At 43.1% G+C, this 56456-nt stretch carries 68 protein-coding genes, 1 tRNA gene and 1 riboswitch (2 of these 70 running past the window's edge); of the genes, 16 read left to right on the top strand and 53 right to left on the bottom strand.

What is annotated here, in order from left to right; genetic code table 11:
• The 8 genes from AACR11_RS15145 to AACR11_RS15110 form a co-directional block, all read left to right on the top strand.
• Positions 1-370, top strand: partial view of a hypothetical protein gene (locus AACR11_RS15145; protein WP_053409748.1) — the 3' portion only. The gene continues 26 nt to the left of window position 1, outside the view; only the last 370 of its 396 coding nucleotides appear in the window; its start codon lies off the left edge, out of view; it ends in the stop codon at positions 368-370.
• Between the two features lie 123 nt (positions 371-493).
• Complete coding sequence (locus tag AACR11_RS15140) at positions 494-943, top strand: hypothetical protein (protein ID WP_053409749.1); 450 nt, start codon at positions 494-496, stop codon at positions 941-943.
• A gap of 186 nt (positions 944-1129) precedes the next feature.
• Positions 1130-1993, top strand: coding sequence for a hypothetical protein (locus tag AACR11_RS15135; RefSeq protein ID WP_053409750.1), 864 nt, complete (start codon positions 1130-1132; stop codon positions 1991-1993).
• A complete protein-coding gene (locus AACR11_RS15130; protein ID WP_053409751.1) occupies positions 1971-2600 on the top strand; it encodes a TraV family lipoprotein in 630 nt (209 codons plus the stop codon). Before AACR11_RS15135 ends, AACR11_RS15130 begins: the two co-directional genes overlap by 23 nt.
• Before the next feature lie 11 nt (positions 2601-2611).
• The gene (locus AACR11_RS15125; protein WP_053409752.1) at positions 2612-5227 is read left to right on the top strand and encodes a TraC family protein; all 2616 of its coding nucleotides are present in this window, start codon (positions 2612-2614) and stop codon (positions 5225-5227) included.
• Between the two features lie 119 nt (positions 5228-5346).
• Entirely contained in the window at positions 5347-5526 is a 180-nt protein-coding gene (locus AACR11_RS15120) for a hypothetical protein (protein WP_053409753.1), read from the top strand.
• A gap of 260 nt (positions 5527-5786) precedes the next feature.
• Entirely contained in the window at positions 5787-6467 is a 681-nt protein-coding gene (locus tag AACR11_RS15115) for a hypothetical protein (RefSeq protein ID WP_053409754.1), read from the top strand.
• Between the two features lie 90 nt (positions 6468-6557).
• A complete protein-coding gene (locus AACR11_RS15110; protein ID WP_053409755.1) occupies positions 6558-7232 on the top strand; it encodes a hypothetical protein in 675 nt (224 codons plus the stop codon).
• A gap of 101 nt (positions 7233-7333) precedes the next feature.
• On the opposite strand, the gene AACR11_RS15105 is transcribed toward AACR11_RS15110, so the two are convergent.
• The 12 genes from AACR11_RS15105 to AACR11_RS15050 form a co-directional block, all read right to left on the bottom strand.
• Entirely contained in the window at positions 7334-7507 is a 174-nt protein-coding gene (locus AACR11_RS15105) for a hypothetical protein (protein WP_157052362.1), read from the bottom strand.
• Between the two features lie 276 nt (positions 7508-7783).
• Complete coding sequence (locus AACR11_RS15100) at positions 7784-8035, bottom strand: hypothetical protein (protein WP_053409756.1); 252 nt, start codon at positions 8033-8035, stop codon at positions 7784-7786.
• Positions 8036-8050: 15 nt separating this feature from the next.
• Positions 8051-8446 (bottom strand): hypothetical protein, encoded by a 396-nt coding sequence (locus AACR11_RS15095; RefSeq protein WP_053409757.1) that lies wholly within the window; start codon positions 8444-8446, stop codon positions 8051-8053.
• A gap of 102 nt (positions 8447-8548) precedes the next feature.
• Positions 8549-8791, bottom strand: a complete 243-nt coding sequence (locus tag AACR11_RS15090) for a hypothetical protein (protein ID WP_053409758.1) — start codon at positions 8789-8791, stop codon at positions 8549-8551.
• A 29-nt stretch (positions 8792-8820) separates the two neighbouring features.
• A complete protein-coding gene (locus tag AACR11_RS15085) occupies positions 8821-9126 on the bottom strand; it encodes a hypothetical protein (RefSeq protein ID WP_053409759.1) in 306 nt (101 codons plus the stop codon).
• A 62-nt stretch (positions 9127-9188) separates the two neighbouring features.
• The gene (locus tag AACR11_RS15080; protein ID WP_053409760.1) at positions 9189-9482 is read right to left on the bottom strand and encodes a hypothetical protein; all 294 of its coding nucleotides are present in this window, start codon (positions 9480-9482) and stop codon (positions 9189-9191) included.
• Positions 9475-9894, bottom strand: a complete 420-nt coding sequence (locus AACR11_RS15075) for a hypothetical protein (RefSeq protein ID WP_053409761.1) — start codon at positions 9892-9894, stop codon at positions 9475-9477. Before AACR11_RS15075 ends, AACR11_RS15080 begins: the two co-directional genes overlap by 8 nt.
• Before the next feature lie 78 nt (positions 9895-9972).
• Positions 9973-10665: a hypothetical protein gene (locus tag AACR11_RS15070; protein ID WP_053409762.1), complete on the bottom strand. Its 693-nt coding sequence runs from the start codon at positions 10663-10665 to the stop codon at positions 9973-9975.
• Between the two features lie 136 nt (positions 10666-10801).
• A complete protein-coding gene (locus AACR11_RS15065) occupies positions 10802-11227 on the bottom strand; it encodes a hypothetical protein (RefSeq protein WP_053409763.1) in 426 nt (141 codons plus the stop codon).
• A gap of 527 nt (positions 11228-11754) precedes the next feature.
• Complete coding sequence (locus AACR11_RS15060; protein WP_053409764.1) at positions 11755-12519, bottom strand: hypothetical protein; 765 nt, start codon at positions 12517-12519, stop codon at positions 11755-11757.
• A gap of 75 nt (positions 12520-12594) precedes the next feature.
• The gene (locus AACR11_RS15055) at positions 12595-13143 is read right to left on the bottom strand and encodes a hypothetical protein (RefSeq protein WP_079324412.1); all 549 of its coding nucleotides are present in this window, start codon (positions 13141-13143) and stop codon (positions 12595-12597) included.
• Positions 13144-13323: 180 nt separating this feature from the next.
• Positions 13324-13761, bottom strand: coding sequence for a hypothetical protein (locus AACR11_RS15050; RefSeq protein WP_053409766.1), 438 nt, complete (start codon positions 13759-13761; stop codon positions 13324-13326).
• 174 nt (positions 13762-13935) lie between these two features.
• Here AACR11_RS15050 and AACR11_RS15045 point away from each other — a divergent pair, with 174 nt between their 5' ends.
• Together AACR11_RS15045 and AACR11_RS15040 are read left to right on the top strand one after the other, a co-directional pair.
• A complete protein-coding gene (locus AACR11_RS15045) occupies positions 13936-15297 on the top strand; it encodes a hypothetical protein (protein ID WP_079324410.1) in 1362 nt (453 codons plus the stop codon).
• Between the two features lie 113 nt (positions 15298-15410).
• The gene (locus AACR11_RS15040; protein ID WP_053409768.1) at positions 15411-16274 is read left to right on the top strand and encodes a hypothetical protein; all 864 of its coding nucleotides are present in this window, start codon (positions 15411-15413) and stop codon (positions 16272-16274) included.
• A 104-nt stretch (positions 16275-16378) separates the two neighbouring features.
• Here the strand turns inward: AACR11_RS15040 and AACR11_RS15035 are convergent, their stop codons facing one another.
• From AACR11_RS15035 to AACR11_RS15025, 3 genes are all read right to left on the bottom strand, one after another.
• Entirely contained in the window at positions 16379-16882 is a 504-nt protein-coding gene (locus AACR11_RS15035; protein ID WP_053409769.1) for a helix-turn-helix domain-containing protein, read from the bottom strand.
• Positions 16883-17038: 156 nt separating this feature from the next.
• A complete protein-coding gene (locus tag AACR11_RS15030; protein ID WP_053409770.1) occupies positions 17039-17377 on the bottom strand; it encodes a hypothetical protein in 339 nt (112 codons plus the stop codon).
• Positions 17378-17697: 320 nt separating this feature from the next.
• Positions 17698-18177, bottom strand: a complete 480-nt coding sequence (locus tag AACR11_RS15025) for a hypothetical protein (protein WP_139374586.1) — start codon at positions 18175-18177, stop codon at positions 17698-17700.
• Between the two features lie 349 nt (positions 18178-18526).
• Between AACR11_RS15025 and AACR11_RS15020 the strand changes: the two genes are divergently transcribed.
• On the top strand, positions 18527-19714 hold the full coding sequence (locus AACR11_RS15020; RefSeq protein ID WP_053409772.1) for an ABC transporter substrate-binding protein: 1188 nt from the start codon (positions 18527-18529) through the stop codon (positions 19712-19714).
• A gap of 11 nt (positions 19715-19725) precedes the next feature.
• On the top strand, positions 19726-20760 hold the full coding sequence (locus AACR11_RS15015; protein WP_053409773.1) for a hypothetical protein: 1035 nt from the start codon (positions 19726-19728) through the stop codon (positions 20758-20760).
• A 29-nt stretch (positions 20761-20789) separates the two neighbouring features.
• Here the strand turns inward: AACR11_RS15015 and AACR11_RS15010 are convergent, their stop codons facing one another.
• Positions 20790-21929, bottom strand: a complete 1140-nt coding sequence (locus tag AACR11_RS15010) for a phosphohydrolase (protein ID WP_053409774.1) — start codon at positions 21927-21929, stop codon at positions 20790-20792.
• Positions 21930-22072: 143 nt separating this feature from the next.
• Here AACR11_RS15010 and AACR11_RS15005 point away from each other — a divergent pair.
• Positions 22073-22194, top strand: a tRNA-Ala gene (locus tag AACR11_RS15005).
• Between the two features lie 38 nt (positions 22195-22232).
• Here the strand turns inward: AACR11_RS15005 and AACR11_RS15000 are convergent.
• The 26 genes from AACR11_RS15000 to dnaN all read right to left on the bottom strand — a co-directional run bounded on the left by AACR11_RS15000 (position 22233) and on the right by dnaN (position 44040).
• Positions 22233-22946, bottom strand: coding sequence for a DNA/RNA non-specific endonuclease (locus AACR11_RS15000; protein WP_053409775.1), 714 nt, complete (start codon positions 22944-22946; stop codon positions 22233-22235).
• Between the two features lie 143 nt (positions 22947-23089).
• Positions 23090-23548, bottom strand: a complete 459-nt coding sequence (locus AACR11_RS14995) for a hypothetical protein (RefSeq protein WP_139374584.1) — start codon at positions 23546-23548, stop codon at positions 23090-23092.
• A gap of 86 nt (positions 23549-23634) precedes the next feature.
• Entirely contained in the window at positions 23635-24066 is a 432-nt protein-coding gene (locus AACR11_RS14990) for a hypothetical protein (protein WP_053409777.1), read from the bottom strand.
• Between the two features lie 140 nt (positions 24067-24206).
• Positions 24207-24701 (bottom strand): hypothetical protein, encoded by a 495-nt coding sequence (locus tag AACR11_RS14985; RefSeq protein WP_139374583.1) that lies wholly within the window; start codon positions 24699-24701, stop codon positions 24207-24209.
• A 71-nt stretch (positions 24702-24772) separates the two neighbouring features.
• Positions 24773-25036, bottom strand: a complete 264-nt coding sequence (locus tag AACR11_RS14980) for a hypothetical protein (protein WP_053409779.1) — start codon at positions 25034-25036, stop codon at positions 24773-24775.
• A 63-nt stretch (positions 25037-25099) separates the two neighbouring features.
• Positions 25100-27262, bottom strand: a complete 2163-nt coding sequence (dinG, locus tag AACR11_RS14975) for an ATP-dependent DNA helicase DinG (protein ID WP_189338766.1) — start codon at positions 27260-27262, stop codon at positions 25100-25102.
• A gap of 280 nt (positions 27263-27542) precedes the next feature.
• A complete protein-coding gene (locus tag AACR11_RS14970) occupies positions 27543-28001 on the bottom strand; it encodes a hypothetical protein (protein ID WP_053409781.1) in 459 nt (152 codons plus the stop codon).
• 96 nt (positions 28002-28097) lie between these two features.
• A protein-coding gene (locus AACR11_RS14965; protein WP_411912938.1) for an IS3 family transposase occupies positions 28098-29632 on the bottom strand; the annotation gives its coding sequence in 2 pieces (ribosomal slippage) (positions 28098-29179 and positions 29179-29632; 1536 coding nt in all).
• Positions 29633-29768: 136 nt separating this feature from the next.
• Positions 29769-30044 carry a hypothetical protein gene (locus AACR11_RS14960; RefSeq protein ID WP_053409784.1) on the bottom strand — a complete coding sequence of 92 codons (276 nt, stop codon included), beginning with the start codon at positions 30042-30044 and terminating at the stop codon, positions 29769-29771.
• Positions 30041-30652 (bottom strand): hypothetical protein, encoded by a 612-nt coding sequence (locus AACR11_RS14955; protein WP_053409785.1) that lies wholly within the window; start codon positions 30650-30652, stop codon positions 30041-30043. The genes AACR11_RS14960 and AACR11_RS14955 overlap by 4 nt, the downstream gene beginning before the upstream one ends.
• Complete coding sequence (locus AACR11_RS14950) at positions 30649-30951, bottom strand: hypothetical protein (RefSeq protein WP_053409786.1); 303 nt, start codon at positions 30949-30951, stop codon at positions 30649-30651. The genes AACR11_RS14955 and AACR11_RS14950 overlap by 4 nt, the downstream gene beginning before the upstream one ends.
• 61 nt (positions 30952-31012) lie before the next feature.
• Entirely contained in the window at positions 31013-31321 is a 309-nt protein-coding gene (locus AACR11_RS14945) for a hypothetical protein (RefSeq protein WP_053409787.1), read from the bottom strand.
• Between the two features lie 123 nt (positions 31322-31444).
• Complete coding sequence (locus AACR11_RS14940) at positions 31445-33115, bottom strand: DUF6884 domain-containing protein (protein ID WP_053409788.1); 1671 nt, start codon at positions 33113-33115, stop codon at positions 31445-31447.
• A 14-nt stretch (positions 33116-33129) separates the two neighbouring features.
• A complete protein-coding gene (locus AACR11_RS14935) occupies positions 33130-33678 on the bottom strand; it encodes a hypothetical protein (protein ID WP_053409789.1) in 549 nt (182 codons plus the stop codon).
• Positions 33679-33773: 95 nt separating this feature from the next.
• Positions 33774-34589 carry a hypothetical protein gene (locus AACR11_RS14930; protein WP_053409790.1) on the bottom strand — a complete coding sequence of 272 codons (816 nt, stop codon included), beginning with the start codon at positions 34587-34589 and terminating at the stop codon, positions 33774-33776.
• Positions 34590-34764: 175 nt separating this feature from the next.
• A complete protein-coding gene (locus AACR11_RS14925; protein WP_053409791.1) occupies positions 34765-35076 on the bottom strand; it encodes a hypothetical protein in 312 nt (103 codons plus the stop codon).
• A gap of 15 nt (positions 35077-35091) precedes the next feature.
• Entirely contained in the window at positions 35092-36336 is a 1245-nt protein-coding gene (locus AACR11_RS14920) for a DNA cytosine methyltransferase (protein WP_053409792.1), read from the bottom strand.
• A gap of 62 nt (positions 36337-36398) precedes the next feature.
• A complete protein-coding gene (locus tag AACR11_RS14915; RefSeq protein WP_053409793.1) occupies positions 36399-38423 on the bottom strand; it encodes an ATP-dependent helicase in 2025 nt (674 codons plus the stop codon).
• 254 nt (positions 38424-38677) lie between these two features.
• The gene (locus tag AACR11_RS14910) at positions 38678-39178 is read right to left on the bottom strand and encodes a hypothetical protein (protein WP_139374582.1); all 501 of its coding nucleotides are present in this window, start codon (positions 39176-39178) and stop codon (positions 38678-38680) included.
• Positions 39179-39187: 9 nt separating this feature from the next.
• Positions 39188-39814 (bottom strand): hypothetical protein, encoded by a 627-nt coding sequence (locus tag AACR11_RS14905; protein ID WP_053409795.1) that lies wholly within the window; start codon positions 39812-39814, stop codon positions 39188-39190.
• A gap of 190 nt (positions 39815-40004) precedes the next feature.
• A complete protein-coding gene (locus tag AACR11_RS14900; protein WP_053409796.1) occupies positions 40005-40631 on the bottom strand; it encodes a hypothetical protein in 627 nt (208 codons plus the stop codon).
• A 1-nt stretch (position 40632) separates the two neighbouring features.
• On the bottom strand, positions 40633-41586 hold the full coding sequence (locus tag AACR11_RS14895) for a TrbC/VirB2 family protein (RefSeq protein WP_053409797.1): 954 nt from the start codon (positions 41584-41586) through the stop codon (positions 40633-40635).
• Between the two features lie 110 nt (positions 41587-41696).
• The gene (locus tag AACR11_RS14890; RefSeq protein WP_318123989.1) at positions 41697-41867 is read right to left on the bottom strand and encodes a hypothetical protein; all 171 of its coding nucleotides are present in this window, start codon (positions 41865-41867) and stop codon (positions 41697-41699) included.
• 52 nt (positions 41868-41919) lie between these two features.
• Positions 41920-42498, bottom strand: a complete 579-nt coding sequence (locus AACR11_RS14885) for a hypothetical protein (RefSeq protein WP_053409799.1) — start codon at positions 42496-42498, stop codon at positions 41920-41922.
• A 69-nt stretch (positions 42499-42567) separates the two neighbouring features.
• Positions 42568-42900 carry a hypothetical protein gene (locus tag AACR11_RS14880; protein ID WP_053409800.1) on the bottom strand — a complete coding sequence of 111 codons (333 nt, stop codon included), beginning with the start codon at positions 42898-42900 and terminating at the stop codon, positions 42568-42570.
• A 3-nt stretch (positions 42901-42903) separates the two neighbouring features.
• Positions 42904-44040: a DNA polymerase III subunit beta gene (gene dnaN / locus AACR11_RS14875; RefSeq protein WP_053409801.1), complete on the bottom strand. Its 1137-nt coding sequence runs from the start codon at positions 44038-44040 to the stop codon at positions 42904-42906.
• Positions 44041-44291: 251 nt separating this feature from the next.
• On the opposite strand from dnaN, the gene AACR11_RS14870 reads away from it, so the two are divergent.
• The 3 genes from AACR11_RS14870 (at position 44292) to AACR11_RS14860 (ending at position 48999) form a co-directional block, all read left to right on the top strand.
• On the top strand, positions 44292-45320 hold the full coding sequence (locus AACR11_RS14870; RefSeq protein WP_053409802.1) for a hypothetical protein: 1029 nt from the start codon (positions 44292-44294) through the stop codon (positions 45318-45320).
• Positions 45321-45911: 591 nt separating this feature from the next.
• Positions 45912-46931, top strand: coding sequence for a RepB family plasmid replication initiator protein (locus tag AACR11_RS14865; protein ID WP_053409803.1), 1020 nt, complete (start codon positions 45912-45914; stop codon positions 46929-46931).
• A 40-nt stretch (positions 46932-46971) separates the two neighbouring features.
• Positions 46972-47163: riboswitch (cobalamin riboswitch) on the top strand.
• 12 nt (positions 47164-47175) lie between these two features.
• Positions 47176-48999 carry a TonB-dependent receptor domain-containing protein gene (locus AACR11_RS14860; protein ID WP_053409804.1) on the top strand — a complete coding sequence of 608 codons (1824 nt, stop codon included), beginning with the start codon at positions 47176-47178 and terminating at the stop codon, positions 48997-48999.
• 102 nt (positions 49000-49101) lie between these two features.
• On the opposite strand, the gene AACR11_RS14855 is transcribed toward AACR11_RS14860, so the two are convergent.
• The 11 genes from AACR11_RS14855 to AACR11_RS14805 form a co-directional block, all read right to left on the bottom strand.
• Positions 49102-49533, bottom strand: coding sequence for a hypothetical protein (locus tag AACR11_RS14855; protein WP_053409805.1), 432 nt, complete (start codon positions 49531-49533; stop codon positions 49102-49104).
• Positions 49534-49657: 124 nt separating this feature from the next.
• Entirely contained in the window at positions 49658-50932 is a 1275-nt protein-coding gene (locus AACR11_RS14850; RefSeq protein WP_053409806.1) for a PD-(D/E)XK nuclease-like domain-containing protein, read from the bottom strand.
• Positions 50933-51086: 154 nt separating this feature from the next.
• Positions 51087-51317, bottom strand: a complete 231-nt coding sequence (locus AACR11_RS14845) for a hypothetical protein (protein ID WP_053409807.1) — start codon at positions 51315-51317, stop codon at positions 51087-51089.
• A 102-nt stretch (positions 51318-51419) separates the two neighbouring features.
• Positions 51420-52421, bottom strand: a complete 1002-nt coding sequence (locus AACR11_RS14840) for an SPFH domain-containing protein (protein WP_053409808.1) — start codon at positions 52419-52421, stop codon at positions 51420-51422.
• Between the two features lie 42 nt (positions 52422-52463).
• The gene (locus AACR11_RS14835) at positions 52464-52889 is read right to left on the bottom strand and encodes a hypothetical protein (protein ID WP_053409809.1); all 426 of its coding nucleotides are present in this window, start codon (positions 52887-52889) and stop codon (positions 52464-52466) included.
• A gap of 127 nt (positions 52890-53016) precedes the next feature.
• Entirely contained in the window at positions 53017-53307 is a 291-nt protein-coding gene (locus AACR11_RS14830; RefSeq protein ID WP_053409810.1) for a hypothetical protein, read from the bottom strand.
• On the bottom strand, positions 53304-53768 hold the full coding sequence (locus AACR11_RS14825) for a hypothetical protein (RefSeq protein WP_053409811.1): 465 nt from the start codon (positions 53766-53768) through the stop codon (positions 53304-53306). Before AACR11_RS14825 ends, AACR11_RS14830 begins: the two co-directional genes overlap by 4 nt.
• Positions 53769-54005: 237 nt before the next feature.
• The gene (locus AACR11_RS14820; RefSeq protein WP_053409812.1) at positions 54006-54647 is read right to left on the bottom strand and encodes a hypothetical protein; all 642 of its coding nucleotides are present in this window, start codon (positions 54645-54647) and stop codon (positions 54006-54008) included.
• Positions 54648-54969: 322 nt separating this feature from the next.
• Positions 54970-55356: a WGR domain-containing protein gene (locus AACR11_RS14815; protein ID WP_053409814.1), complete on the bottom strand. Its 387-nt coding sequence runs from the start codon at positions 55354-55356 to the stop codon at positions 54970-54972.
• A gap of 573 nt (positions 55357-55929) precedes the next feature.
• Complete coding sequence (locus AACR11_RS14810; protein WP_169780636.1) at positions 55930-56163, bottom strand: ParE family toxin-like protein; 234 nt, start codon at positions 56161-56163, stop codon at positions 55930-55932.
• Between the two features lie 111 nt (positions 56164-56274).
• Positions 56275-56456, bottom strand: the end of a protein-coding gene (locus AACR11_RS14805; protein WP_053409817.1) for a hypothetical protein. 349 nt of this gene lie beyond the right edge of the window; only the last 182 of its 531 coding nucleotides appear in the window; its start codon lies off the right edge, out of view — the gene reads right to left on this strand; it ends in the stop codon at positions 56275-56277.

Below are 56456 nucleotides of genomic sequence, written 5' to 3'. Positions count from 1 at the left end.
TGGAATCCTGACAGTTTGGACAATCGTGCTTTGTGTCGCTTTTGGCTTAGTGCTTAAGTTCTTTGTGTTAACAGGTAATACAGAGTCACGACTCGACAAGGTTGATCATGAAATCAAGGTGCTTGCCCAACAGACAGCTGTATCTCCAAAGATTGTTGTACTTGATTTGGCTAAGGTAGCCAACGAGTGGAAAGGACGTAACGATAACCTGGCAATTAAGGCAGTAGAAACAACTATCAAGTTTTATAACGAGAAGGGTTACCTAGTGCTTGATAGTGCAAGTGTTGTTGGTGATATTGGCAAGTATTCAGGCATGGTACCAACACCTGAGAAAATGAGTCAGATGATTCGACAGGCAGAAGGCAAATAGTCTGAGTAAAGGAAATACAGGTTGTTTTGCAAAACTGCCTGTATTGAATGCGCAAGAAAAACTTGCAGAAGGATTTGTTTTTGTTTAACTAGGCGTATAAGTAATGCAGAGGTAATAACGGTTATGAAACTACGCTTAGGAAAAGCTCTACTATTGGCACTGACAGTAATGGGTACACATGTATCTCATGCTGCTGTCACAGCACAACAAGTAGTAACTAGCGCTAGCTACCAACTGACAGAATACGACACGTCAAAAACTGGTCGTCAGCGCGCAATCGAAAAAGTTAAAAAATCAGCATTAAGTAAAGCTGAATTTGAATACCTGACAGTCACAAAAATGGACTTATCTTCTGGTATTACAGAAACAAAGAGCGCTTCGACAGGCCGTGTGACAGATATGCACATACTAAGTGAAAGCTTGGCGCCATGCGATAACAAGCACTCTGCACGTTGTTATAACATCGAGGCAGAAGTCACGGTAACAACCGCTCGTATAGCACCATCACAGAGAGCAATCGACTCACGAGTTAACGCGGTAGAAATGGCGAAAGCTATGGAAGAATTGTTCTAATCTAATTCCAATACACCTCCCAATTTAGCCCTGGCCATGTTCAGGGCATTTTTTTATTCAGAAAACATTTTCTAACGCTACTTGTTGATAGCGACGAATAACTCCCTCTAATTCGAACCACATAATCGCCACAACCGAAACCCCGGATGCTTACTATCTACGGATTATTTTAGGTGGAAGGTAATTATGAGACTACGGGGAGTATCAAAAGCATTGGTTGGTACTTTAGCAGCGCTAACGTTCAGTAATGCAATGGCTGACCCTTTGCTCGACCAAGCGGAACGATTAGCCCAGCAAGAAGCAGCTAAAGGTAAGTTGAGTGCTAAAGCATTGGTGGGTGGCATGAGCGATCTGGATGTTAAGACTGCACTCCAGAACTTCAACAAACTCCATTGGACTCAAATCCTTCCGGTTAACGACCTAATTATGGTTGAGAACGATAAGGGCGAAAAGTTACTGATGGATTCGAAGGCTCGTATAGCTATACGCGGCAACGTTGAAGTTTATGACATGTGGAATAAGCGTCCAATCAACACACAGGCCGATGCAAAAGCTGCATGGATGGTAACACTAGAAAGATTTGGTGTTCGTTCAGGTGACTTAGCTAGTTTCCGTTATGGATTGAAGAAAGACAAACCTGACGTAACTGTGCTTGTAGACCCAAGTGGTGACTTCAACCTAAAGCTTTTCGACCAAATGAAAGCTATGGCAGACAAGTACTCCTTTGAGATTGTACTTGCTCCGCTGCTTGGTGGTGAATCTATTAATGAATCCCTAAAACTCTGGTGCGCCAAAGACCGTCAGAAATCACTTGATGAACTGATGGCTCAAAAGAGTGCTACTGGAGAGATATTCCCTACTTGTAATAAAGACCCCTTAATCAAAGCCCTTGGTGTTGCAGGTGTTCTGCAAATCAAAGGTCTTCCATTTTTTATCAGAGCTGATGGACTTCAACTGCAGGGAGCCCCTGACAGTCTTTCTGAATTCATGAGCCGAAACGTAGACAACATTGGAGAGGTAATCGTAAATGATGTTAAAGCATCTAAGTAAGGCTCTGATTCTTGCTGGTATCACGCTAATGAGCACAGGCTGTTCTAGCATGTTCGAGATAGGTGAAGACCCAACCGAGTGTCCGAAGGCACAAAGTGGCGGTATCACCTGTACGAGTGCGCGTGAAATCTGGAAGTTAACGGATAACAAGAAGGATTTGGAAGAGGCTCGAAAACGCAGTAACGGTGAACTTCAAGACAAAGATGATTCAGATGATGATGAAGAGAAAGAAGTTAAGCCAATGCCGTATCCTGGTGGTACGCCAGCTGAGCGTCAAGCCATTTACCGTGATTACGAATCAAATCGTTCAAAGTTGGCAGCTCCAGAACCTATTGCAGTGCGTCAACCAGCAAAAGTGTTGCGTGTTCTGATGAATTCATGGGAAGACGATGCAGGTCGTTTACATATCCCTGGTTATACCTACGTTGAAATCGAGAAGCGACGTTGGGTAGTTGGCCGTGGTGCGAGTTCAGCGCCAGCGCGTATTACGCCTTTAAGTATTCGCAAGATTTCCCAAGAGGAAGAACGCCGCAATAACCCAGTAGCAGATAACGGCATGGGTATCATTCAACCTGTCCCTGTTCCGCAACCACGACCAGTTAAGTAAGGGGTAGCGATATGGCAGGAATCCTAGATAAACATAACGCTATAGTAGGGCATAACCAATACGGTGATGTCCTACCTGTGCTTGAGTATATCCCGGAGATGAACGGGTACATACTTGACGGTGGATACATTGGTTTCACTTTTATCTGTCAACCACTGACAGGTGTAAACAACGACCTAATGAACTCTCTGGATGACCTTTACGAGCGTCAGTTTCCAGCAGACAGTTTTTTACAGGTGAGTTTGTTTGGTTCCCCTTACATTAAGTGGATACTCGAACGATTCGAGAATATCCGTGAAGGCCGTGCCGAAGGTGAAATGGGTGAGCTGTACGATGAAATCGGTCGTACTACATACCAGTACTATGAAGAAAGTACGGATACGCCACTACACCCAGTAACAGGCTTGAAGGTGCGTGACTATGAGGTTTGGGTATCTTTCAAGATGCCACTCAAAAAGCAACAGCCTTCAAAAGCCGAATTGACCGCGTTCCGTCGTCTTTACCTACAGCTTAAATCAACGCTTGAATCTATTGGGGCGCACCCGGACGACATGACACCTGAACTTTATGTTCACCGGATGCAGATCTTACATAACCAAGCGAAGAATGCTGATTGGCGTGAAGGTGTTAAGGGCCATGATGCAGGTGTACCGCTTCGTTACCAAGTTATGGAGAGAGGTGGCAGTTGTTTCGTCCACCAAGATGGCTTGGAATTCGGTGACATAGAGAAGGGTGAGGGCTCGTTCGTTAAGATGCTCTCCGTGCAGAAATACCCAGAGGTATTAACATTTGGTGATATTTATGACCTGGTGTGTGATTGGCGTAAAGGTAGAGAGGGCTTACGTGAGCCATTCTTGATGACGTTAAACATTCACTTCCCGCCACAGGAGAAAGCTAAGCGTGAGTTTACCAAGAACCGTGGCTGGTTAACGCACCAGGCGTCGGGACCGATTGCTAAGTGGGTTGACCGACTCCGCTTCCAGAAGAAGGACTACGACGAATTCTACATGTCCTTGGAGAACAAGGGCGCGCAGATTGCAAACTGTTACCTGCAGATGATCATATTCAGTGAGTCGAAAGCCAAAGCTGAAAAGTCTGTCATGGATGTACAGTCATTTGCATCTAAGCGTAAATGGAAGTTTGTGGAAGACCGCTACATTTGTTTACCACTCTATCTGTCATCTCTGCCTATGGGTTGTGATGAAGCGACAGTTAAAAACCTTCACCGATTTAACCGCTTCGCATCGGATGCATTGAAGTACATCACACCTATGATTGCTTCATGGAAGGGTAATGGTCTTGGGCGCCCGGTAGTGCCGTTAGTTACTCGTGATGGACAGATGTTCTGTTTCGACCCGTTCACCTCTGATGGTAACTATAATATGTTTACCGCGGCGGCATCGGGGTCAGGTAAGTCTTTCTGGATTAACTACTTGGTGTCTCAAGTACTGACGTCAGGAAACATCGGCGGCGGTAAACTGTATCGAGATAACCCTCTACCGAACGAGCGTAAACCTTTAGACCGTGGCCGTGTATTTATCATCGACGTTGGTCGCTCTTACGAAAAACTCTGTGAGCTCTACAATGGGCGATTCTTAGAGTTTGGCGAGAACTTTAAGTACTCACTAAACCCATTCAAGTCTATACACGAGTTTGCGGGTAAAGACGGTCAGGGTGACATGGTATTGTCTCTACTGAAATTCATGGCGTCACCATCGGGTACTCTAACCGACTTCCAGACAGCGCGTATGAACGTGTTGTTGAACCAACTATGGAATGAAAAGGGTAACAACTCGACCATTGATGACTTTGCCGAGATGTGTAAAGCCGATCCTGAGCCGCGTGTTAAGGATATTGGTTTCCAGTTAGAGCCTTGGTGTAAAGATGGTCCATATGGTGAGTTCTTCGATGATAAGAACCCTCCAGTAGACTTCTCCGGTGACTTCGTTGTTATCGAGCTTGAAGAACTTAAGTCGCGTAAACAGTTACAGATTGCGGTACTTCTGCAGTGTATCAGCTGTATCCAGCACGAGATGTTCCTGTCAGGCAAAGACCGAAACAAGTTGTTCATTTTGGATGAGGCCTGGGAATACATTAAGATCAAGGGCGGTGCAGGTTTAGCAGTAGCGGAATTCTTAGAAGCTGGCTGGCGTCGTTTCCGTAAGTACCAAGCTGCGGGTATCTGTATTACGCAGAGTATTTCCGATGCGTATGAGACAGAAGTAGGCCGAGCTATGGCTGATAACTCACAGTTCAAAGTGTTCTTACGACAAGAGCCAGAAGTTATCGAGAAAGTACGTGAGAACAAACAGTTCGACGGTAACGAAACTGACTTCGCGCTGCTTAAGAGTATCCATACTGTGAAAGGTGAGTACTCTGAGCTTTATATCCGTACTGGTAGCTCGAGGGAAGTGTGTCGATTGTTTGTACCTCGATACCAACAGTTGATGTTTACCACTGATGGTAAGGAACTTGCTGCTATTGACCGATATAAAGCACAAGGCCTGACGATCGCACAGTCTATTCAAGCTGTAATTGATGAAGAGCACGCAACCGGTAGACGAACCTCCACTGAGGAAACTGATGATTTCTCTGCAGAGGAACTAGAGGCTATGTTGGCCGCGTAGAACGGTACTACTTCCAGTACTTTAAAAGGCACTCTAAACGGGTGTCTTTTTCATTATTGGAGGGATTGCGGGATTTGCAGATTGGCTGATGATGTAGGAATCAAATGTAAGAGGTAGCTATGCACAATCATCGATACATTACCGGCTTATGCTCTGATGATGCTCCAGAGAGCGAGAAACAGTTTCTACGTGTCGTTACTGAGCGTCTTATGATGTCAGGCTACACTATGCGTACAGGCGGTCTTATAGGCTCACCTGAGCCGTTTATACGCGGTGCTATGGACGCGGCAGATACTTAACTATCTCGAACAAACGAGCGCTTGAGTATGAAACGTATGTGCCGGCATTAATGGGCGACGACTTGAACGACATTAGTCGATTCATGATTTGCTGGGCGCCTATGCCTACATTTGATAAGAACCAACGACAAAACGATTGTCATGGCTGTATGAGCACTGCAATCAGAATTGCACACACATATGGCATGCAGGTATTCAATACCGCGATACCTGCTCACAAAACAAGATTGCTAAGATGGATAACTGGAGATGTACGCTAAATGACTAACAAAATAGAAACCCAAGCAGTAGAGAATTTCTGGAGCCGTTTCCCTGGACACATCAACTTCTTGGAAGAAAGCGTGAAGTTAGGCCACAACGAAGAGTTTCAGATCCGTTATGACGCAGTAAACAAGTCTGCCCAAGAGTTTCACCCGGCGCTACGTGTCGAATTCTCTCTTGATATGATGGAAGCGAAGGTAAACGCGATCATTATAACTTCAAAAGAGAAGGGAGAAGGTCGCAAGGTAGCTATGAAGCTTGCAAAAGCTTGCCCAGAAGAATATCGAGAGTTGGTTACACCATATCGCTTACCTGCATTGCCGTGGGATTCTGAGGTTACCCAAAACTGGGTGACAGACATGGCCGGACAGTATGGCATGAGAAGTATCGCTAACGAAGTTGGAGCGGTGCTATCTGATGTCACGGTTGCGGTTAAGAGTAATCCTCACAACGGCAAAGTGTTGATACAGGTTGGCTTCAAAAACAAGCGTGAACTGAAAGCGGTTGGTGAAGAAATTGTATTGGTAATGCTGGAGTTATTGCTTGGCGAAGAGATTATTGCGGAAGGTGTTGATCTTCTTAGTATTAAGACAGCCAAGGAATTAAGTTCTGGTAAAATGGGCTGGGAACATACAAGCGGCTTAAATGCCCGTGATGTAATTCTCCGTAACCTGCTCTAACGGTATCCATTTATGTACAATTAGATGTATAATCAAGTAAATAAGAGCAAGGATAGCTCATTACGGATGTAAATTATTAGGAAGCTGCTGATGAATCATGTAAATCTGTTTATGCCAAAACCCATTCCGGTGCCAGATGCCGAAATGGAGGCGTTACAGGAAACAATGAATCATTTGCAGCACCTTAGTCATAACACTTCAATTCCCAATGGTAAGCAGGCTCTTACCGACTTCTTAGAAACAACTCCAATCTTACTTGCTGGTGGCTTTGCGAATCGCGGCATGTTGAACACAATGATCCCGTTTGCACACCAAGTCAAAGCCAGCACGAACTTTATCCCTTGGTTAAACATTCAAGACACTGTTAACACATGGCTATCGTGGGCTGAGAAAAGACGTGATGGTCTGTTTAACGATGACATAGATGAACAGTCACTTTGTGTTGATAGAGCCACAAAACAAATGCCTGTATTTGCGGTACAGCACAAAGGGTTAAAGCGAGTTATCTATCTACATGACCTACCAATTGAATTGGCTACATGGTGCGTACACTCTGAACAAAAGGGGTACTGCGTATTTGCAGTTAATGAAAGTTCAGTCGTGGCTAACTTTGAAGCCTTTAAGTACACCTCGGTTAACTGCGATCTAATACCTGTTAAAGCTGTGCTTCATTTTGGCTACGTAATACGAGATGGGCTAATTGTTATGAAAGGGGAGTCCTACGACCCTGAGAACGACAGTCAGTTCTATGAATTTGAGATATAAAAAAACGACCAGATAAAACATCTTGGTCGCTCTTATGTTGTTTCTATGTGTCTCACCACACACCTCCAGTCCATTACAAGTTAAAGTGCTTTGTAACGTCCTTAGAAGCGGTGAATAGCTGTTTGAGTAGGGATGTGTTTAGCGACTTCTTTAGCAAGCGCCTGATTAGGAGTCAGCTCTTTTGAGAAGTCATAGTGTTTGTAAGTTTTCTGCTCAGGTTGGTTTGCCAAAGCTACTACACCTAATACGATTACTAGTACAATTACTGCTGCCATAATTATCACCTTTGAAAGTTAGTTGGTTAATGTATCGTCTTGATATGTTTATAATCGCATCGATTGAAATTCGCGCAAGACCATATTTTAGACACAACCATCCCTGCCAGTTCTTTAAAAAAAGAACAGCATAACCCTCAAGTCACATCGAAACTGAATGTCACCCAAGTACCCGCAGTTTATCGGCTCTGCAAAGGAAACCTCCTAACTACGGATGCATGTTTTTAAATCATTTCTTTTGGTGGCTCTCATACAAAAGCCACCAGCGCACGATAGTTAATCCACTTTGATAAACACAATCGAGCTAAAGCCGAACGTGTGAAGCCCTGTACTTAGACCTGACGCGCTTGCCAACTCATTCAATTGCGTTGCCTGCTCGTAATTCCTAACAACCAAACCGCTTGTATATCGATTAGGGTGATTTACCGTTCTACACTGGTGATAGTGATGAACAGTTTCTTGAACTGGGATACTGTGTTCTTCGGCAATTTCATTAAGTGTGGTTAGTGCTGCATTCGTTGTTTGCATGATGACGTCCTTATCTTAGCGGTATCGAGGGTCTACGAATTTATTGATGATTTCTTCACTCGGTACTGCTGAGCAATGAGTAATGAGATCCGCGATAGTTAGCGGTTTATTGAATGCAGCTATACGCCAACTCATGTATGGAAGAGTTTTGTTGCCTATAAGCTTTTCATCAGCACCGAGCCACGTATACAGCTGAGCTAGGTTGTGGAATTGAGCACCACTGTTGAAGCCAAGGGCAGGGCTAAGGCGTACACCTTTGAACTCCAGTCGTAATCGAGCAGGGATATGCGATATAAGGTCGCGTAGAGGTGTTGCAGGAGTATCTGACACACTTGGTAAGCGTCCCGTCATTTGATAGTCCATTAACAGCTTTGGGTTGCGCATCATTGCGTTGATTGCGTGGTGGCTCATGATTAGTCCTTGTTGCTTGGTTGATGTGACCAATCTAAATGCAAAGGCTAATCGTGCAACTCAATAAAATGGTAGGGTGGTGGGAGATAAGGGGCGAACCCCTTACAGTTTGCGGATAACGTAGGTTACATTGTCACATGTTATTTCTATCTGACCGTTTTCCAGTAACTGAGAGTCAATATATTCAGCGTACTTCATGTAGTCTTCGACCGATTTAACCATCGTGACTGCCTCTCTATCGAAACGAGCTATGAAGCCGCTCACATCGATATGGGTTCCTTCATCGAGTAACTGCTTGCCGCAGGTTTTACACAAGGTTTCTTTGTGAACGATATAGCTATTCATGGTTAACTCTCAGTATGTTATCAACAGGGTTATTTCTTAGCATCCGTGTAAGGTTTATACGCCAGTTCGATAGCTTGCAGATAGGCGAGTGCGCTTTGGTCTTTCTCAAGAAACTGTCGCTCAAACGATAAACCTTTTAGGTAACGCTGTCTCGCGGCCACATAACGTAGGTTGCTTGGCTTATCCTCTAGGTACCGAGTCATCAAGCTACTAACTTTTGTCCGTGCAATGGGGAACTGAGCCATAACGATAGTGGAGTTTATCTCTAAATGCAGTTCAACATAAGCATCGATAAATCTCAGTACGATCTGATTAAATGCTTCGTTTTGATTCACTTATTTTGCCTCATTTATAGTGTTTTAGTTGTACACACTGTTCACGCACCGAGCAGGGTTCGTTAGTGTCTCTTTAACCAAGTTCTAAGCTCACGGATTGGTTCTTGTAGTACTACCCAGATAAACAGCATTCCAACACCGATAAGAGTCAGGCAGAGTGGTACAAACAGTACCTTTGAAGTCAGGGTGTTAATTCCGTAAAGCAATTCTTCTGGGATGCTGTCACTAAATTGAATGATCCCAAATCGCAGTAGTAGGCCTAATACACCAAGATTGAATGCCACAGCACCGAGAACGAGTTTTTGTAGGTCTTCTTGCCATGTAGTGGGCTTGTTATCTTTAGCTGCTTCAATCATTGCCGCTTTCCTTGTTGAAGAGTAACGATTCAATTTCTGTAACCAGTGAACCTGCCTCAAGTGCGTGATGTATGCTTAAGTGATGATCCCTTTTATAGTCGTTACCTGTATTCACTATGAATTCCAACGCTTGGTTTAAGGCGTATTTCAGTGCCTCTTCATTAGGCGAAGGGAACAAGGGGATTTGAGAAATAACAAAGTCACTTGGATCCAATGGCTCTGCAGGATTGGCACTGTCGTAGGAGAAGTACTGTTCCCCGTTCGAGTAGACGGTTATTTCTGGCGAGCCTGCACAACCCCACAGTGTGGCTTTGTAGTAACCTTTCGGTAGAATTTCTTCTTTCTCTTCGTCAGTAGCATACACAGCTAGTGGTTTATTCAATACATCATCGCTGGTGGCATGAATGCTCATTGCTAAAATCTCTTCTTACGGTTGCGTTACTGCAGTTAGGTATTGCGGTGAAGTTAACCTGGTCCACCGCGTTAAAATTTATTGAGCGCTTAAAATCTGTTTGGTTCGTTCATTATTCATTGGGCAAAGCGCGTAAGCAGTATCTGAGTCATGACAGCTTGCATTGGAAAATGTCACCACTCGGCCACTTGGTAGTTGGTAGAAATCGTAGCTACCGCGGCACAGCTCTTCATACTCGTCTGCATCAATTGGGATGTATGGGCGTGACAAGCAAACTGTATCGCTATTCAAAGCCGAACCCATAAGCGGTGTTAGGTGTTTAATGCCTAATGGGTTTTGGTAGATATACGATTCAATGGCCTGAATTACAGATAAGCCTTTATTAAATGATTCGGTAAAGTAGGCTTCCGACATTGAGTAATCCGGGTCAATCGCACTTAATGCCTCTCGAACATCAACAAGATAAAGGGGGAGTGATTTTTTAATTATCACGTCCTTTAGTGTGATATGAATATTTGTGTCTGAGTCATCATGGACTGTGCTCAGGAAAAATACGCGATCGCCTGCAGTGTGGTTACCTTCTGTTTTAGGGTAGGTCAGGTTAAGCAGGTAACTAAGCTGCTCAGATGGCTGACCATTTAACGATTGAAGGATCTGATAAAACTCCGAGTTGAGTGGAAAGTTTTTTGCACTTGAATTGGCTGTCACTACGACTGAGGAAAGTTGCGTGTCGTTCAAGTGGTTAAGTTGTATGTTGATACGGTGTCCCATTGTGTAATGCCTATATAATTTCATTAATCCATTGTGTGCCTATACGCTCAAAGCTAATCACAAGTGCCTAACGCGCAAGGCTAAAAAAAGTGACCGTATTAAACGGCCACCAGCTACAAACAAATGATTCGGTCAATTAGTCGCAACTAGAGTCGCCGCCAGAATCAAAGCTTGAGCTTGAACCGCTATCACTCGAACCGGAGTCAAAACCTGTTACAGAGACACTGCTATAGGTCTTAGTGGTGTCAGGTTCGGCTGAATCCATAATGGCCGCACCTACAACAGCGGTCGCAAGTAGATCATCACCATCGTCGTAATCTCTGCCCGATCGAGATGGGGTTGGTTTCACTCGAGCAGACTGAGATGCCGGCGGCACAAAAGCATGCGATGTTTTACCTGCACTTGGTGTACGTGGAGTTGGCTTATCCAATTTGTCGCCAGCTGTCTTAAGTGAATCTGCTGCTTCCTTGTCTTCGCGTGCTTTCTTAACTTTAAAGTAGAAGTGCATAGCAATGCCCAGTCCTAGACCAATGGCAATGGTCGTTCCGGTGTTCAAATCCATAAATCTCTCCGTATAGAAAATGGTTACGCCAACGGTGTTGATATGTGGCCGTGATAAAATAGTTACTGGGTAACTAATCTCATTACTCGCAGGATTATACACTACTGCAAGTTCAATGTTTATTGTATGAACATACTTAAAACGCGATAGTTTAAATTTGGGGTATTTATTTAAAAAATTTTCAAATAATTACCTCTATATGATTTTTAATACCAAGAGTCACTTGTGACTTATGTGAAGACTTTCAAACTAAATCTGTCAGTACGTGAACAACAGAAGCAGTCTTGGGTGACTGTTGAGAGGTAGATAGTAAGAATTGTTGTTTAGGTGAAGTGTTCTCTATGACTTCCGGGAGGGTATGAACGGGAAAGGTGAGAAAAAGAGAGGGGTGAGAACCAGTTTAACGAGGGTTGTTTTTATTCTCAAAGTGGGTATTGTGTAGTTGAAGGTTAGTTTGTCTCCAGTTGAGCTGGCTTTTATGGGTGGAAAAGGGCGTTAGTTGGCTGAAACTAGCGCCCTTTTACTTTTTATGACTCACACACCTCAAGTTTTACCTGAACCTGCTGCAGCTTCTCATAGAGAGCCTGTGCATTCTCCGACTTCCCCTCTCCGCGTTCTGCCAATACATCGAGAACACGAACAAGTTGAGACTCAAATTCAATGAGGTATTCGTAGTCTTCGGATACAGGTGCCTTCAAGCACTCAACAATTGCATTGTTTAGCTGGTGGGTTGAGTTAGACAGAGTTGGGCGTAACATTGCTTGTGGGTTGTATAACTCCGACCGAACCACGAGCCATTTATCACTAGCTGAAACATTGATTCGAGCCTGTCGATTGCCTGCTACCTTAGTGACTACAAACTGAATTCCATTTGCTTTGAGGTCTTCTGCAGCTTCAATAGGGGATACGCCCGGAGCACGCACGATGAATAGCCCCTGACCTGCACCGCGTGAAAGCGCTAGTGTTTTACGGGTATTCTGTTCGTAGTTGTGTTTACGAGCTGTTCTGACATGCACATCTCTTTGGTTGTGGCGATAATGGACTACATCTGGTGCAATGCAATTTAGTCGAGCAGCCTGAGCAAGTACTTCTCCCGGATGCTTCTTCGATGCACCGCCGAGGAAAACTTCTGTCACCATGATCATAATCGGAGTTGCATCAAGTTGGAGAGCTACATCTTCAAGGTTCGCGCCTGTCTTGGTCAACAAACCGAAGGAATCGATGTCTTTAACTTTGTAGCCTGGGCGACGTAATTCACGGCCGACATACAGCTCTTTGTTTTTCTGGTTCATGTTCTGCCTATAGCATTAATACTTACGTTATTCCTGTATGCCACCAGCAGGGATAATTGCTGGTGGCAGTCACGATTACTTGCCGTTGAAATTCACACCGATGAATCCTTGGATGTTTAGTTGTGTGCTCTTGGCAAAAATCGATGCACCGGTTTCACAAGCATCCGTAATAGATAATTCGTCGAAGATTTCTAATACTGTTTTGAGTTCAGCTAAGAAAAGTTCTTCTTGCTCTCCAAAGAAAACGACACCCATTTCGCCGTCTTCTGCGCCTTCCTCCTTGATGTTCATCATTGCCTGTAGTGTTTTAGGCAAATAGAACTTCTCGCGTTGTTTAAGGCTAAGAGTCAGCTGCGCATCTCGGTTACCTTCTAGTGCTTCAATCATCTCTAAATCGATGTCATCGATGACCCACTCAAGCTCACTGCGATTAACTATGATGACGCTTTCATCAAAGATGCAGCATTCTTCAATTGGGAGCTGATAGGTTTGACCGCGTTGATTTGTGTTCTCTATGCAAACGACAGACACATAGCCTTCATCAGCGTCGTAGTTAGTCGTTAGGTATTCGACGCCATTACGCTCAATTACGATGCCCGGTTTAAGTTTGCTTGCGTGATCCATGCTTCTACCTTTGAATGTTGAACGTGTTTGATAGAAACAATTAAATGCGATTTTGCTAAACGCACAATAGTACTGGACAGGTATTTGTAAGGATAAACGTTAAATTTTAAATGTGAAGTATAAGATTTGAGTAAATGAGCGACACCTTAGTTGGTCACGCTCATTTATAAAGAGTGGGAGTTATGCTCGGTCAGAGAGATTTTCTAGTGCGATGGCGAATTGTTTTACGACACTCGATGTAAGCGGGGGATGGTCTTCCACAACGCTGGCAGGAATGAACATTTGAGGCCATATTGAGTCGTTATCGATAAGCCCAATGTTGATGTGGCGAGTGCCATTAAATTTAGAATAAACGGGCATTAACTCAGTTATAGCGTTATCTCTCAAGGACATGTCTGAAAATTCTTGTTCGGCCATAACGCCCAAAACTCCGTGTCTTAGTACTACCGCAAATTCAGCCCCAGCCCATTTGGATACGATACTGTTCAGGTCTTTTGCGCGTTCAGCATCATAGTAAACGGTCAAATCCTCTGCGACAAAATCCCCGGCACAGTTGTACAGGTAGGTCGTATCGTTGATGTTGAATTTTGGCATGATGTTTTTGAGGTTTGAGCTCATGTTCGGTTCCTTAATGAAAACTGGCAATAGAACGCATTAGTTGAAAACAAGGTGTTTAAAACGCAAAATATGCGCCATGTGAGTATTTATAAAAACACGGTTAATTAAATGTGCAATAGCATTTGATTTCCATACTGCGTTCACTCAGTTGGACCGATATGTGAGGGTGAAGATTTGAAGACAATTCTCAAGCTGAGATACAAAAGTCTCATAGCTACTGTAGAGAAAGATAGGGCGCTGGCAGCACATGAAAGGTATTTGACTGGTGAGTTACCGGATCCTGTGAGCTTTGGTTGGAAGGGGATGGATGATGTCATTAAGGTATCGAGGAATATGCCTGTCGAACCACAGCCATATAACTGGATGTTAGGCATTGTCTCAGGATTTATTTTTGCACTGCTATTGGTGTTTATCCAAGACAAACAATTGTTATCTCCTTTGGTAGAACTAATACATGCGAAGGGTGGAGAACTAAAGGTAGTTCCTGGAGTGCCAGCAACCATTTCATCGTATGTGACTGACTTTGGCGCGTTCTATTTACTGGGGCTAATCATCAGTGCTCTGTACATGACCTTGGTAAAGGGGATTAAGCGCGTATATATCTGGCTGCTCATTACGCCTTTCCCGGCATTATTCATCGCGTTAGGGCTAATGTTAGTATCTATCAACTTTGAGCCCATGAACCTTCCGTTACTGACATGCTTATCTCAGCTGTGTGCCAATTACCTCCATATCAATTGGGATGTCTATGACAATTACCATCTTGTGAACTTCACGGTTGCATTCATTTTGATGTTGCCCCTTGGGTTATTTCACGCCAAGGCAACTCAAGATCAGAATGTGGATTACAAGCAGCAAGTCGAAAGGCAGTACGATGCTAACTCGTTCATGAAGCAATATACGACAGAGTTCTTGTTGTGGAATAGGAATACGTTTGAGGCAAACCAACTGTTTAAGGCGGCTGGTGAAGCCGAAGAGAAGCTGGCCAAAATCCTAAACCAAATCATGAAGAACCAAGATGTAGAAAAGCTGGGGCAACTGTACAAAGAGGAAAGCCCAAGGGAATTTTGGGTTTTAGCTTATGCACTTCTGCAGACGTTAAATGAGGCTACTGCAGTCATCAGAGAACACATGGATAGTATCCGAAGTTTTCATTCAATTGTGGAAGGTCAGGACACAGACTTTGAATACATTGAAAGTAAGTTTACCAAGCTATTTCATAAAGCTCTTGAGCCTCAGATCGGCACGTTGACTAAATTGGTAGATCAAGCACTAAGCCATAAGGAATTTAGCGCGGAACTGGAGCATTCAAATCGAATCAATGAGATGAATTGTACTGGCCCAGAATTTTGGCAACAGGTGACTACGATTAGTAACGACGTGAAGATGCTAAACGAAGAGATTTTAGAAATTGAGCGAAAAGAGCAGGGTAGAGAGATGCGTATTCTTACCGGGTTAAGTCAGACTCTCGCAGAAGAAATGCGAAAATCATTCAATGTAGTGACCACACAAATAGATTGGGTCAAAGGGCTGTAATTTATTTTGTTCGACATTGGCGCCTTGGTTTTCCGGGCGCCTTTTTTGTGTCTTGCGCGTTTAGTGAGTGGCCGTAGATTAGGAGAAAACCAAAAACAACCAAAGGCAAAACTATGAATCCACTAGTAATTAACCCTCTACAGATAAAGTACCTAACAAACGGGTGCGGTGAAGCGGTAGATGAATCATTCAAGTACCTGGACAAGCATCAGCTGGACTATGACAAAGAAGCAGGGCATACACTCACTGCTACAGAGTCGGAGTTTGTAAAAGAAGATGTTATCGGGCTTGCTGGTGGGTTGCTTCACTGTAATGTCGCGTATTCGGTCCTCTATAGTGGTACTAAGTTCCTCTGTTTAGTGCACAGTGAATCATTTGGGGAGGATTCGAACGAACAGTCGAGAGAAGAGGCTTACGACAATCACAAGCAAGCTCTAGAAGCGGCTAAAATGATGGCTGAAACATGCGGTGGTCATGTTGCGTGGCTATCAGAGCCAGATGATCTTTTCGCTGTAAGCAATGGCTTTGGCGGTGAATACGTAACGCGCATTCTGATTCCGTTCAGTCATGCCGAGCAATTTGGTTGCTACTCGATTTGGGCTAGTCACCTGAAAGGTATCGATTACTCGGTGCTCTATAAATTTACTAAGTTGAAAGCAATACTTCCTATGCTGGTACCCAACGCTAAGTTTACAGATCAGGAACTCAACGATTTGTGCAGCAGTGAGGACAGTTTGAAGGATGCGATTAATCGCTGGCTGAACAAGCAGCACGTAACCATAAAACCTCTTGTATCTCAAGTGCATCAAGAATATATCGACTTTGATATTGACGGTGCAACTAGAATCCGACGCGCTAAGATGCGATTAGACCTGAAAGATGGCGATGTTTTTAATGTTTACTATGACGTTAGCTCAAAATCTGGGGCCGAGTGGAAAGGTAACTTGGTTAACTCTATCACTCTCGCCAAGCTGTGATGAAATAGCAGACTAAATTTAGGTGTAGGTAGAAACCAGACACAATTAAGGCTCCAGAGGGAGCCTTTTTAATGCAACCGGTAAAAGTAATTTCTACGGATGCGTTACGATAACTTAACCTTCTCACTGTGGGTGCTTGGGTCAAACAAAAATAGTTTGGCTTTACCATCGTCAGGAAGCATTTTATTGATTGCTTCTAGTAGCTCCTGAGAGGAATGCCCGGGATCCAGAACAATGATTGGGGAGCCAGATGCAACCCGTTCATCAAGTAAGGCTTTCATGTCCACCAGCGGCCTTTCTTCATCTTTCTCTGACTCTGAATTTAACTTGTGGCCTTCGACCAACCTAACCAGTTCGTCGCCATCTGTAATGGAATAAGCGCGATTTATTAAAGCAAGAAAACGGACCTTTTCGGGTATCGATTTAGTACCAAGTTCAATACCGGAGAGTAGGGAAGAAGAGTAGCCAAGTGACTTGGCCATGTCTCTTAGAATGACATCGTGCTCAATTCGTAAAGCTCTTAGAAACTTTCCAAGTGGCGTTACTTTAACTGAGTTTTTACTAGAGTTGAGTGCAGGCAAAATCGTTCTTTCTGATGGATCAGACATGTCTAAAATCCCATATGTTTAATTTACAAGATTATTAAAAAGCAGTGGCAACAACCACTGCTTTAATATCAACATGACCATCATAAACATAATCTGGTAGATGGTCACAAAACAAAATTAAAAAGCTAATCCTGACATTTTAAAAACATTCCAGTACTAAGCTTGATATGAATGCGAAAGAAACTTTATTTGACTATCGACTGTGAATGCTCTCGGCTCAAGTTTAAATCGTTTGTTTTTAGATAACTCGTCGAGATAGTGGATAGTAAAATTCATAGCATCAAGTCCGTGCTTACAGATAGCTTGTTCAACTGTGGATAATGATTTAAACGCTTTGCACAAAACATCTGACGACAAAGCCTCTTTATGAATAAATATGTCCTTGTAGTTCAGGATGCGTTGCAGGGAATAGTTGATATACGTTTTTCGTTCAGCTGTCGCTAGGGCGCTGATTTCGCTGCTTAGCAGCTCTACTTGATCTAGGTATTCCGACATGGTTAAGCCCTTTTGTATTGGTCGAAATGTAAAATGGGTTGCATAAGACATGCTAGCCTACATACGAACCAGATAGATGAAGACGATTCTGGAATAAAAGATTGCCATAAGGCATAAGACGCGCAAGCGACAGGAAAGTAGAGTTTATATACTATTGCAACTATCTGACATTGCTAATGTAATTTGAAAAACAAACAGATATGGTACAAATGAAAAGAGACGGGTTACATATTCATGCACGTAATTGTTCTTTTTAACAATTATAAAGTATGTATAATCCCGTCTTTCTTGAAGTTGCCGTATGTTGTTTAAAACCGATTTTAAAACGTAGCGTTTACGGTTTTTACAAAGGCAGAGAAGCGGTCTAAGACGTTTAAATTAGTTACACCATACGTTAGATAGAACGCTTCCTCAGCCAAAATGTCATTGCCATCAAGATAGAACTTGGTGTTTGGGTGAGTGCGATTTAGCTCGTTCAGGTGTTTAGGATCTACAGACAGAATAGCTCTAAGAGCGAAGAAGTCAGTAGTCGAGTTAGCGTCCCATGTTTGATATGGGTCCAAGTCACCTACAGCGATCGAGCCATTGACTCCGTTAATATCTATTAACAGTGTCATGGTTTCCCCGTCGAACGAATAGGTTAGATCACCGTTACCAAACTCCGCTGCAATGTCAGTGAAAAGGTTGATGACGTTTGAAGGTGTTACCTCTACAACAAGGTCGTCAGACTCAATGTTGTTAGGTTGGTGATCTATACAATTTTGAGTTGTTTTAGCGTTAAACATAATTTTTTGGCTCATGTTTATTTTTGTTATATGTCACAAGTAAGCGATGGTCAGTTATCAACTTATGTTGATCATTTATAGTTATTTGACCTAGTAAGCTCCCTAAAATTGAAACATTCATTTTTTGGGAGAAAGTCACAATAATTGAAAATGAGATGTTTTCAAAATTTGTACGATTGGTAAGTTAATTAATGTGCTTAAAATTCCAATGCTGTTAACTAACAGTTCAATTATAACAAGCACTTAGATTTTTTTTGTTCATCGAAAAATATTAGGGAAATTGTCATTTGTGAATCGAAATTTCGTTAACTATTTGCTTCAAAAGCCATCAAATCGGCACAACTGGTTTAATAGAGCCTGGTTGATGTGCCGTGCCTTGGTGCTATATGGCTGTTTGTCGTTTGTTAGCGCACAAGCTTTACCATATGAAGAAGTTTCGAGGGCTGTTCACCCGTTAAAGGTGGGTGTCATTATTAGCAGCAGTGCTAACAAATCCAATTTCATAAACTATGAACGCTCATGCATTGTTAGAGGTATGGCGCGTTCATACTTCTTGAACAACAGTGACGCTCAGATCCGTTTTATTTTCGAAGAAGTAAGCGACATTTACGCGATGGCAAGTGCCAAAGCCGCTCAAGATCTAGTTAAACAGAGTGTTCAGCTTGCGGTGCTCCATTTAACGTCAACTCAAGCTGAGGCTGCAGCTGATGTATTTTCTAATGCTGGCATACCCTATATCACAAGTGCTACCTCACTGAATACCATCAAGCCTGGTTATAAAGGCGTTAGCATTTCATCTTCAAACAAAACGATGTCTAAGATTATTGCTCGTTACTTTATGGCTAACTTTCAATATCGCTCAATCGTCGTGGTACCGAATCTCTTAAATAACTACTCAGATGAATTTAGTGAGTTGTTTAAAAGGGAAATCTACAGCCTTGACCATCGTAAACACATCAATACCTATCCGTTTGGCCTTGAAAACGAACGACTTGATGATCTGGTGGCTCGTATCCCCGATGGAGCCTTTGTGTTCGCACCGTTATACAACCCCAAGATAGGTGTGCTTTACAACCGTTTAGTAAGGGCCGGGAAAAAGGACATTATTTTCTTTGGTGGAAACGTGCCAATGAATAGAACTGAATTTTTAAAAGTGTCTGGTGGTATCTCCGAGGATGTACGAGCGCTGTTTATATCTGATTGGGACATAGACCATCCAGCTACTAGCAAAAGTACTCTTGAACAACGAAGAGCACAAAGTTCTATCCAACGCATTGTGGATGCCTATTGTGATGTCGACGGCGTAACAACACATGTAACGGTTGCATACGACCTAATGAAAATGCTGATGGCAATAAGTGATGATTTCAAGGAAGGAACAACACCAAAAGAACTTATGCGGATGATTAAACAGTCACCCTATAGCACTGTTACTACGGGTAACCACTTTTCATTTGATGATGATGGATTTGCTTATAAGCCTATGTACCTGTTCGAAATGACAGGTGAGAAGCTTATTCACCTTGAAACATTTGAACCGCTTAAACCTTAAGTGAAGGCATAATGAATTATCTTAAACATAATGCGATGATTATATTCACTGCGAGCTTTATAATTTTCGCAAACTATGGGCTTTTCTTCCTTTCAGGTGTTGATTCTACGAACCGCCTGAGAAATGAGAAGGGTGTGTTTGTTGAAGCCGCTCATTACAGGTCCACTTCTGACTTAGTGTATGAAAATGCATACTACTTCAATGTGGACGGGCTTGAACGTCATATGAAGGCGTTCATTGAGCGATTTGAAAAGCAGGCACCGTTTATTAGTGCGTGTATTAGCTTGAAGTTGAGTTCCGTTGATGGCCACCAGCAAGCAGAAAGGGTGGCTTGTACGCGTGAAGATACGTTGGCCATGATCAGTTCTATGCCAACGCGAGAAACATCACGTGGACAATCTCTATTAAAAATTGGTGATTTGGACTTAGGTAAAGTCCAATGGATTGTTTCGAACCGGGTAGGAATGCCTTGGTATGAACACATGTCCTTAAACCCTTATTTATTCTTTCTCTTTGCGCTGTGCCAGCTTGGGGTGTTTTGGTATGTTCATCGATACTACGAAATGCGCCGTGACCGTCAGATTGCTGCGTTAAGAGAAATACCAGCGTCACCTGGTGAGACGATTTCCGATGTCCGTTTGAGGAACATTCAAAAAATCATATCCAAAAACAAGCGTGGCTTTGTCCTGAACAAAGATTTTCTATACGCCACGTACAAGCATCCATACGCTACATTGCACTTTACGAATGGCACGAAACAGAATATCCGCTGCTCAATGGCCGAACTGGAAAACTCATTTAGTGACCAGTATTTGAAAATTAGCCGAGCGTGCGTGATCAACACGGAGATTATTGGTGAGTACAGCCAAATTAAACTCGGTCGAAGCGATAAGGATCACGTGTTGATGATTGACGTAAAAGGGGAAACCACAAGGCAGGAAATTGGCGCGGTTTACTTTGCCTCACTAAAAGATAAGTTGATGAAAGTTAGTTCCAACAAAGCCAAGATAGAACCAGATAACAACAGCGAACAAGTTGACGAATAAAGAAGGGAGCATGACGCTCCCTTTTTCCATTATATGGCGCCAGAAGATTCAGTACTGAACGCGCCTTTAGGTAGTGTCCAAATCTTATCATCCGGGACAAAGATAGGCAGAGTGTATTCCTTTCGGAATGATTGCTGTAACGCTTCCTCGTCATCGATAATAAACGGGGTAGTGCTGGTGGCCCTCTCAAACACGTTCTTGCCGCTACGGGCGATTGTGACCCCAAATTGGTCTTCGTAATCAGCAACCTCTAAGATTTTTTCTGGCCAATACTCATTAATCGTTGCAAGTACCCGGTCAGAGGAAAAGATACAGAGCTTACAGCTCGAGCGACCCCAACCTAAGCGATATGGTACAGGTGGTGTAATTCTCCAGTCAGAAAGTATTTGCCATACATCTTCTTCGGTTAGATGAAGCACATTTCTCCAAGAGTCGATATAACGCGGCTTTTTCGGGTTTTTACTCTTCCTCTCAGTATCTACGGCATGCGGGGCAAGTTGTGACATTTTCGCTCTAGGGGATGATTCAGCTCTCCTTTCACCAGTTATGAACAGGATACGTTGGCCAAGGAATCTGTCTTGATTGGTCAAGGCTCTTTTAGCTGGATCAACTTTGAGTGAAGATGAGCACCATCTCGTGCTTAATGACCCGCTTTGTTGAGGAAACTTTCTACGGGTGCCTGGTTTGCATGTTTCGCGGCCAAGCTCAATGATGCCGGCAGGCGTTTCAAATGAGTGAGGGTGGGGAATAGAATTATGTTTTAGCATCTCCCCTCGAAGCCCTTTATTTAGCCAGCTGCAGTACAAAGGGATTCCGAACGCTTCTGCAAGCTTCTTGTTGTAGGAGTACATGAAGTTCCAATCAAAGAAGATGTCATCATTTAGAGGGTCGCCGTCGACATGGTTGTGCCAAAGTTCAATTTTCTCTTTGGGGTACCCCATTTCCAATAAGCGGCATAATCCCGCGATACTATCTTTACCTCCACTCATGCTCACGATGGCAAGGTCATAATCACTCAGATCTAAATCGGGACAGTCAAATCTTACGTGAGGGTCGGCAGGTTCAAGAGCTATAAGACTGTCACTTCCGAAAATATCTAATTGAACATTGCGACGAATTGAAGGGATAACGACGCTATCATCATAGTGGTCAGTATTGGTCATTTTCATATGATTTTTACCAGAGTGATAATGAATTGAATTTAAAAAAACAATATGTCAAAGTTCATTACCTGCAATGGTAATAATTATTTAAAACGCTGTATTTTGAATGTGATTGTTTATCAGGTATAATTGATGGGTTCTTATGAAGGCGGTCTGTAGTTCACTGGGAGAACGCTCATAGCGTGAGTGGTTGGCAAGGTGAGGGATAGCAACCCGAAACCATCTCCAACCGGTTTGCAAGCCGATGCGGGTTCAAATCCCGTCAGACTGTCCCCATAAGAATAATGGCCAGCTTATGCTGGCCACTGTTCAACTCCAACCACAACCCCTTGGGATCATCCAAGAGTGTTCCGGTTTACCTGTCTTCATGTCAGGTGTCATTGGGAACGTTTTACCCGTTATTTTTTCCAAGTCAGCCACCGACACCAAGTATTTATCAAGTACTGCTTTTTTCATGCCTGCTTTGTTTGGCAATATCCAAGCAAGCGCCCGGTCTTTACGTACAATGAGTTTGTAGAAGTAACCTGGTGTGACTATGCCATGAGATTTGAGATAGTCAGAATTGGCTGGTGTCGCACCTGCTATGATGCCGCCGTAAATCTCAAGAGGTTCTATATCACGGTAGCATTCAGCTATTAACTCAGTCTGCTTCATCGCGCCCCGGTTTAAATCTCGATGTTGTGGCCAGATGTTTACCATGAAGTTTGTCTGTTTAATGCCTAGTTCTGAATTATCAATATGATTCGCTGGTACGCCGTGGCCGCGGTCAAACGTACTCTTGCCGTTTACCTTGTAAGTCGATGTGCTTGTTTGCTGGCAACGGGCAGGTACCTCCGGGTCAAACTCAAAATCTTGTTTGCGGTCTATGTCGCCTTTGTCTCTCCCAAGGGTGTAATGATATTGGACTGCCCCGCGTAGATCACAGTCGATGTCCAAATCAAAACCTTCATATTGTCGGTGGATAATCTCAGCATTTGCTATGCCGGCAAAACTTAACAGCATAGTAAACAGAACGGTTCTCATGTTTTAGTTCTCTCCGTAGATGGTATGCATGGATGATTGATTTCAATGACTCACAAATGGCGCCAACTCAACTGATGGCTAAAGGTTTTGCGAGATAACGGAAAAAGCGGCCATAAAGCCGCTCTTACCGGATGCAACCGTAGTTAGGCGCATTTGATTGGTGATGTTTCAAGACTCTCTTTCACTGAGATCACGTTTGTGATTTCGAAGGTTGAACCTTCGTGATAATGAGCCCGAATGCGATTACTCACATCGACTTCAATGTCGCTATGCGCTGGTGGTTCACCGTCGAGAGTTTGTACATGGTACGTTTCTTCGTGCTCGTCATCGATCAGGATGTCTACTGCAAATATGTTCTTCAAATTGTCGTTGAATAGGTCACGGAGCAACGTTGCGCGTGTTTCTTCCACTGGTAGTTCATCTACTGGCAGTTCTTTGTTTTGGTTGCCAAGTTCAAAGCGATAGGCCATCAGTAAGGTAGATAGGTCGTTCTTGCTTATCTCGCAGGTACTCAAATCAGATTCGTTACCAAGTGCTGCGCGGGCTAGGCGAGTGAACACACTTGAAATATTTGTCGTATTGGTTGTTACCATCTTCTTCATACTCTTCTGGTAATTGGTTAACGAGCTGGGCCAGTTCGTTAAATTCGTTAAAGCCCAGCGGTTTTGTGCTTAATCGCGGTGGGCGCTTATTTGCTAATAGCAAGGGAACGCTTTGGTGCTTCGGGCATATACTGCCAGCCTGTGATTTTGTGATATGTCTGGTCAATAATTTCACCATTACGTAAGTAATTAACGCCATCCCAAAGTGCTTCAAGTACTGAATTAGGAACGTCCTCGTGGTCATACTCGATCAACACTAACAGGTTCAAAATGCGCTCACGGCCATTTAGTTGTGGTTTTAAGTCCATCAAATTGAAATGGTGCTCAACGTTTACATCTTCGACTAGAGATTCAATTTGCTCTGCCGTCGGGCATTTCCAACCATCTTCTATGAAGTCTGAAAAGTGGTTAACGATGTTCTCTGAGCCACCTTGTTTCTGTATAAGGGATTGCATTAGACGCAAAGCGACAACAACAGTGGTTTGGTTTTGAGGGTTAAGAAGCTGCGTGTCTTTCATGTTGATTACCTTGAATTGAATTAGTCATTCAACGGTAATCGAGTTCGACCAACGCGCAATAGAGATAAAAAGGGATTTAGGTAAACGGTGTACCAGGGGGAATAGGTAATTGGTACACCGGGAGAATGGATAAGATGAAGCTAAGCTACGGTTGCTTTCATTACTACAACATGACGCGGAGAATCATTTAGTGATGTTTTTGGCTTGAATTGAGCCAGTTCGTCCCATTCTTCGCCAGCGCAAATGCTACCAAACGAGTGGGCAGCAAATGGCAACTGATCAAGTGACTCGAAAGTCGTATACGCAGTGCTGTCATTTTCGTAGTCAGTCAAAACCCATTGGTCGCCGTTGTGTGAAACACTTAAGGCTATGACGTTGGAATAATCTATTGTTGGGATAGCCAGTATAAGTGGACTGTCAGTTACTTGATCCACAAAGGCAAGAGCACGCTCTTTCGTATCAAAGCATCCACAGAAAAGAGGGGATATACACCAATTCGAATCAATGACTTTTTCGATAAATTGTTTAGCAAACATTGTAGGCAAACTACCGTGTATGGAAGTGATATACCGTGGATTGTGGCTGTCAGTGATGTACTGAGTAAAGTCGTAAAGGGGAGTTGTCGCAGATGTCATTTGAAGTAGTCCTATTTTGTTTAGATAGCACCAGTTTACGGGTTCGGTAGAACCCGCAACTATCAACTCATTCACTTATCGTCTTCTTCCTTCTCATTCGTTACTGTGTGCTTCTGTGGAGCACCCAATGTAATTAAATATAAGCAAATAATAATTGGTAGAATGACGGTAACAACTGGGCGTACTTGGTCAGGAGTGATAACCCCTTTAGTGAACCAGACATAGAGCAGGGATCCAGACATTAATAGACTTAGGATGATATAAAACCCAGCTATGAATTTTCCTGTTTTTGTCCCGAAAAAATTCAATAGCCAGTTACTTATTTGAGGTGTCATTAATCTCTCCTGTGGGTGAATGACAATGGTGCCGGGCACAACTACCCGACACTGATAAAAAGGTCATGCAAATAGTTTTAATGGAGGCAAAGAATCAATCAATTGCGCCCCGTATTTTTTGCTACTCAGACGGCGATCGAAGATCAGCACTTCGCCGCTGCAATCAGCTGATCGAATAAGACGACCCACTTGTTGAATGAGTTTTGCGCTCGCTTCTGGCAGGCTCAACTCAAAGAAAGGGTTACCACCGTTTTTACTGATGAATTCGCTCTCAGCTTCATCTACAGGCTCTTTAAAGTTAGCGAAAGGTATCTTGGCAATTCCAACACAGGTCAAATATTCACGTGGTAAATCAAGCCCTTCTCCTAGTGATGCGACCCCGACTAAAATCGATTTGAGGCCATTATCGATACGCTCTTTGTGTCTACGAATCAAATTAGGTCGGGTATCTTGCCCTTGAATAAGCATGTAAGCTTTAAGTTCCGGTGATACCAACTCAATGTAGCGATTCAACTGACGGTAGGAGGTAAACAACATAAGCATCGCTTTGTGTTTTTGTGCCATTTGTCCTGTGTAGTGAACAATTTCAAGTGTGTGCTGTTCTTCGTTTTTAGCTGTAGGTTCTACCTTCATTGGTGGAATGATTAGCTTAGCTTGGTTCTGATAATCGAACGGGCTATTCACGCGGCAATACTGGGTACCATCATTCGCGCTTAGGCCAGCTTCAAGCATAAAGCGGTCAAAGTTACCAAGGCTTGTCACGGTTGCGGATGTTAGTACCGCGCCAGCTGCTTTCGACCATAGCGTGTCTTCAAGTTCTTTACCTACGCTGATTGGCACTGCGTTAAATGAGAGGTCAGGTCGACCATTACCGCCGCACGATACCCATTTAGCGATAGCTGACCCTTTCTGCTCAATCTTGGTGAACATCTGCCACATATCTGCAAAACTCTCTGTATGTGCCTGTAGGCGATTTGATTCAGACAGAATTTTTTCAATAGCAGGTGTGGAAGGGATTTTGCGTTTTTCCAAAGCTTCTTGAAGCTTACTTGTGTGAGCTGACACGCAACGGTTAATCTTGCCCGACAGCGTTGATAAATTGCTAAGCGATGTATCTAACACTGATGGTAATAGACCGTCTTTAAAACGGTAAATTTGCTCTTGAGAGTAGTCACTAGAGAAATTGCAGTTTGCCAAAAGCATGTCAGTAACTGAGCGTAGTTCCTCTACACAGCCTTTCACAACTTCATCAAGCTCTCTGCCATCTTTAACGATAGATTGGCTGATCTCTTGACCATGTACCATCGAAAGCTTGGACACCGCTTGTGATACCTTTTTAAGCCAAGAAAGGCTACCTTCAATAGTTACTTTTTGCTCAAAGGAAGAACGGAATTGCTTTGGGATATGATGTGCCTCGTCGATAACCCAAATGGCGTCTTCCGCTGGCGGTAGGACATTGCCACCATTCGCTAAGCTGGTCATGGTTAACGCATGGTTTGCAATAATCACATCAGTTGTATCCAGAGTCTTACGAGCGTTATGGAAAGCGCATTCTTCGAAGTAGGGGCAAATACGCTTAGTGCATGTGCCTGACTTACAGTTCACTTTGTTCCAAAGCGTAGAGGCGATAACTTCACCTGTCACTGGCCAGTTATCCATAACCCCGTCCCAACTTTTGTTGTCGTAGTTTTCGATCATGCGCTCAAGTAGTTCAGCGTCTGCACCAGAAACTTTCTCTACAGGTTCTTGAGAGTCGAATAGGGTATCTTCGCTACGGGCTGGTGGCGCGCCCACAGCAACGGTTTCAACATCACGGCGGCACAGGTATCGGTTACGGCCTAAAGCCACCTTAAACGTCATGTCAGGTCGTATAGATTGAAGTAACGGTAGGTCTTTGAGTTCTAGCTGACTCTGCAAACTTACGTTGGCAGTTGAAACGATCAGTTTCTTGTTTAGCGCCTTGGCTAAGACGATCGATGGTATAAGGTATGCAAAAGTTTTACCTGTACCAGTGCCAGCTTCCGCAGCGATGATACGGCGCTTCGCACCTTCATTTTGCGCGTAGACACCACCAAGCGTTTTAGCAATTTCTGCTATAAGAAAGCTTTGCTCTTTTCTCGGCTTAAAACCAGAGAGAGCATCCTGAACACTTTTATATAATGTTCTGATTTCTTCTTTGGTTTTGTCATTCAAATCCAGTTGCTTGGCTGGTGCTTTCTCAATCATGTGGTGACTCTCCATTAACTTTATACCGTGATGGTAAGACGGTTTAGTCAACGCGCAAGTCACTAAAAAATAGTGGAATTATAAAACTCAGAGTAGGGTGTGGGTTGTGAAAAACTGCCAGTACTGGGAGTAAATGGAAGACAAAAAGAAGAGTAGAAACGCAGCCACTTTGTAACTGTCAGTAATAGAAACACAAAGAGAAAATTAACCACAAAATAAATGCACCCGTTGTTAGTAATGGCCATAAGAACCCCACTAATTACGGATGCATTAATGCACGTTATTTTATGATTTCACAATGGCTAAACATGTTCTCTTCCCCGCCCTCTAAATTGCCTTTTTTATCAAATTTCAGGCGAACAAATTTGCCATCTGGATATGGGCCATTGGCATCATACTGTGTTCTAAGTTCAAAGTACGCTCTTTCACTTTCACCATTATTTTTCTTTGTAATTACATCTGCTTCGAATCCATGAGGATTTTCTTTAATTACAGTAACCGTTCCCGGTGCATAAGAGAATTTAGTAAGGTCGAAGACCTTGCCAGTGTTTTGAAGATTCCAGTACAGCTTATTGCCATTCTTACGGGTAAACTGATAGCCATACTGATCAGAAAAGCGCAATTGACAAAAAATATTCAAGTTCGGGTCATTTAAGTTTAAAGGCTGGTATGCAGCTGCTGCGTAACCTGAACTCAATAAAGATATTACTGCTAGTGTTTTTAATCCCAATTTCTTCATAATCATTCCTATACTCCGAAGATAACTGTCTTCGTCACTGTTCTACTTTTAATATTGCGGCGTTTTTCAAGGTAGTTGTCATCATTCGCTTGTTTATTAAGCAGCTTCTCTCTCTGGATTTAGATGTACGTCACCAACTGGCTTACAGTTCCTGATATCACCAGGCCATCGTTCGGGTTTTCGCTTTTTTGCAGCGAGTAATACCTCCGCTCGACGCTTCAAGATCTCTTCGTCTTTTCCGTTATGACGCTCTAAGGGCGTGACGTAATTTAGCTTGCTGTGCTTGTGCTCGGTGTTGTACCAGTGCACGAAGGCTTCAACCCAACCTCGACTGCTTTCGAGATTTTCAAAGCCCTTTGTCGGCCAGTTCGGCATGTACTTAACCGTGCGGAACAACGACTCGACATACGGGTTATCATCACTGACTCTTGGGCGGCTATACGATGAGGTAATGCCTAGCTCATCCATCTTCGCTTTGAACGTCAGCGACTTCATAGGCGCACCGTTATCTGAGTGAAGAACTAGCGGTTGATTGAAGCACTGCTCTCGCATCAAGGTTCGTTGCAGGAGCTGTGACGCTAACTCACCGCACTCACGTTCATACACCTCATAGCCCACGATTTTTCGGCTGTAGATGTCCTCTATTACATACAGATAATAATGCTGGCCTCGAACCTTTGAAGGCAAGTAAGTGATATCCCATGTGTAGACTTGATTCGAGCCTGTCGCCGTATAAGTCGTTGGCTTCACTTGCTTTTGTCTACTCCTCTGACGGCCTCGGTTGTTAAGTTGTCCTTGAGCGCCCAACACCCGATAATAGCTCGACTCTGAGGCGATATACTCACCTTTATCAAGCAGTGTCGGCACTATTTGAGTCGGGGGTAAGCTCGCGAACTCTGGGCGGTTACATACCTCGATAATCGCATCACGCTCTTGCTTTGACAGCTTGTTAGCTGGCTCTGGTCTGAGGCAGGTCGGTCTTTTATCCGCCTGAACCTTTCCTTGTAGATACCATCGACGATAGGTTCTCAGATCAATTTGAACCTCATGACAAGCGCGTTCTATGCGACAACCATTTTGTTTGGCTTCGTGGATAAGAGCAATCAGGTGCTGCCTTTCATCGGTTGAGGTTAGTCGTCCTCTGGCTCTTCCCCGTAAAAGGCTCTGAGCTTTTTTCGCAGAACCAACAAGGCAGCAGTTTCAGCGAGCGCCTTTTCTTTGTGGCGTAACTCTTTTTTCAGCTCTTTAATTTCAAGTTTATCGGCTTTGGCCTGTTTCTTTGCTTCAGCTTCCCGTTCTTTGCTTGACTGAAAGCCTTGCATACACTCTTCTCGCCAACTCTGAACTTGCTCTGGAAAGAGACCTTTTTCACGACAGTAATGGCTGAGTTCACTCTCCGTCATCGAGTAGGTTTCGGCAACGATGGCAAGTTTGGTTTGAGCAGACCACTGCTCTGATGAAGTGTTACTATTTGGCACTGCGGCTCCTGAACGTCTGAGTTGCTGCCGCCAATGATACAGGGTCGCGGTGCTAACGCCTTCTTCTTTTGATAGCTGGCTCACTGACATTGAGTATGGAGGCAATAGCTTCTTCAATATGGCTTCTTTTCTTTCTGCTGGAATGCGAGACACAATTCATTCTTACCGCCCTAAACTGGTTAAATTTTAACAGTGACAACTATCCTGCCAGAGGGGGATTGTTAGGGGCTATGTTTTAGCACGGAAGTACTAAGTTAATCGAATGAAAAACATAGTTTTTTGTACAATGTTAAATTCCAATATCCCAAGAATTACCTTCTTGTCGACGCTCCCAAAGTAGCGCTATTGCTTCATCTCTTGTTTCACAACTATCGATCACTACCATGCCGTACCCTTTGGCTAGTTCAACATCCCATTTCTTCGTTTTGATATTGAAACAACAGACACCTTGGCAGGTGATTTTATCTTCGAGAAAAACAGGGCAGTTTTCTTGGCCACTCAACCACGGCTTTTCTGCCAAATGGAAATATTCATCGCTATAAACATCAGTAAGGATAGGGGTCACTTTGTCACCTTGTTTTGTTTTGCCAACTGCTCACGCTTTTCTACTGCTTGGTAGGTTTCTTCGGTCGTTGCTCCGCGCCAAATTAAGTTACGGTGAATGGCTTCACCCATAAATTCAGGATTAATCAAATCACGTGAACCAATAGCATTCACAAGCTCTCTATCGGTCATATTCGACATCGCTACACGTACATGTTCACGAATAGGCATATCACCTACAGGAGTGGGGTAAGTTCGTGCAATTTGATCCAGTGGGTAAGCTTGTGGAACCTCATGCCAAAAAAGGTCAACCTTCAAACTGTCACCATTTTGAAGAAGCCATGAACGGCCATCTTTTAAAGCCTCATTCTTGGTCATACCGAGAGTTTTATATATCTCCAAACCAAAGTTGATTTGATCCACGCCCAATTTCTCAGCGGCAAGTTTCAGTGCCAACTTTCGTAGGTGTTTTCCCGGCAACTCGCCAATCGTTTTTGCGGGTCTTGCATAGTCACCATTCGGGCCACATGCGATATAAGTTGGAATTCGCTCTGGCAGTACATCGATTTCATTGGTGTTGTAAAAATCGCACTCATTCTGATAGTGAGTGATAGCAGGATTCAGTTTCAAAATGGGTAACCCTCAAATGTTTCTTCTGTAAATACCATTCCCTGCGCCGAGGTTTGGACAGTCACTGGAGCTGGGTGCTCTATAAGTAATGGCTGGTCATCTTCCTGCTTTTCTTCGCGTTCGCTTTCACAAGGGCCATTACACATCGCTTGCACGTGATGTTTCCAAGAACGACGCAATTGGATGTCTGTAAAATGGGGTTCAAACTCACCAAGCAGTGAACCATCAGGGGCGGTAACCACTGTTTGATTTGGATTAGAACGGTTTATAAGGATTTCATCAGGGTGAATAGCTGCCATTTTTATTCTCTCTATATTTAATTTTTGTGCCCACAGGTCTTGTTGGTGGGGCTGTTTATGATTAGTCGATGTCAATTAGTTCATTAGATGGAAGACGTTTGAAGTACTCGTTGCCTTTATCAGAAGGCTTGAAACAGCGGCCATTAGGTGAGAACACTGCAACGACTTCTTCGCCATCAAAAACGTCACCGCCCAAGGTGTAACGGTTGTAATCTTGCTGTTCTGTGTGTTCGCGCCATTTCTCTCTGGCATCCTTTAGATCAACCACATCAATGAATTCTTCTGTCTCGATAGCGTAGCTATGAGTCAATGTTCCAACGCGAAGCTTAAGTTGACCTGTCGTTGTCGGTTTCGAATTTTGTTTTGTCATGAGCGTTATCTCCTGTGGTTTGATTCCATTAAAAGCGAGTTAGCGAATCACACAAGATGCTCAGGTTTAGGTTTGATGATTGAAAGGCGCCACGTAACAGCAGCGCCATTTTTAGAGTTTGGTTTAGATAGGTAGGGTTGTTTGAATCGCTACGCGCTGACCGTCAGAGAACAACCGAGTGAATGTTTCCGTTCGCTTTTCAAAATTCGTTGCTTGATGATGGCGGCAGGTGAATGACTGCCAATAAGCAAGCTTTAGCCCCTTAAGAAGCTGGTCTTCTATATCGCGGGGAAAACTGCACAATAGGTTTAAGCAATACTCTTTCGCGTCTTCTTCCTGCATGTCAGATACATCCAGTTCCCAAACTGCTTCCATTGATTCATTCCATAGCTCGACAAAAGCAAACACATTTTCCTCGATAGCCTCTGCCGCCGAAGTAAAAGCAAGTGGGTCTTCATATTCCTCGGTGCAATCATGTCTTGCATATTCAGTGGAGCGGAGCGTTTTATCTTTAGTGATTTCTACGTTTACCTCACGCAGTAATTGGGAACCAATGCGCGATGACGACTTCTCATTCCCTAGAACGGCTGCAGTTCGGCAGGCATCGAAACTTGCATCAAAGCCGTGGATATGCGCGAGAGTTTTTCGTTCTTCATAGACACCACCTCGGGTTACTTCGGAACAAGCTAGAAAATGAGCTCCAGTAAATAGCCTCTCCTTATTCGGCGCCTTTAATTCAAAGAGCTGTTCAATTTCCAAAGGTGACAATCTGACGGGTACATTGACTTTGACCTCTTGGCCATCAACAACCTCGATAGTCGAAATGTACTTCTTGCAGGGTATACCGACGCGAATAGGTGCAAAACTTAGTGCTTTCATCATGGACATAGCGTGCTGGCCAATGTCTGGTGCCTTATGAATCGGCAGGATCACATCACAACGACGTGCTAACCACTTAATCACCGATTTGTTCTCTTTGACTATCGCTAAGCTGGCCGCTGGGTCAAATGGGTTGTCTGGTATGACGATACTTAGCTTTTTAGCATGGCCTTTGAAAGACTCCACGATACGCTTATACCGCGAGAATACTTCTTGAGGTTCTACGAAGTTACCTTTGCCAACTTCGGTAATGACACCGTTGTCGAGAAAAGCTCGGTTTCCCCTAATCAATGACTGTTTCATCATGTCGAGTAGGTGAGGTTGCTTGATGTCGCTAACGTAGGCAAGAGAAGCGCCCAAGCAAGCGTTGGCAGCTGAATAGCCGGTAAACTCGTCAGCTGATGCTAAGCCTGACCGATACAAAACAGGTGAAAATGGTTTTGGTATGTTATTGAGGATCTTCTTTAGTCTACCTCTAAGAACTCCAACGCCAATGTGTTTACGGCAAAAGTACGTCGAATTGAAGGTATTAAGCAGCTTCTGGGAGCTTGGCTTTTCAGTCATCATGTCGAAGACTTTCAAATAGTCATTTGACAACACGACAAACAAATCGCGGGATTTCTCTGCGTATTGCTTCAACAGCTTATTGGCGCCTGCTGTGTGCTTATCAACATACGCTTGCATCGCCGCGGTTTGGGTTCGCTTAGGCATTTGCTGATCATAATGGCCAATGACCTGTTTAGAATGAATCAGGCCATGTAAACCTGACAGTATAAGCACTTCAAAGTGATCGTGTACATTATCTATGTTCGCACGAATTAACTCGTACACATGACCCAAATATAGGTCGAAAGCTTGAGCTTCGGTCTGAGCTTTATTGTCACTGCAACCGATGATTAGAAGTGGTTTAGCCATTGAATCTACCTCAGTTATGCCGCTCGTAGAGAGTGAAACAGTTCGCCCGATAAATGTTTGCTGTCTGGAATGCTTGAGCTGGTACCAATGTCGATAAATGGATGCTCGTTTAAAAGCTGTTTGACAAAATGTGGCCATTCTTCAAGTGAGTCGAAGGGACGGACAATATCGTTGTAGATAACTTCAATCTCGTTGGCTTCTGTTACATAGCCTGCAAATAGAACATTGCAGTACTCGGTATTGAACTGCTTCTGGGCTTCTTCTTTGCTTGGGAATGAAAATAGGCATAAGGACACACGCGGGGCTTCCGTCGCGCATGTTTTAGGATGCTGGTGGAGAGAGACAATTTGATGGATTTCAGGATTCACGTAAGCACTGTCCCAACTATCATCTGAGTAACGCCCATTTCCGGTTATAAGGCACTGCTCATGACAAATATCACCATCATCAAATACACGGTATAGAGTCAGATCTTGCGATTGATAGACGCGTGCCTGACCGTGAAAAAGTGGAGTGTGGCTAACGTGTTGTAGGTGAGGTAATAGGTAGTCGTATAGTTTCATCGTGGAATCTCCTGTGCTTGAGATTCAATTTTCCGACACTTCTCTAATCGCGCCAGTGGCTGCAGGCTGGCAAGTTGCCAACCTGCATGGTCAAGTTATGCAGCTTTGAGCCAGTCGTTAACACGCTGTTTGATGGCTTCAACAACAATCTCTTTGTCAGTCTCAAACATAGAGTTTAATTGTTTGTCCTTAGCATCCCTCATATCGTCATAAAAGGTCTGTGTAATATGACTAGCAAAGTTTGAGTTCCCTTTGATATGCCGAATGCCGCTAACGAATGCCAGATCGGTGGTGGCCGACGCCGGGTTAGAAATGACGGCATTGATATATTGAAGCACCCCTTCCACGGTTGCATTCAACTCAAGCTCAAGGTATTGGCCAATCCGAAATACTGCCTGCTTGTAAGCTTTCATGGTCATCGCATCTGCAGGTTTGTTCATGACTTCCTTGATGTACTCGCCAAGCGATGCAAGATATTTAAGCTCAACCTCATTTTGGTAAGGGCGATGTATAGAATAATTCACGGCGTGCTCTAGGCCGTAAAGGTGAAGAAATACTTCCTCATTACCTGTCCACTGCTCTTTGATCTCAGAGGCGCTACGACGAATTAGTGGATAAATTGCTTTGTAATATTGGTCACAATCCTCTGTTAAACGAAACTCTTTGTAGCAGTTCGTGATAAAGCTTTCATAGTCAAAAGAGACATCTTGATGGGATTCTGAAAGGGGTGATTGTGCAAATTCTTCCGGTGTAGCAATGCCGGTAACATGGAACGTCCACAGAATGGAGTCGACAAACTTAAACGGTGTCCCGCCGTAAATCATGATTTTATTATCGAAGTCTACAGGAAGGTTTTTATCTGTTGAGCGAATTCCCATTAGTTGACCCGAAAAGTGTATTTTGTGATTCATTTTGCTGTTCCGTATTCATTCGGCACCAAGAAATCACGATTTAAGTGGTACTCTTGATGCCAGATAGTTTGAGAGATAATTTGAAGGGAAGGAACTGGTTGCCAACCCATTCAATTGAACTGACAACAAGTATCTCTCACATTGGAAAACGCGCTAGATGGGAAATGCTTAGTGACTATTTGAAGAATTGGACATAAGCCACGAATGTAAGTAGAGCTGGACCAACTGAAAGGAAAAACACCACCATTGATTCATATGAATCGTATCTCAATAGGTCGATTGGCGTTTTCACTGGTTGTTGAACAACAACAGCCAATTTATGCTGCACCATCGTTCTAATTTTAGGGGTGACGATCCTGTACAGAGAGATGATGGCCAATAAGTTCATCGCTGCTATGACCAATTCAACCACATACGATGCCTTTACCGGATGCAGTAACAATGTAAAGACACCCATTTGCAGTACCAGATAAGCAAAATACTTCATTTGTGTTCCCTTCTGTTAATAAGCCAATCGTGTGTGATTATCTGGATAGCCTAACATACGTTCTGCAAACACGGGGTTAAGACCACCCTCAGTCGCGCCAAGGCGCTGCAGATCGCCTATCAAGCCACCGAGTTTACCGGGCCGTGACATTCGGCTACCGGAAGTAAAATTGTTGTTGCCGTCCTTAGCAATGCATGTAGACAACAAGTTCGGGAAAGTGGTTTTGGTCGGGTTAAGATTGCGATCGGGCTCTCCAGTATAAATGTTACCACCGATCAGAATGCCGCGTGATGGCATGTTCGTTACCAGTTCTAGATTGTTCATAGAAAAAATATCGAGTTGAGATACACCCCAGCCAGCAGCAAGTTTGGATGCCATGTAAGTTTCGTTCTTACGTGATTTTGGCTGTTTTGCTTTTACAGGGGCAAACTCAGCATCTGTGATGGCGTCAAATATTGCCTTAGCGATAGCTGGAACAATAGCATTGCCAACGCCGTTGATACGCTTTGTTCTCAGCTTAATTGAACGAGGCTCTTTTACCACGGCTGCATTGAGGATGTATTCAGGATCTTCTGATGGCAGGGGCATAAAGTGGTTCGGTTGCTTGTTCGCTTGCTTACGTACCGTATCGAAGATGCGGCGGTTACCACGAGCGACAGCTGTCGTTGGTAGATACGCGACGATATAAGTGCGATGGCGGTAATGTGGGTAGCCAAACGCAGTCGCTGCAATGACCTCCCACTCAACGATATAACCAAGTCTGTTAAGTTCCATAAGAATCACATCAAGCCCACGGTTTAAGAGGTTGCTTGAGTTTTCAAAAACCAAATACGGTACTTCCAAGTCTTCTGCGATATTAAGAATGTCGTGCACTAGGCCTGATCGCGCACCGTTGATGCCGATATGATTGCCTTTGGTATTAGCTGGAGTCACATCCTGACATGGGAAGCCAGCAGATAGGATAGTTGGGAAGGGCAATATTCCTTCCATAAAATCCTCCATACAAAGGCTTGTGAAGCCAGTTTCTTCAACTGGCACCTTATCCTCGTCTATAAGTGCTTGATGGCTGTGACAGGCGCGAGGAAGGCCAATTTCAGACACATCACCGCAGTTATCTAGATTGAAGTTACGGTCAATCAATTTTGTATTATATGGGTCGATTTCAGCGGTGCAAATCGTTTCTATAAGACCGTTTTGCTGTGCGGCAAGGTGAAACCCGCCTATACCAGTACATAGCTCTAAAAGTGGTAGTTTGTTCATTGTGATTGACCCATAACGTATTTGATATGGGTCAGTATCTGCTAGAAGTCTAATCGCACAAGTCAGCGTTGAGCGACCATAGCTTCGTGGTAACGAAGTGAGGTAGGCGTAGAGCGTTCAGGTAATTCGGTTCTCTCTGTCACGGCATTACAGAGAGCAATAGATAGATCTATTTCTGACTCACGAATGAATTTACTTGCTTTTGTAAGGTGATGTTCGCCATCTTGAGCTTTGGCGTGAAAGATCCGAACGGTTTTTTTAGCCCTTGTCATGCCTACATATGCCAGTCGTCGCTCTTCCTCTTCATCAACACCTAAACCAGTTTCTGACTTTTTCTTAATGGGCATGGTATCCGCATCCCAAAAAGGCAGTAGAACAAGGTCATACTCACAGCCTTTTGAACGAAAAATGGTTGTCAGTGTTACACCGTAATTATTCTTTGTTTGTTGTTGCGACAAATTGATGAGTCTTTGGAAGTAAGAGAGTGCATCCGCTGGTGAAAGCTTCAGGCTTCTTAATACGGTTGCAAGTGAGTTAAAACGCTCTTCGGCCTCTGCCAGTTCAGCATCACTTGTCGCGCTATTGGCCAACCATTCAGACATGTTTGACTCGTCAAGGTACGCATCAAAAACATCAAGGGCAGAGGCATCTTTCACTCCCTTCAATGTGTCGATGATATACAGGCGTTCCCTTACGTTTTCGTAACGGGTTTTGCTGGTGGTATCAGCTAATTGGATGGTATCGATCGCGGATACCCAATGCTCTACATCAATGCCACTTAAGCGGCGTGAAAGCTCCATCAGCTTCTTATTCGGCACGTAAGTATGAGGGAACCGGAGAAGGTCGAAAATAAGTGTGCTGCGCGCTTCCGAATCAAGCACCTTATCGTTTCCGGTTACAAAAGTTAGTAAAGTAGTGAGAAGCTTAATCTCTCTTGTGTTTGGTAATGCGAATTCTGGGGGCATTTTATACGGTACCCTTCGAAGCAGAAACGATAACTCAAAAAGCATCGACTGTGACCAACGGCGGATCAGGACGGCGCAGTCTGCAGGTTGTCCACCGGATTCTAAATGTTTGTTTATGGATTCGATAACGTCAGCTGCTGGCGTACCTGTAGGGCAGACTTCAACATTTGTAATTGGTGTACCTGGAGCAGAAACGGTCAAAGTGTCGAATCGTTCTTGGTTGTTCACAATCAGGTGGTTTGAAGCCAGAGATAAACGGTGACCATAACGGAACGTCTTACTTAATGTCAGCTTTGTACACGGCGGGAAATCTTTCTCGAAAGTTAGCATAAATCCCGGGTTTGAACCGCGCCAACTGTAAATCGATTGGTCAATGTCTCCGACCGCGATTAGAGAAGTATTCTGGGCCTTAATCAGCTTTACCAGCTCATACTGGGAGGCATTAATGTCTTGAAATTCATCAATCAAAATTTTAGAGAATTTTGACTGGTATAGAGTTCTTAACTGTCCGTCCTTGCGTAACAGAGCTACGGTTTCAGGACACCAGTCATCAAAGAACAATACTTTTTCGGCCATACGAGCCTTTTCAAACTCATAAAATGCAGGGATTAAAAACGAGTAAGTTTGGTTGATCCCCATAATGTTAAACACTTCTTTTACAGGTAACATCATCGCTTTCACGAGGCCGACAAACGACAATAGGGTATCTGCAGTTTTGCTATCACCAATAACGGATGCAATCTTCTTGCTTCTCGTGTTTGCGGCAATCACTTTAAGTGCAGACCTAGCTAATGACAGCTGGAATGGTCCAGTGTCCATGTTAAGTTCGAAGCCAATTCGATTCAGGTGGCCAGAATTACGCAAAACGCTGTAGCAAAAACCGTGAAAGGTTTTGATTAATGGAAGGTCTGCCAATCTTTTAGCTTTGATACGCGCAGTGAACTCGGTGGCGATGTCACTATTGAACATTAGGACGCACATATTGGTAGCCGGCATCGTTTTGACTTGTTCCAGAATGAACTCAATTAGAGTTGTCGTTTTGCCAGTACCTGGGCCTGCGTCAATAAGTGCATTTCCAGAGTTAAACGAGACAATGGCTTCTTGTTCGGACGTTCTATTCATTTGCTATACCTTTAAACTTTTCTCTATTCACTAGTATGCAGGCAGATATATATGCCGCAAGAGCCCTAAGTCGCTAACATCGGATTTTGATAGCGTGGTAGGTATATTCCTTAATGTACAGCAACCGGATTGAGAAATGCACTACTTAACGAAGTGCAAAACAGAGCAAGCCATTACCTCAAATAGCAGAAAAGGCGCACTATGTGCGCCTTTCGTTATGGATTAGAAATAGGTACCATTCTTTCAGTAGCAGACTAGGGTTGAAAATTTCCTTCTGCTTGTCGAATAGCTTTGTAGCGAACCATACCTTCGGTCAAAAAGATGATATTGGCCAAGTCATAGTAGGTGACCTTACCGCCCCGATAATCGTAGACCTGTTGTACTTTCTTCGTTATGAAATCCTCATTAACTTCGAGTACCAATTTTTCCAATTCATCGTAATGGTCAGGGGTGATCTCCCGGCCTTCATGCGGAACCAGCCAAACATTTAGCGGAGGATAGTTCTCAGGGTTTTTGTATACCTTCATCGTTACATTTGCTGACGATGCATGAAAATGGTCACCCGCGCTCTTAGTTATGTGTTGAAAGTACCAAATGGAAGCACCAATGACGATTGCATACAGATCAAATCCGTAAATGCCGATACCAAGTAAAAGTATGCCAGCTACTTGGAGTTTTCTAGCGTGTACCAATAGCAGTTTGGCTCTATCAGTTACCTTTCCAGATAGCTCCATTAGGAGCTTGTAATTGTTCAATTTCGGTACCTATTCTTTCGATGTTAAGTGGGACTCTGAGCGGTTGCGTGTTAATTCAATCCAAATTGTCGTTGAACCGTCATCACCACGATTAGATGGAGTAGGGCAAAAGTTCTCGTCAACTTGCTTTAGAAAAAGCTGTTCGCTCAAAAATTCCAAGCAACCGGTATCTGTCGCGGCCATATCAACGCCATATTCTTCGATTGATGGCATTGCTACTGTAACCGCCTGTACGGTGTAAAGATTGGCAATGTAAGCCCATTCATCGCTTTCAAATATGGGCGGCTGAGAAGGGGTTTCAGAGTCATAGATCACCAAGTCTGCATCTTGCTTATCGTGTTGAGATTCCAAACAGCTTGGTTTAGTAAAATGGATTAACACTTGGCTGACAGATGGGTCTGTGTAAACCCATAATTGCTCAGGCACTTCACGTTCATAGCGTGAACACTGTTCACTAGATGGTAAGAGCAAGTCTTTTGATTGTGCACTTAGCCACTGAGTTTCACCCTCTGAATACTGCAGCATTTCAAGAACGATGTTTTTAAGGTGAAAATCATTACCTATAAGATGCTTACCCAAAACGGATTCCATTTTATTTAGCTGGTCTTGAGTAGGGATAAAGTAGGGTTGAGCCATTTTGTTCTCACTTAGTCATTAACTCGTAATAACCAATACTTTAATCGGCAATCCGATTCCCGCAACAAGCTCTATTTAGAGTTAATGATAAATTATAACGCTTAAAAAAAATAGTGAGGTAGATTTTGTTGGTAGGAGTAATTCAAGGAGTTCCCAATAGGTGGGGGGAAGGGAACTCCTTTGGAGCTAATTATTGTGTCACATACTCATTTGAAAACTTGATTGACTCAAGTTCACTGATCAGCTCATTAAATTGAGAAGTATTGCCTGCCGATGTTTGTCTTACACACTCGGAAATGAGTGCTGAACGGTAAGACTCCGATAATTCAGCTAGTTTTTTCTTTTCAATTTTAATTGCCTGGCTATCGTCAGGAAGTCGATTAATCGCATTTAGTGAAGTAGTCATGATTTGGAAATAGCGTTCAGATGCATCAGCGAGAGTATCTTTACGGGAGTCTGATAGATTTCCCGATAGCCTCATATCCCAGTACATTTTTAGCAGTGATCTTGAGTCCTTTGCTAAAGGCGAATCTTCCAAATTATCTAGCTGAGATTCAACAACGTCCATTTGATAACGATGTAACGCGGAGAAGTACAACGCACCATACTGCTTTGCTTTTCGCTGTGTTGTAAATGCAACCAGTGCTATGTATGTCGAAAGGCTCGCTACTGCACATACAATCAATGCGATTTTTCCTTGCGATACTACAGCGTTGACTCCAAAGAAAATTGATAAGGCTAGTGCTGCGATATTTTTGGGGTCGATAGCTGCATTAAGTATGACTGTACGTAAAAGGTTTTTTCGTGAGTATTTCATGTCAATTTCCCAAGATTGTAGAAGCAATTGTTGATGCGTTAGCAAGGAAAAGCACAGCTAGGATACTAGAAGCAAACATAACTAAGTTGGGGCTAACAACCGAGAAGAAGATGACTCCCATGATGAATAACATCATCATAATTTTTACCAATGGGCCATCAAGCATTTTCACCATATTGTCTGCAACACTACAGAACGGAGAGCCATTGGTGTTCTCTAGACACTTATTAGAACTTGGTTGCTCTGGCTCAACGGAAATAGTCTGGGTATCTTCCTCTTGAACTGGTGCTTTCTCTGTGTTCTTAGTAATCGTGAGATCTGGTGACGTTTTGACGATTCGAGCTGCCAATTCCGATTTCACCAAGTCTTTCATTATCGAGTCATTAAATCGTGAGTAGGGATTTGATAGGCCGCGTTCAAGCAAAGCCGAAACTAATCCTAAATCTTGTTTACTGCTCTTACCAATACCCCAGTAGACAGTACCTGAATCCAGAACATCAGTACCAGTCACGTTCAATGCGTTAGAAACGAATGCCTTTACCACGTCAGATTCAACAAAGCTTGGTAGTGTTGCAATAACATCAGGATCTGATGTTCGATTGCCACTTAGTACAGCTACTACTTTGTAGACGTTTGTGTCCAACTTGGAAAGCTTCTGTATTACCACTGAACTATCTAGCTCACTGCCTTTAGAAATTGTTGAACAGTTTAAAATAAAGCCAAAATCATCTTTTGAAGTGACTTTGAGAGCACCTGGGCAGAACTCTTGATCAGCATATACAGATAGAATTGGGGGTGGAGCATTTAAGTAATCCACTAAACGGATAATCCCGGAGAACACAAACGAGAACAGTAGTACATAAACAAGGAACTTCTTGGCGTTAACCAAGTGTTTAGAATTTACTGGGTACTCGTTGAGCAAAAAAACACAATTTTGAACGTATGAGCTGTGCATTGATTCTCTCAAAGTAGTTGGTTGATTGAGAGAATCCTACCTCATAACATTAATTGTTGAAAGTGCAGTAGTTGAAAATCGGCCATTTTCAAAACTACAACACTTAACAATTAGCCCGTGAAGTAATTCATGCAGTAGTAGGTAAGAAGTAATACGAAAGCAATGAGAGTCCAGCCAATAACTTTAGATAACCGTGTGCCTCTTGAGTCTTTTTCAGAATCAATAATACGAATAACGGATGCGCCAATCCAATCAATAAACTCAAGTAAAACGCTCCGCATTAAGAACGATAATACCTTGAGTATGCCGCGTATAATGTCATCATCCATAGTCTCACTTCTGTGGCTTGCCAAAAATACTTTCTATTAGCACATCCACCCAACCGAATGGAAAAAGTTTTACCTTTTCCACTTCTGCTTCATTATGAGAAATTTTGGATGGCTTATTTACATGCTCTTCGAGAGCTTCCTCAAACTGGTTAGGGTTCTTTAAGAGGGTGTAAATAAGGGAGTTCGCGTAAGTGGTGTCACCCTCAAGTTCAAGATTGTTCTTTTCTGCATAGTACTTAGCAACGGCAGCTGATCTGGAGCGTCCAGCGTCACAGTGAACAATGATTTCTCTGATATTAGGTGATTCTTCGATACGCTTGAACATAAGCAAAATTTTGAGAGCGTGAACTTTACGGGCGCAACCGTCAAAATAATTCCAGAAGTCAGCGCCATACTCTGAGATTAGTTCTTCGTCATATGCTGCATCATCAAACCCAATGTGATCAAAGTATCCCCAATCTTCTTTCGGAACTTGAGAATCAACTTCCTGTCCAGCATCGTGAATAGAAATAAGTGCAATAGAATTGTCAGGTACTAGTTTTCTCGCATCTCTGACAGGCATGAATGAAATTTGATGAATCATAATACGCTCCGCATTAAATGTGTGAGCACATAATACACGGAGCGAATAGAAGTTTAAATTAGGAAATGATCAGGTGTGCGCGAGTGTGGAGGCAACTTGGAGCTTTTCTACCACAACACCGTTTGTATTGTAGTGATTAAGGTGTAGGTCATTGCCGTACTGGACTATTTCTACATGACCGGAATCGTCAGGTAGCAGTATCGCTGTTCGGTTACCCAGTTCGCTGTAAGTGAATGACGATTCATTTAAATCTGTCAAACCATCTGGAAAGCGCAAAACGCCTTCTACTTCATTTTCTCCGTGGAAGACTGTCATACACTTATCAGTAAGCGATACTTTAAAGTCTAATATACTGGCGACCCACTGATCGCCATTTAAAGTGAATTTATTGTTGTTCAGCATTCTCTAGATTCGCACTGGCATAATTAGTGATTTGCTTGTTACTACCTTTCCAACAGGTGATACACAGCATGACGCATTAGCTTCTGTGAATTCCATTGTTACGTGTTCAGTGTAAATGTGGCTTAGAGCATCAATCAGGTACTTAGGGTTAACACCGAAGTCATAAGTGATTGGGTCGCCAGATGTTTGAGCAGTGATCATGTCCTCACCTAAGCCATCTTCTTCATTATCAATCACAGTTTGTAGCTTAATACCGTTTTCGGTAGTTGAGAGTTTAACTTTAGGGAACTTGTCATCTGTTAGCAAAACAGACACGCGATTTAATACTGATAATAGCTCAAGACGATTAAATTTGATCTTGCTTGCGCATGTCTTAGGGAACATTTTAGAAATATCAGGGAACTTACTATCAATAAGGGCTGTGCGGTAAACAAGACCGCCCCAATTGAATTCAGCTCTTGAACCATTGTAAGCAATAGTAATTTCTTCCGCAGACTCGTTTAGGCGAGTAAAAACTGTCATTGAGTTGTAAGGGAGCAATAGACCCATTTTGTTTACTGCTTCACCTACTTGCATTTTGTTCACGCACAGGCGGTGACCATCACTCGCGTTAGCGAACAATGCACCACGATTAACGTTAAGGTAAACACCATTCAGATAATGACGCACATCGTTACGACCAGAAGCGTACAGCACGTTGGAAATTAGGCTCATAAACTCTTTAGCAGGAACGGTAAAGGTGCTCTCAACGTCTTTGATGATGTCAACTGTTGGGTAATCGGTTACTGGAATAGTTTTTAGTTGTAGGCGTGATTTACCGCAGCTCAATACTGCACGGTTTTTACCTTGTACTTCTTTGATTTTAACTTGTGTGTTCTTTGGTAGTGCGCGAGTCGCTTGAAACAGTTTCACTGCGTCAACACATAGACTGCCATTGCCTTTTACTTGGATCTCGTCTGTAGCACAAATTCGAGTAAATGACTGGTTGCCGTTAGAACCAGTGATTTGAAGTTGTCCGTTGTTCGCTTCAAGCAACACGAAATCAAATGATGAAATGCCTGTTTGACGGCTATCAGCGTTATTACAAGCGTGACCAACGAAGTTTAGCAGAGCTTGTTGTGAGTTTGATATAAGTTCCATTATTTGCCTCCACAGCATTTTGATAATTCGGGGTGGTTAGCCCGTCTGATATGAAAATATTAAGACACTTGCGAAAACGCGCAACTCTTTAAAACGCTACTTTTTGAAAATAAATTAATAATCAATATTTTGTTTAAAAACAGTGATTTATTATAAAATTCTGTGGGGTGGTACGATTTCTAGGTAACTGATCTGATTCAAAAAATTGTAAACTTACGAATTCAATAAATGTTGTGTAAGTGGTACTGGAAATGAATACAGAGTTAGACACAAACCTAAACCTTGAAGATCATCTAAACAAACTGATTGCTGGTGGACAACCGGTAGAATTAATTACTGCTCAAATGCTCCATGAAGTAGCTGGCAACTGTACGTTGGAACAATGTGCACGATGGTTGTTGGACTACAAAGAGACAAATGAACTCTCAGTGCGTGTTCAACAACCAGAATGGGTTGGAATGTTTATCGATAAATTGAAAGGGCTGGGGGATCAGATTTGGCCTCTAATCGAAAGTGAAATCCAATCACAGGTAGCAACTCAGGTTAGGGATAGAACTCAGGAGTTAGAAATCGCACAGACATCTCTAACGGATGCAAATGCGAAACTGGCAGATAGCGCGAAAGTTATTGAGAACCTGGAGCAGAAGCTAACCATCTCTGAACAGGCGAATGGTCAAATTCAAAACTTAATCCAGAATGTTGAATCTGCTAATGAAAAAGCCCTAAATGCTCTAGAAGAAAAAAACCAATTTTTCGAGAATCGCGTCCGGGATCTCGAAGCTAGTCTGGATACCTCCACGCAGCAACTGACTGAAACACAGGAACAGCTTGCTGAGTCACAAAGTCAGGTAAATACACTATCTGCAGAGTTAGATACCGCTGGTAGGAAAGCAAAAAAACTTGATGAACAGATTGAGAAGCTAACTAATCAGAATTCCGAGTTAGATTCTGAACTGGGGACAAACAAGAACCTGGTGAAAGATCTTAAATCCGAGCTGTCAGCACTTAAGAAAAACCGTAGCCCGGAAGAGAAGAAACTGGAGCGCTTACAGACCAAGACAGAAACACAGAAAACAGAAATAAAAAATCTAACTGACCGTTTGGTACAAGCAGAAGGGACTATAGAGCAATTAGCGAATCAAAACGCTAGACAAGGGGAGCAATTAGAGCGGTCTAGCGAAAGGCTCATTTTGGCCTCAGATGCTTGCATGAAGGCTTCCGAAGAGGTTGGGGTGCTACAAGGTAAGCTTGAGGTATATGAAGCACAGAAAGAATCCTAGAGCGTTTAAATCACCTGTATTCATAAACAGGTAATATTGAATTCGAGATCAAAAGTGAAAATTGATTCGTTCAATTAGATTTATAAAAACAAAAAAGAAAATAACAATTATTTTTGAATGTGGGTATGTGGGCAGCTTGCTGTCCATATATCCACATTTTTTTTGCGTTGGATATTGTGGGTTATAGCGAAGCGAAATCCACATATCCAAGGACATACATTCTTAAGGATCTTTCTTATGATCTTTCTTAAAAGATCTTATTAGGTTCTGCAATCCCTTATGTATCAATGCTTGTGGCGGTTTAGCCGTGACATATTGAAGGGTAAACGTGACAGATTGAAGGGGATAAATAGACAATGTGAAGGGATAGTCGTGACAGATTGAAGGGATGGAAACGCGGTTATTCATGGGTTATTCACAGGTAAAAAGTGGCCTTTAAAGGTTGAGCTGTAGTTCAAATTACTAACTTCTAGTATTTGCCTGTCACACACTTTGAGTATTCGAATTCAATAAATAGCGTTTTATGCTTGCTAATTGATAATTAATTAAATTAGAATTCGTGACTTCTATAATTCAGCTGTCACGAGTTTTATGAATTTGCCAATTAGCGTTAGTCAAAAACAAGCTAAATCCGTATACCTTAGACAGTCGAACGCACTGACTACGGCAGCGTATACACTCTCACGCAATGAAAAACGCTTGGTGTACCTTTCTCTGGAAAAAATCTTTAATGGTTCTGTTACAGAAGAACGAGGAAGGTTTGATGTAACTATCAACCACAGTGAGTATGCGCGGGTTTTTGATGAAAGCGATAAAAACATCAGCCGTGACATTGCCAAAGCATCAGCAGCACTGAATAAACGGGAGATAGTCTTCTATGTGCCAAGTGAAGATGCAGATAATGGCGAAAAGGCATTGGATGGACTCAGTTGGACAACCAAACGATCTGTACGTCCAAAACGCGGAACGACCGTTCTTTCATTCAACGCTGAACTAGTCGACTTACTTCGAGCTGATGGCCGATATACCGGCTATTTCCTCCATGTAGTTGCAAAGCTAAACAACCAATACGCATTGCGTTTGTATGAATCTATCCGTCAGTGGGTGACATTGAAACGAAATGCTAAAGACGCCGAAAAAGGGGTTGAGCGTTCGGTCACCTTTGGTATTGACTGGCTTATTAACCGATACGAGCTACCTGCATCATACCAACGCATGTCTGATTTTAGACGCCGATTTCTAATTCCTGCCGTCACTGAAATTCATAACAAGTCCGATATTTGCTTATCGTATGAAGAAAATGCAGCCAAAGGCGGCCGACGTAATTCTATCGTTTCTATCACTTTTCGTTGGATAGAAAAACAAGACCCATTTAAGGATGACTATCTGGGCTTTGAAGATTTCACAGACGTAACAACACCTCCAGTTCGTGATGAACTTGATGATGATGTTTGGGTTGAGCTCGGGTTGGTATATCTGGATTCATTTAGTGACGAAAGCCAATTGCCCTCAGTTGAATGGGCTATGGACTTCTTAGTTACATATCAAGCTGTACGAGGCGAATCCCCGCCTAAGAAACTTAAAGATTCACTACTCAACTTGGTTGCTTAACCGGGTAGGGACGGCTTTGCCGTGTGTAATACGCTCACTATTGAGCACATTTGTAATTGGTACCGGGAATCTAGGTGAGAATCCTATGAACTGACGTCGCAGCGGTATTTGATGACGCAGGCTTTGTATCACACTGCAATTCGTTTTTGTGGGAAGTGAAAGTCAGCGGTGAATGGAAAATATTCCTTTCAGATTCATAAGTCCGAAGACCGACCATTTTTATTTTAAACGCGAAGGAAAACACATGAAATACACTTTAATTGCATCTGCTATTGCTACGTTGGTTTCGACATCCGCATTTGCAACTGCAACTGACACCACTGAAACTATTGTTGTTACAGCAAACCGTGTAGAGCAGGGCATCAACGAACAATTGTCTCCAATTGACGTGATCTCGAAAGAACAAATCAAAGACTTAAAGGTTGAGTCTTTAGCAGAATTGTTAAAGCGTCTACCTGGCATTCAAGTGGCCAACAATGGTGGTCCTGGCGCAACAAGTAACTTTTATATCCGCGGTCGTTCAGGACGTAACGTACTTGTGATGATTAACGGTATTCGTGTCGGTAGTTCAACAACAGGTACAGCTAATCTCAATGCATTACCGATCAAGAGTGTTGAACGTATTGAAATCCTTCGTGGACCTCGTGCATCTGTTTATGGTTCTGATGCCGTTAGTGGTGTTATCAACCTGATCACAAGTGAAAAAGGTAGCGATGCAAGCAGTGTTTCAGCGGGTATTGGTTCTAAAGGTCGTCGTGACGCGAACGCGAGTTTAGCGACTTCTTCTGATAACGCATGGTTTAGCATTTCTGCTAATACACAAAGTGCTGACGGCTATAACGTATTACCAGATAGTACAAACCCGGTGAACACGGATGATGATGGTTACAACAATACATACGCAACCGTAGATGGTGGTTATCAGATTAATGATCAGCTAACAGTTAAGGGTACCGCTTACTATCAAAACGGGAAAAATGATTTTGACAGTGGTTACACTACAGGTGGCGCTGATCAAAGCGAAGACACGACTTACAATCTAGGTCTTGTCACTGAGTACCAAGGTTCAAATCTTCTATCATCGCTGACTGTTGGCCACAACAAAGACAAGTCTGAATCGTATGGTAATGGTTCGGATGCTAGCGATATTTCTACCACACGTAGTGTGATCACTTGGCAGAACAACTACGCCCTGAATGATTCTACGAATTTAATGGCTGGCCTTGAGTACAATAACGAGAAAGTAGATAACGTTAGTATTGATTATGTGGACGATGACCGTCAGACACAATCTGTATACTTTGGTACCTCTAAGTCTGGTGAAGACTATCTGATTGAGGGTAATGTACGTCTGGATGATAGTGATGCATACGGTACATTTACAACATATCAACTTGGCGCAGGTTATGACATCGATGATTCGCACCGTTTAACGGCTATGTACGGTACTTCGTATAAGGCACCTACATTCAACCAGCTATACTGGCCGCGTCAATGTGATGTTTGGGGTTGTTACGAAGGAAACGCGAACTTAGAGCCAGAAGAAGCGCAATCAGGTGAAATTGCACTTGAAGCGAACTATGACTTTGCAGATCTGCGTGTTGCTTACCATCACTCAGAAATCGAGAACATGATTTCTAGTGCGAACTCAAGCCTTGATAACATCGGTAAGGCACAGGTTAAAGGCGTAGAGTTTGTGGCAAGCTTTGACACCTTCGGTATTTATCATGAGGTTTCTTACGACTACCTTGATGCAAAAAACAAAGATTCGGATAAGCAGCTAGTTCGTCGCGCTCGCAACAGTGCTAAGTGGAACATGTCTTACGAAATCTCAGACTTCAAGTTTGATGTAAGTTACTTGTACCAAGGTAAGCGATACAACGATGCATCAAACAAAGTTGAACTTGGCGGTTATTCACTGACAGACATTGCTATGACGTACCAGATCACTGAGCAACTTTCTTGTGGTGCTAAAGTGGGTAACGTATTTGATAAAGAATACGAGACAGTTAAAGGCTTCGTAACACCTGAGCGTAACTACTACGCTAACGTAACATACGATTTTTAATCTAGGTCACTGATCGACAGGTAGTAAAAAGGGAGCATCATGCTCCCTTTTTTATTGGATTAATAAGTTAGAAACTTTGAATGGTCATTGAAACGAAAGGTATCAATTACGTAGGAACTTTTCATTGGTAAACATGGCCTCGATTGTATCGGCAGGGAATACAAAGCTCTTGCCTTTGTTAGCTCCTTCTACACACGATCCGATAAATGGGTTTTTTCGTGCTCTGGAGTTGAATCCAGTTAATACATACCACTCGCCATTGCATTTAAACTCACGTTTTATCTTTTCTTCGTTAAGGTATGGGAACGCATATAAATACGATACAAGCGTTTTGTACTCAGGTGATACAACAGTGCCATCTTCTGAGGTGCCAAGCATGGTGATTTTAGCTGTTGCTTTAGAACCATCAGGATCGTAAGACATATTACCTACTTCAATAGTTACACCAGTCTTTCTCTTAATTTCTTCAAACGCTAGATTAAGTTCTGAACGAAGTGTTTGGCACATTTTTTTGTCGATTTTGATTGCAGTCATTTGATTTCTCACAGTGTTTTGGTTAGTTGAGCTTTTATTTTCTGCCAACTTGCTAAACGCGCAACAGGGCAAATAGACCCCTTTGAGTAAGGTTGAGTTGAGTGCTCAAAGGGGAGGTAGGGAGTTAGACGCGACCGCGTTTTGGCAATGTCAGTAAAGTACTGCCATTTCTCTGTGTGTATCCCGGCCAGTCATTTTCTTCTAGTGAACGGTGTAGATTTTGAATGTGACGATGGAAGTTTCTCTCAGCAATTTCCCAATCGGCATCTGACAACTCAAACACTTCGCAAATGTCTGCATCTAGATATTCCACAGCAACGAAGGGGAAGACGTTGATTGGGCAGGGTATACCAGCCAATCTACCGACATAGGTGTACATGTAAGCCTGTAGGTCGTACCCAAGATCACCAAACTGATAGGCAGCCATTAAAGGATTGGCGCTGCGTGTAGTTTTTACATCAGCTGGAACACCATCTTTAGATAACCAGTCGAAACGCACCTTAAGCATCATTCCTGTTTCTGGACATTGAGCAATGACAGACAGTTCAGCGAAGCCATTTTGCAAAATGGTATTTGCCCACTCATGGTTGCGTACTGTTTCACAAGCGCGGTGTGCATCATCCCAAACAATAGGGTCAATCGGTGTTTTCTCTAGTAACGGTTTCACCTGATCGTCAGTCATGCAATCTACTAGCGAAGGTCGACCCGTAGAGTCAGCTTGTACCTCTAATGCTTTAAGTACAGCTGGCTCACCTGAGTTATCAATTAAGTGACGCTTTTGCTGTTCTTCAAATATAAGTACTGATGGATCAGCTTGTAGGATACGTTCGGTTAGAGCGGCTTTAGTGCCTGACACTGCCAGTTTCAGTTCTTTACACTTCTCTCTAAGGTCGTCAGTAGTGTGTAAGCTGTTCTCATGCTCAACAGGATTAAGTAAGCGATAATAGCGGTCATAGAAGCCTTCTGGCTCCAATATAAGCTCATGTGAGTATGTACCTGCATCGTAGGTGCGCTCAGTAGTTTTAGCTGTACGTTTACGGTCGATTTTGTCGATGTAAGCTCGCTTGTAGTGTGCAGGTGACTTTGCGTATTTTTTTACTTGGCTGGAACTGGTCGCAGGTAGGGAGTGATAAACCTCATTAGGCATATCGGCATAGATGCCAGCCACAAGGTTGCCATTAGCATCGAAGAAATTTGGATTACCAGCTGTGTCATATGCAGGGGTAATTACAAACGGTAAGCCTTCATTAAGCTTCGCTGCCGCAATGTCATCGTCTGTGAAGAAAAAGCCATTACGCGCCACTGTAGTTGGTTGTGGTGCGTGTTGAGATAAGAATGCCTCAACACTAGCCATATGCGCTGCGTCAAACTTATCATCTGTTAGGAAAAGCCCGTTCATAAATAAACCCTTAATTCGTAATTACTCAACTCAGGGATTATTCTCAGGTATGTTACGGATCGCGCAATCACGTAGATTGCGAAAAGTACGGTGGTAGTGAGTGGGGTAGTGGTAATGGCGATTGAAACAACCGCCACTACGGATGCAATCTGATCTAATCAGTGAAGCCTAAAGACACCTTTTCTTCTTCCTCTGGCTCCAATAACAGAGCGTCGTAGAAGCCATGCTCTTTGAACCAGTCAATTGTAGAGCCATCAATTTCAGGCTCAAGCATTAAGCTACCCGTCGTTTGCAAATAGAGAAGGTTTACGAGAATAGCTTTATCGATGTCGCTAAACGTTTCCGTCTTTTGAATTAGCTGATGTGAGAACGATGCGTTGTTCATGGTCAATATCCTTAAGTCATTAGGTTATTAACAAGAGTAAGGCGAGTTAGAAAACGCGAAAGGGTATAAAAAAGCCCAGTTCAATGGCTGGGCTAAGTTAGGTTAATTATCCAAAGAGATTACTGTGTCCACCTCTCTGTTTGTGCTCAACATTAGAGTTAGGTTAGTGGCCAACCTGCTTTTATCATTGTCACTGAGCTTAATATCATCTTCTTCCGAAAGATTTCGTACAGCGTTGGCAGCGATCTTTACGATACCGGTTGTTAGTTCTCGTTTGGCTTTTACAACCATTTTTGCCTGCTGAGCCTGGGTCATTGCCGCCGCGATTTCTGGCGCGTAACCCATTTTATTAAAACTCACATCGATGGCTTCAAGACCATACTTGGTAACGTCTTCATTGATAGACTTGATGATCTCTTTTGAAATTTCATCTGTTGATTGGGTTAGTGTGGCAATTGTACCTGCATCGGCTTTTTCCTTATCTCCATCTATCTCAGAATATTTATCATCACCAAACTCAGCGACGTGCTCATACGGATACTTCCCAGCAACGTTGCGAATATTACCTTCAACTTGAGAACTGAAAAATTCATCAAAATCATCCAGTTCATAAACTACCAACTCGGGGTTAGCTACTCTCCAACTTACTACCGCTGAAAGCGTAATCAGACTACCGTTAGCATCATTTATTTTTAGGACATCAGTCTCAAAGTTTTTTACCCGATAATTCAGAAGAGTTGTTGAAAAGAAAGGGTTAATCCAGTGAAGTCCCTCTTTCTTAAATACGCCTAAAGGCGTGCCGAAAAGCTGTACAACACGAACCTCTTTGGGGCCGAGAGTTTTCAGCCCAATAAGACAAAAGAAAGCAAGAACGCCAAGAGGGATGCTGAACCATCGATATGGAGTTGTTTCCGTATATCTGGTAGCAAGGCTATAACTGGAAACGGACTGTACCGTTTTAGTTCCAATCACGCCAAAGCCAATCATGAGAGCAGAGAAGACGATAAAGCAGATGATAAATAGCATCAAATAGCCGTTAATCGTAAAAATTTCTTTAGACGGTACTTGAACATTAACAGCCGATTCGCTGGTGGATTCTGTCATTGGTGATCCCTATTTTGAAAGTTGTTGTGTAACTGAGAGTAATCAAGCTTCTTTGAACAATGGAACAAGGCACTTGTAAGTTCTAAACGCCAGCAGGCCAAGCATGCCAAGGCATAAAAGTCCGAACATTTGAATAACAGCTAATGCGATATGACCAGCCATTACCGGATTCTGGGCAATGTATTCAACCGTTGGATAGACCATTTCATTGAGCTGATATTGGATGAATGTAGCTCCAAACATCATAGGTATTCCGAGAGACATGATTAATGTGCAGTATTTGCATGTCGAGGTAAGGTGGCTGTAGTAGTGTCTAGCTGTTGCCGGGGCGCCGCGGCCAAATAGCCAACCAGTTATCCAAATGATGATTAGTAGGGGGATAAAATACAGCTGTATTTGTGAAAGCAATATGCCTCCAGTACAGAGCAAGGTGTACATCAAACCTATCGATATTTTATGTTGTTTCATTCATCCTCAAAGCATTGCTGTGAATCGATATAATCTAGCGATTGTACAATATTTAACTTTTAAAAACGCTAAATTTTGAACGTGAAGGAATATGAACGCCATATTCGATGGCGTCCAATGAAAGTAATTAGTTGGGTAAGTCCGGTAAGACGCGGGTTAAATTATGTGAGGCTTTTTGCATTAAGTAGTCTGGTAATTCTAATTCTTTTATAGCTCCAGCCATTCTGTTTGGCAGTTGTGAATCGATTTGAGAAATCATCACTCCCGACAAGCATATGCCTGCAAGTCTTGGGTGACCGTTATTGTCCTGCCTAGCACGCTTAGCAATGCTAGCGGAAGGGTGATCATACCAATTGGATAGGTTTGGGTTCTTAAACCAAATCAGTCCGTCCGTATCGATGAAGACCTTATCAATCATGCTGCGTCTCCCTCTGCGGGTGCATATTTGCCGGCATTAGTGATAATCACGTCGTCTAATTCAAATTGATCGTTCCATGACGCGTTACAGCAAGGACAACTAACAGCCATCTTCCCTTTAGAGGCTACCTTCAAAAATTCATCGCAATTCAAACCTAAACCTGAACCATCCATATTGTCGTATTGGCAAATAACGCAAGCTTGGCCATGAGACAGGTATCGCTCTTCTTGAAGAGGGCTTAAGGCCTTAATGTTCAGCTTACCTGGCTCAAGAAGTTTCACAGCTGATAATACGTATTGATTATTCCATTCTGCGAAGCAATGTGAGCATTGGCAGTCTTGGGACACAGATGTATCTCCGAAGTCGGGTTCGTCGTGCTCGATCGAGCTGTCTGAACATATGGGGCAGATGTCACCACCGTGTTCGATAAATTCCATTTTCTGAGTATCAGTTAATTGCATTTTTTAGCCCTCATTTAGTGATATTTCAAATTTTCACCCATAAGTAAAATCGCGCAATATCAATCTGACACGGTATTATCGTGACATATTGAAGGGTGTTTGTTTGTGGTGACAAATTGAAGGATATGGAAAAGCAGGGAGAATGGATCGAGGGAATAAAAGCTTGAATAGCTTGCTGGTGGAACAGGGATGGAGAATTGTTTTAAGGGCGGCGCAGCCATATAGCTGCACCATCAATTAAACGTATCTTACGGCGGCAGTAACGCCATCGAACTGGGTACCCGTAAGATTGAGCCGCATCCGACTAATTAAGTTACTGACCGCGTTAAATAAGTCACTGGCTTCTCGGGGTTCACAAAACATACAAAATGTATCGCCTTCAAACCTTGAGCTAATTTCTCTATTAACCGATAACAGGGATAGGGCCTCTTGGATGTTCTTTTCATTTACGGTTTTCTCCGTCGCGGCATAATTTTCAAAAGTGATTTTGGCCGTGAACGGCATGTTTGCTTTTGCACGATTAGCCGCGACTTTCTGCGGGTTATAAACGTAAGCCGCGTATAACACATATGGCTGGGCTGACTCAGGCGTTACAACGACCGCATAAACCACGTCAGAACTAACCATAAAATCTTGGGTCAAGGCTTCTTCGGCGTCCAAACGACAGGTGAACGTTTTGTCATTAATCACTTGAAAAGTTGATGATGGGCCTAGTGCCTGAACGCCCGTTTTTGAACAGACCTTATTCATTCGTGATACACGAAATAAAGCATGTTCCTTATCAGTAATCTCCAGAGAATCTCCAGTTATAGGAACATCTATGGTGTGAACGTCCATAAAGCCATTAACATTCAAATGGTTGATATTAAGTTCATACATCACACTTTTCCTCTTGAACAATTTTTCTGAATTGGACCAAACCACCTTGATCAAAGAAAAACTGGAGCCCGGCAGCTCGACATCTCCGGTTAAGTTCAGTCTCTTGCTTTTCCGTATTAGCAAATGACTGTAGCTGGTCAACAACCCGACCTGGGCTCAAGTGTCCAAGCTTTTCAGATGCACTCATTTCTTGTTCAGACATGCACGGTACATCTTTTAAGCTTCGTAGAATTTTGTAAGCATCATTACGTGGAATTTTACGGGCTATCATATGTCTACTCTCACTCTGATAGTATTTGGCCTGCTGAGCAGGCCATCTTTTTTAAGCCAATTTCAAACCTGTCCAGAAGGAGTCATCTACTGCTGGTTCTTCTTCAATGACGATTTCAGGTATAGATGGAACCATTTGGGGCGCTGGTGTGCCTCTAACAACTTCATTAGGGCTTGTTTCTCGCATTAACGAGTAGGCATCACGATTACTAAAGCGCTTAGAGGAAACTAACTCTTGGCCTTTAGTCAATGCAGATTCAAAGACAGAAAAAGTGTCTACGTCTCGCGGTTTACTATTGGTACCGATTCGGCCATAACGACGTGTAACAGCAAATGAATCTATACCGCGTTGGACAATCGAAACCTCATAGAACTTATGCTTGTTCTCTGAACTGTTCGTGTGTTCAAGGTACCACTGGTAAACAACCTGTTCTTTCATGAATATATCCCCAATTCGTTTTAATTTTTATATGGTTGCACACTCCGAATATCGCGCAAATGCACGCTTAGACGCCCATGCCGAAACACTTACAGGTAGCATGTAGCAATAGACTGAACAGATTATTGCAAACCCGGTAAGGAGCATTAGTTCGGTCAAAGCCTGGCTGAACTGCAATTCTCCAGTCAGGTAGTTGGAGAAATGTCGAAAAGTAGGGGTTAAGACAGTATCAACACTCTGGGCGATCGACACTGACATAGAGACTATCGATAGAAAGATCCACGGTGTTTTGGAAATACTTTCAGTTGGACGGTTTTGATGTTTATAGGCACACATCAGGCCGATAAGCGACCAAAGTAAATAATTAATAGCAGTAAGCATTGTTGTCTCCAACGTAGTTAAATTTTTACCCGTAACGGGTGCATGAATTTCATTTCTGATTGTTCTTGATGTCTTCTATGGGACGTCAATGGTGTCTTCTGTGACATCAGAAACCGCGGCCACACTCTGTGCCCAGAAGGGCTTTTGGCAAAAAAGTTCTCTGCGACTTCAATTAAGTCTCCGTAGACATCTTTATGAGGTCGAAATACGCATGTAGATCTTGTTGTAATCTTCGTGCGAGCAACACATCCAAGGTTCTATGCCATTAGGTGTTTCAGCCATCAACATCCGGTACCGACTGCCAATTTTGAACGACAGCACTTTTCGATTAATCGTCAGTCGTTTCGCTTCAAATTCACCAGTTGGTGTTCCAGAAGCAATTTGCTGAGTAATGTTTCTGGCCTTCTTTGCTATCTCGGGTGGCATCCCTGATAAGCTCTTCTTAAAAGTTCGCGGTAAATTGCCAATTTTTATTGATAGGTGTTTGCCCATTTTTCATTCTCCAGTTCGTTTCAACATTTAAGGTGTGGCGCCGGGTTACAGGAAATTTCCTGATACATGGTTTCCGTGTTGATCGCAGGGATAACCATCCGAATCCATGTCGAAATGCATTTCACCGCACTCCCAACAACTGATGGTTGAATTGAACTGGTAGATGTCACCCGTAGACGCGTGAAAATCCTGGCTGGTTCTACTGCCAATTTCAGCAAGCTTTGCCA

Source organism: Vibrio sp. L85 (genome assembly GCF_963871815.1).
Classification (GTDB): domain Bacteria; phylum Pseudomonadota; class Gammaproteobacteria; order Enterobacterales; family Vibrionaceae; genus Vibrio; species Vibrio harveyi.
The sequence above is the reverse complement of the archived record's forward strand: the minus strand, read 5'-3'. Positions and strand labels throughout refer to the sequence as shown.

Coding starts and splice junctions, on each gene's coding strand:
- AACR11_RS15010 (WP_053409774.1), bottom strand. CDS start 21,929: ATGAAAATGACCAATACTGACCACTATGATGATAGCGTCGTTATCCCT.
- AACR11_RS14810 (WP_169780636.1), bottom strand. CDS start 56,163: ATGCCACCCGAGATAGCAAAGAAGGCCAGAAACATTACTCAGCAAATT.
- AACR11_RS15125 (WP_053409752.1), top strand. CDS start 2,612: ATGGCAGGAATCCTAGATAAACATAACGCTATAGTAGGGCATAACCAA.
- AACR11_RS15055 (WP_079324412.1), bottom strand. CDS start 13,143: ATGGATCACGCAAGCAAACTTAAACCGGGCATCGTAATTGAGCGTAAT.
- AACR11_RS14880 (WP_053409800.1), bottom strand. CDS start 42,900: ATGCTGAACAACAATAAATTCACTTTAAATGGCGATCAGTGGGTCGCC.
- AACR11_RS14850 (WP_053409806.1), bottom strand. CDS start 50,932: ATGAACGGGCTTTTCCTAACAGATGATAAGTTTGACGCAGCGCATATG.
- dinG (WP_189338766.1), bottom strand. CDS start 27,262: ATGATTGAGAAAGCACCAGCCAAGCAACTGGATTTGAATGACAAAACC.
- AACR11_RS15020 (WP_053409772.1), top strand. CDS start 18,527: ATGTGCCGTGCCTTGGTGCTATATGGCTGTTTGTCGTTTGTTAGCGCA.
- AACR11_RS14885 (WP_053409799.1), bottom strand. CDS start 42,498: ATGATTCATCAAATTTCATTCATGCCTGTCAGAGATGCGAGAAAACTA.
- AACR11_RS15115 (WP_053409754.1), top strand. CDS start 5,787: ATGACTAACAAAATAGAAACCCAAGCAGTAGAGAATTTCTGGAGCCGT.
- AACR11_RS14930 (WP_053409790.1), bottom strand. CDS start 34,589: ATGAATCACAAAATACACTTTTCGGGTCAACTAATGGGAATTCGCTCA.
- AACR11_RS15015 (WP_053409773.1), top strand. CDS start 19,726: ATGAATTATCTTAAACATAATGCGATGATTATATTCACTGCGAGCTTT.
- AACR11_RS14905 (WP_053409795.1), bottom strand. CDS start 39,814: ATGGCTCAACCCTACTTTATCCCTACTCAAGACCAGCTAAATAAAATG.
- AACR11_RS14970 (WP_053409781.1), bottom strand. CDS start 28,001: ATGAAGAAATTGGGATTAAAAACACTAGCAGTAATATCTTTATTGAGT.
- AACR11_RS15030 (WP_053409770.1), bottom strand. CDS start 17,377: ATGTCGGAATACCTAGATCAAGTAGAGCTGCTAAGCAGCGAAATCAGC.
- AACR11_RS15100 (WP_053409756.1), bottom strand. CDS start 8,035: ATGCAAACAACGAATGCAGCACTAACCACACTTAATGAAATTGCCGAA.
- AACR11_RS14845 (WP_053409807.1), bottom strand. CDS start 51,317: ATGAACAACGCATCGTTCTCACATCAGCTAATTCAAAAGACGGAAACG.
- AACR11_RS15070 (WP_053409762.1), bottom strand. CDS start 10,665: ATGGGACACCGTATCAACATACAACTTAACCACTTGAACGACACGCAA.
- AACR11_RS14825 (WP_053409811.1), bottom strand. CDS start 53,768: ATGCAATTAACTGATACTCAGAAAATGGAATTTATCGAACACGGTGGT.
- AACR11_RS14900 (WP_053409796.1), bottom strand. CDS start 40,631: ATGAAATACTCACGAAAAAACCTTTTACGTACAGTCATACTTAATGCA.
- AACR11_RS15025 (WP_139374586.1), bottom strand. CDS start 18,177: ATGAGCCAAAAAATTATGTTTAACGCTAAAACAACTCAAAATTGTATA.
- AACR11_RS15090 (WP_053409758.1), bottom strand. CDS start 8,791: ATGAATAGCTATATCGTTCACAAAGAAACCTTGTGTAAAACCTGCGGC.
- AACR11_RS15140 (WP_053409749.1), top strand. CDS start 494: ATGAAACTACGCTTAGGAAAAGCTCTACTATTGGCACTGACAGTAATG.
- AACR11_RS15130 (WP_053409751.1), top strand. CDS start 1,971: ATGATGTTAAAGCATCTAAGTAAGGCTCTGATTCTTGCTGGTATCACG.
- AACR11_RS15060 (WP_053409764.1), bottom strand. CDS start 12,519: ATGAACCAGAAAAACAAAGAGCTGTATGTCGGCCGTGAATTACGTCGC.
- AACR11_RS14935 (WP_053409789.1), bottom strand. CDS start 33,678: ATGAAACTATACGACTACCTATTACCTCACCTACAACACGTTAGCCAC.
- AACR11_RS14915 (WP_053409793.1), bottom strand. CDS start 38,423: ATGAATAGAACGTCCGAACAAGAAGCCATTGTCTCGTTTAACTCTGGA.
- AACR11_RS14920 (WP_053409792.1), bottom strand. CDS start 36,336: ATGAACAAACTACCACTTTTAGAGCTATGTACTGGTATAGGCGGGTTT.
- AACR11_RS14815 (WP_053409814.1), bottom strand. CDS start 55,356: ATGAAAGAACAGGTTGTTTACCAGTGGTACCTTGAACACACGAACAGT.
- AACR11_RS14950 (WP_053409786.1), bottom strand. CDS start 30,951: ATGGCAGCTATTCACCCTGATGAAATCCTTATAAACCGTTCTAATCCA.
- AACR11_RS14860 (WP_053409804.1), top strand. CDS start 47,176: ATGAAATACACTTTAATTGCATCTGCTATTGCTACGTTGGTTTCGACA.
- AACR11_RS14820 (WP_053409812.1), bottom strand. CDS start 54,647: ATGTATGAACTTAATATCAACCATTTGAATGTTAATGGCTTTATGGAC.
- AACR11_RS15080 (WP_053409760.1), bottom strand. CDS start 9,482: ATGATTGAAGCAGCTAAAGATAACAAGCCCACTACATGGCAAGAAGAC.
- AACR11_RS14890 (WP_318123989.1), bottom strand. CDS start 41,867: ATGCGGAGCGTTTTACTTGAGTTTATTGATTGGATTGGCGCATCCGTT.
- AACR11_RS15120 (WP_053409753.1), top strand. CDS start 5,347: ATGCACAATCATCGATACATTACCGGCTTATGCTCTGATGATGCTCCA.
- AACR11_RS15075 (WP_053409761.1), bottom strand. CDS start 9,894: ATGAGCATTCATGCCACCAGCGATGATGTATTGAATAAACCACTAGCT.
- AACR11_RS14980 (WP_053409779.1), bottom strand. CDS start 25,036: ATGACACCTCAAATAAGTAACTGGCTATTGAATTTTTTCGGGACAAAA.
- dnaN (WP_053409801.1), bottom strand. CDS start 44,040: ATGGAACTTATATCAAACTCACAACAAGCTCTGCTAAACTTCGTTGGT.
- AACR11_RS15105 (WP_157052362.1), bottom strand. CDS start 7,507: ATGGCAGCAGTAATTGTACTAGTAATCGTATTAGGTGTAGTAGCTTTG.
- AACR11_RS15050 (WP_053409766.1), bottom strand. CDS start 13,761: ATGAGCTCAAACCTCAAAAACATCATGCCAAAATTCAACATCAACGAT.
- AACR11_RS14990 (WP_053409777.1), bottom strand. CDS start 24,066: ATGAAAGACACGCAGCTTCTTAACCCTCAAAACCAAACCACTGTTGTT.
- AACR11_RS14865 (WP_053409803.1), top strand. CDS start 45,912: ATGAATTTGCCAATTAGCGTTAGTCAAAAACAAGCTAAATCCGTATAC.
- AACR11_RS15135 (WP_053409750.1), top strand. CDS start 1,130: ATGAGACTACGGGGAGTATCAAAAGCATTGGTTGGTACTTTAGCAGCG.
- AACR11_RS14830 (WP_053409810.1), bottom strand. CDS start 53,307: ATGATTGATAAGGTCTTCATCGATACGGACGGACTGATTTGGTTTAAG.
- AACR11_RS14945 (WP_053409787.1), bottom strand. CDS start 31,321: ATGACAAAACAAAATTCGAAACCGACAACGACAGGTCAACTTAAGCTT.
- AACR11_RS14985 (WP_139374583.1), bottom strand. CDS start 24,701: ATGACATCTGCGACAACTCCCCTTTACGACTTTACTCAGTACATCACT.
- AACR11_RS14840 (WP_053409808.1), bottom strand. CDS start 52,421: ATGACAGAATCCACCAGCGAATCGGCTGTTAATGTTCAAGTACCGTCT.
- AACR11_RS14835 (WP_053409809.1), bottom strand. CDS start 52,889: ATGAAACAACATAAAATATCGATAGGTTTGATGTACACCTTGCTCTGT.
- AACR11_RS14895 (WP_053409797.1), bottom strand. CDS start 41,586: ATGCACAGCTCATACGTTCAAAATTGTGTTTTTTTGCTCAACGAGTAC.
- AACR11_RS15095 (WP_053409757.1), bottom strand. CDS start 8,446: ATGAGCCACCACGCAATCAACGCAATGATGCGCAACCCAAAGCTGTTA.
- AACR11_RS14855 (WP_053409805.1), bottom strand. CDS start 49,533: ATGACTGCAATCAAAATCGACAAAAAAATGTGCCAAACACTTCGTTCA.
- AACR11_RS15035 (WP_053409769.1), bottom strand. CDS start 16,882: ATGTCTGATCCATCAGAAAGAACGATTTTGCCTGCACTCAACTCTAGT.
- AACR11_RS14940 (WP_053409788.1), bottom strand. CDS start 33,115: ATGGCTAAACCACTTCTAATCATCGGTTGCAGTGACAATAAAGCTCAG.
- AACR11_RS15110 (WP_053409755.1), top strand. CDS start 6,558: ATGAATCATGTAAATCTGTTTATGCCAAAACCCATTCCGGTGCCAGAT.
- AACR11_RS14995 (WP_139374584.1), bottom strand. CDS start 23,548: ATGAAGAAGATGGTAACAACCAATACGACAAATATTTCAAGTGTGTTC.
- AACR11_RS15065 (WP_053409763.1), bottom strand. CDS start 11,227: ATGGATTTGAACACCGGAACGACCATTGCCATTGGTCTAGGACTGGGC.
- AACR11_RS15000 (WP_053409775.1), bottom strand. CDS start 22,946: ATGAGAACCGTTCTGTTTACTATGCTGTTAAGTTTTGCCGGCATAGCA.
- AACR11_RS14925 (WP_053409791.1), bottom strand. CDS start 35,076: ATGAAGTATTTTGCTTATCTGGTACTGCAAATGGGTGTCTTTACATTG.
- AACR11_RS15040 (WP_053409768.1), top strand. CDS start 15,411: ATGAATCCACTAGTAATTAACCCTCTACAGATAAAGTACCTAACAAAC.
- AACR11_RS14870 (WP_053409802.1), top strand. CDS start 44,292: ATGAATACAGAGTTAGACACAAACCTAAACCTTGAAGATCATCTAAAC.